Genomic DNA, 57,068 nt, shown 5'->3' with positions numbered 1-57,068 from the left:
GCCGAAGCCGATGCTGCGGTTGCGGCCTACGTTGAACGCTTGGCCGCCATGCGAAGGATGGGCCTGCGCATCGTATGGACCGTGCACAATGCGATGCCGCACAGCACAACGTGGGTGCAAGCAGAACGTGCAGTACGTCAGGCGACAGCTGATGCCGCCGACCTCATCCATGTCATGAACCGGGATACGGAACGCCTGACGTCCGCCTATTTCCGGATCGATCCAAGGAAAGTTCTTCACATCCCGCATCCCAGCTACGGCGACTGGTATGCCAACATCATCTCGCCAATGCATGCGCGGCAAGACCTCGGCCTGGATCCGGACAGCTTTACCTTTCTGTGTTTCGGGTCGATCCAGCCATATAAAGGGCTGCTGGAATTGATCGATGCTTACGACACCCTGCGCAAACGCAGGCCTGATCGCGCCTGCACACTGATCATTGCCGGCCAGGTCGATAACGAGGACTATTACACTGCACTGCGCGCCCGGGTGATAGACCGGACGGACATACGCCTGATACCGGGTAATGTCCGTGATCAACGCGTGCAGTACTACTTCAACTCTTGCGACGCTGTTGTCGCCCCATATCTGGAAACGCTCAATTCGGGAGTAGCCATGCTGGCCGCGACGTTCCGGCGCATGGTCGTCGCGCCCGCCGAAGGCGGCATGGCCGAAGTATTTGCCGACGACCCCTCCTTGCTTTACTCCCGGACCGCCTCTCACGGATTGGCCGACGCAATGGAGCGAGCCCTGGCGTATCGCCCGAACGAACGTCTCTTCGACGGCCTTCTGGCGCGCCACGACCCCTATCTCCTGTCTGACCGATTGTGCAGCGCATTGCGAAAAATGCTGGAAGACGGGACAGTGGAGCGCCAGGCATGCTGACCCTGACCCAACCCGCACGGCCTCCGTTGTCCCTGCCTGTCAAACGCGGCAAGCCCCTCAAAAACCTGGTTTTATCCGTCGACAACGACGCGGTGGCCTGGGCGTTTCACGCCCGCGCTTCAGGCGACGTCACAGCGCCTATTCCGAGAGGCGCTGTCCTGACATTCCAGTTCTACGATTCCTCCGGCCATGTACTGGATGCTCCTGATTGCGGATTCACGTATTCCGATGCGTTGAGATCCCGGTTCGCTTATGTGCCTGTCAGCAACAAGACCGCAGCTATCCATCTCAAACCGGTGCTCCCCCCTGCCGGCGCTGCCCGTTTGGAGTGCCAACTCCAGCGCTGGCAAAGCCCAGAGGAGTTACGGCTGAGCGTCGAGCTATCGGCAGAGTCCAAGGAAGTCTCCCTGGAGCAAATCCCCGCACTCGAGGCATCGAACTCAGCGCACGCGGAACGGGTTGCATGGCGCTTGCTTGAATTGCACGTTGCAAGTCGGCCCCATCTTTTGGAGATCCAGGCACTCGCGTGGCGGATTGGCGCCTCACGCTTATTAGCCAAAGCGAGCCACCTGCTCGACGAGGCGCCGGAGGCGCGCGGATATATGCGCAATCAGGCGCGTTTTGCCTTGGCCGCATTGAACGACTTGGAAGACTGGCCGGCTGACGCCGCCCCGTCGCTCCCTCACACGGGCCTGCCTCATCGCGTTGCTCATTTGGCACCCGCGCAAGACAGCCCGGCACTTCAGCTTTCCCGAGCACAGTTTGAACGCGGCATGCGCCCTTTGGTGCTAGTCCCATCGGGCTATGGCCAACCGTCCCATGCAGGAAGTCCTTACACGGTCCATGAAGAAGCGGGTGTCCAATCGGTAACCTTCAACGCCCTGACTCCTGACGCGGCACGAGGCATTCCGCGCGATGATTTGAGGCGCTTTGACGTGTTGTTGGCTGAACCCTGGCTGCGTCGGGCACGCACGGGGCTATTGCATGCGCATGTGGGCCGCTCGGGACATGATCTCGCTTTGCGAGCACTGGCGTTGGCCAAGCGCTGCGCGATACCTGTCGTGATGGACTGGCATGCTCCGCATACGCCGTTTCCATTCCCCGACGCAACAAGCCCGCCCCCGTACTCCGAATCGGCGCAAGCAGCCTATCGTCAGCAGTTGAGGTGCGCTGGTCGCGCCGACGCAGTCATTGTCGCCGACGAGTGGCAAGCATGGCAGCTTCGCACGGAGGGCATCGCTGCCAACCGCATCTTCGTACTGCCCCAGCTCATTGCCACCCCTACGCCAGCTTCTCTGGCGATTCAGGACCATAGCAATAAGCAATGGAGCGCATTGCTAGACCTGCGCGGCGTTGATCCGCTCCGGCTCACAGCCTTGGCGTCGGTGCTGCCAACCGCCGTTGGCCGCAAGGCCGTGCAGTTGCATGTCGCGGGAACGGACGACGCCTATCGACGTGTGGAAGACGTGTTACTGGAAGCAGGCCTAGGCCCCAGCCTCGGACAGCACTTTGACGCGGCGGTGCCAACCCCTGCAACCCTTCGCGCGAGCGTGCTCATCCGCCTGCGGCCCCACATCCGGGCAGATCAACCCGCTTGGCTATCGGATGTAAATAGTTTCGCAAGCGCGGGAACCCTTATCCTTGCCGAAAGCACCCCCGAAAGCGACTACCTGATCCGCGAAGCAGGACTCGGACTGACCTTCGACCTCACTTCGGATTCGGCGTTTGCACACGCTTTCAGCGACCTGTCGCCTTCCCGCCCTGTCGCTGCACGCTTACGCCGCAGTTTGCGTATCCTGGCCGCCGCGCTAAACGATCCCGATGCCCTGGCCGCATCCGTCGACCATGTCTACCATCACGCCCTGTGCTCGGTGGGCTAGTTACCGCCCCTACGCCAAATGCCGACTCAACTCCCCCGCCAACTCGACAACCCCATGTTGATTCCCGTCATATTGTCCGGGGGGGCTGGAAAGCGCTTATGGCCAGTCTCGCGCCTGCTGCATCCCAAGCCATTCATCGAAATCGAAGGGGAATCTCTTCTGCAGAAGGCGTTAGTGCGAGCGCAGAACCTGCCTGGGGTGCGCGAAGTACTGACCGTGACCACTCGCGAGTTGCATTACAAAACTACCGATGCGTACCGCCAAGTCCGTCGTCCCGACCTCACGTTGGGCTATCTGCTGGAACCCGAAGGCCGCAATACTGCGCCGGCGGTAGTGATTGCCGCCTTGGCGCTCGTGCAAAAACATCCGGATGCCACGCTGCTGTTCCTGACCGCAGATCATTTGATCCGTGACACCAGGTCTTTTCATGCCGCCGTCGAACAGGCCCGCCAGTTGGCGGCCGACTGGATCGTAACGTTCGGATTGAAGCCGGATCGGCCCGAGACAGGCTTCGGCTACATCCAAGCAGACGGGCACCGCATTCGACGCTTCGTAGAAAAACCCGACTTGCAAACTGCGCAGGACTATCTTGCGCAAGGCGACTATCTCTGGAACTCCGGCATGCTGTGCGTAAACACCGCACGCCTCCTCAAAGAACTAGAACTGCACGCGCCCAGGCTGTTGGAACAACAACAAGCGTCACTCCTGGCATCCAACTGCGTTACCTCACCTGGCGAGTACGAAGTCACGCTGCCAGTTGATGCCTACAAGGAGGTGGAATCCATTTCGATCGACCATGCGTTGCTGGAAAAAACGCAGCGCGCAGCAGTTGTCGGTTGCGATCTGGAATGGACAGATGTGGGAACCTGGTCCAGCCTGGCCCAGCAGCTTCCGGCAGATGCGGACGGCAATAGGACGCTCGGCGAAGTCATGCTGCAAGACTCGCACGACTGCTATATCCATGGCAGCGATCGATTGGTAGCGGCGGTTGGTGTGCAAGGTCTTATCATTGTCGACACGCCGGATGCGCTGCTAGTCATGGACGCGACGCAGCCCGAACTGATACAGAAAATCATCGACCGATTAGCTGCTCAAGGCCATGCCAGCCGACTGCAGCATCGTACTGTGCATCGCAGTTGGGGTACCTACACGACCTTGGAAACCGGCGCGGGGTTCAAAATCAAGCGGCTTGTCGTCAACCCCGGTTCGTCGCTATCCCTGCAAATGCACCATCACCGCAGCGAACATTGGATTGTGGTGGACGGCACAGCCCACGTCATAAACGGCGACCAGGAAACCGTCGTCCACCGAAATCAGTCCACCTATATCCCCGCTGGCCGCAAGCATAGGCTCAGTAATCGCGAAGCGACACCACTAGTGCTGATTGAAGTGCAGAGCGGCCCCTACCTGGAAGAAGACGACATCATCCGTTTCGACGCCCCTCCCGACTCAGCTCCTGGCAAGCCTCAGGCCAAATAGCATTCGCGCAACCATATGCTTGCCAAGCCCTCAAGCGCGGCAGGCTGTTCACCGCTGCATCCTGCAACACGGTTGTGCCAGATGAGGTACGGCGTCGTCCCCGGCGGTTCACCCAACGTGCGATAGACGTGCGCCATGATGGGAACGTGATCGCCATAAACGCAAAGGCTCGCCGGCCGGTCGTGTTCGCGCAGATAACCCGCTATGCACGAAAACATGGCATCCGCATTGCGCAGATGGCGGGCGTATACGATGAGGTCACTGCAATTGTCAGGTAACGGTTGCGTCGCGACCGCCCTGTATTCCTCCGGAACAACTTGCTCCCAGTGAAGCGGGCCGTGGTTTTCCATTGTGATGACGTGCACATAAAGCGGCCGTGGATCGCTTCGCCGCAACATCGCGATAACCTTTTCCGCTACCGCCTTGTCGCCTACGTACGGCCCCTGCCGATCCTCTTGCGCAAACGCGGCCATGTCGATGAACTCATCAAACCCAAGCATCGGCAATACGACATTTCGCCGATAGAACGTTGCATGGTAGGGATGAATACACACCGTCCGGTAACCTTGCGTCCTCAAAAGGCGGACGAAGGAAGGCGTCGTCGACGTCGCTAGACGCCGATACGGGTTGAAGCGGTGCACGCCCAAGTCCCCTTGAGACTGCCCAGCCAGAAACGCGAACTCGCTTCTTACCGTATTGGCCCCCCATGCGGGAACGATCAGAGCGCCGTGCCTAAGGGATTCGGCACACAGGATGTCAAATTCAGAAAGCAAATCCTTGCGCAGCGTCGGATACGTCTGCCGAGCATCGAAAAAAGACTCGCTTTGGATAGAGATCAGATCGGGCATCGAGGTACCGGTCGATCCGTCGGAGGGCGGGAAACCAAAATCGTCGGTTAGTGCGGGTACCGTTCGTTCGGCGCGCCAGTAGCAAACCAGGCTCGCAAACAGGCCAAATCGGACAAGGTCGCGCTGCGCATCGAAATCCGGCCGCAGCCTGCACCCTCCCGCACACAGGATCAGACCAATCGCTGTCAACGCGGCCAGCGCAAACACGTAGTACCCACCACTGCCCGGCGCGTCCAGCAAGCTCGGCTCTAAAAGGAATGCCGCATAGCAAAGCCCGGCGTACCCGACAGCGGGCAAGGCAATTGCCCACATGCTCACGAATGGCAAATACAGCCGCGGGTGCCTAATCGCATCGGTAAAGTACTCAAAATCCGGAAAAACGAACGGCTCTCGCAGCGCCTGAAATTTGGCATTGCTTACCAGCACTATCAGTAATTGGACTGCCAACACGTTCGCGACCGCAAAATAGGGCCTTCTGAACAATAGCAGCTCAAACGCGAATGCCAACGTCCATGCGCCCAGATGCACAGCGGTCGCGGCTAGCGGTCTGCGCCACGGCGCGACGGGGCGGGGGACGAGCAAGTATTCCACGCCCCAGGTCAATGCCATACCGATCAGGAAAGGCAGCCACAAGGCCTCAAAGAACGCCTCAATCACCGTAGCCCATCCTCTTCAGGATCCAACCCGACACTGCCGGATGGATCACCGACAACAGGAAGCACCCCAGATTGAGCGGAAACGGAAAACTGATCCGCGCCCGGTTCGCCTGCAGCCCGCGCCGGATCACGCGCGCTGCTTTGTCCGCCTTCCACAGGAAAGGTTTGGGGCCGGGCATGTCGAAGCACATCTGCGATTCGACGTAACCGGGCATGATGACGTTGAATTTGATGCCTTCGTGGGCAAGCGCGTCGCGCATGGCTTCGCCATAGACTTTGACCGCGGCCTTGCTGGCGCTATAGCTGGGCGTCTCAGGCAAGCCGCGCCAGGCCGCCAGAGAGCTGACCAAGGCGATCTGCCCATGGCCGCGTTTGCGCATGGCGGGCAATACCCCATGGACGGTGGCGAAGACCGCGCGGACGTTGACGTCCAGCAGGCGGAGCACATCCTGCCAGTCTTCGCCCTGCCCGTCGGGGCCTGTATTGATATTGACCCCGGCATTGGCGACGACGAGCGACGGCATTTCGCTTTCGCAGACATCAGCCAGCCACGCCATCAGCGCGTCGTGGTCGCGCACGTCCAGCGCCTGCGTGACCACGCGCGCGCCCAAGGCGCCGCAACGGTCGGCCAGCTCTTGCAGCCGCTCAGTATTCCTGCCTTGCAGGATCAGGGTTTTCGCACCCGCCGCGGCGTACTCCACCGCAAGCGCGCCACCGATGCCGCCGGTTGCGCCTGTGATGAGCACGCAGCTCGGAAAGCCGGGTTCGCGGCTGTCAGTGTTATTCATGCTTGCTGGGATGAGGTGGCGGAATCGCCAGAGGACGTGCGACAGAGTGGCGCGGCATGCAAAGCCAGCACTGCGCCAGGCGCGGCGAGAAAAGATGAAGCAGAAGGTCGAAATGAAGACGTTATCTGTGGCACGGTTGCATAGACATGGCCGCCTTTCGGCGGCCATGTCGGGTGTTCACAAGGATCCGGTCACCTTCCCCGACAGGGAAGATGGCCGGCCATTGTAAGCGAACGCGCGATCTAGATCATTGCAGCAGGCTGCGCAGCATCCAGGCGTTCTTTTCGTGCACGTCCAGGCGCTGCGTCAGCAGGTCGGCCGTGGGCTGGTCGTTGGCGGCGTCGGCCTTTTCAAAGGCCGCGCGGGCCGTCTTGGCGACCGATTCATTGGCGCTGACCAGCAGGCGGACCATTTCCAGCGCTTCGGGCACCGACTCGGGCTCGGCGATGGACGACAACTTGGAATATTCGCGGTAGGTACCCGGCGCGTAGTGGCCCAGTGCGCGGATGCGTTCCGCGATGCTGTCCAGCGCGTTCCATTCTTCCGTGTACTGCGTCATGAACATCAGGTGCAGCGTGTTGAACATGGGCCCCGTGACGTTCCAGTGGAAGTTGTGCGTCATCAGGTACAGCGTGTACGAGTCGGCCAGCAGCTTGGACAATTCACCGGCGACGGCCGCGCGGTCCTTGTCCGAAATGCCGATGTTGATGCGCGGGACACTCGGGGTCTTCTTGGTGGACTTGGCCATTGCTAGCTCCTATAGGATAAGTACGAATTAAGGATACCACTGCAAACACTACGAATTGACGCTGCGCAACCGCGTTTTGGCGATCTGCACCGCGTGGGTTTGACGCGGCTCAAGACGGCGTTGTGCAGCGCCAAGCCAGGCATTGAAATATCAGTCCTGGACGGCCGCCGCCTCGTCGGCCAACATCTTCACGCCGGGCAGTTCGCATTCATAGACGGCTTGCGCCAGGGCTTCGATCGCCGCCAGGCGGGGAAAGCTGCGCCGCCATGCCAGCACCACGCGGCGCTCGGGCACGTGGCCATCGAACGGCAGGTAGGTCAGCAGGCTGTTGCTGGGCGGGTGTTCCGGCACGGCCGTGACGGGCAGCACGGTAACGCCGATGCCCGCCGCCACCATGTGCCGGATGGTCTCCAGCGAAGAGCCTTCGAAGGTGCGCTGGATGCCGTCGCTGGCCGCCGAGAACCGGGACAGCTCGGGGCACACTTCCAGCACCTGGTCCCGAAAACAGTGGCCGCTGCCCAAGAGCAACATAGTCTGCTGCTTCAGGTCCTGGGCGTCGATGGACTTGCGCTGGGCAAGCTCATGGTCGTTGGGCACCGCAACGATGAACGGTTCGTCGTAGAGAGGCTGCATGACCAGGCCGGCTTCGGGCAGCGGCAAGGCCATGATGGCGCAGTCGATTTCGCCCTGGCGCAACAACTCTACCAGCCGTACGGTGAAGTTTTCCTGCAGCAGCAGCGGCATCTGCGGCGTGCGGCCGATCTGCACCGGCACCAGCTTGGGCAGCAGGTACGGGCCGATCGTGTGGATGACGCCGACACGCAAGGGGCCAGCCAAGGGGTCGTGCCCCTGTCGCGCGATTTCCTTGATGCTGGCGCTTTCTTCCAGCACTTTCTGCGCCTGCGCGACGATGCGCTGACCGATCGGCGTCACGCCGACCTCGGCGCCGCCGCGTTCGAACAAGGTCACGCCCAGTTCGTCTTCCAGTTTGCGTATCGCGACGGACAGCGTCGGCTGGCTGACGAAACAGGCCTCGGCCGCCCGGCCGAAATGCCGCTCGCGCGCAACGGCGACGATGTACTTGAGTTCGGTGAGAGTCATGGTGGACTACGCCCCCGGGGGTTGCGCGCAGGCCTGGCGGCCGACGCTTGAGTGATTCAGGTGAAGAACGGGCAGCATGGCGTCACGTCCGCAGGAAGTCTTCGCGGCCGCGCATCCAGCGCGCCAGATGCGCCTCGACAGCCGCGGGATGCTCGGCGCGCAACCAAACCGCGGCATCGCGCGCATCTTCGGCAATCGCGGCATCAGTTTCCAGGTCGGCGAAGCGCAGCAGCGCCATGCCGGACTGGCGCGTGCCCAGGAATTCACCTGGACCGCGCTGTTCAAGGTCGCGCCGAGCGATCTCGAACCCGTCGGATGTCTCGAACATGGCGCGCAGCCGCTCACGCGCAATTTGGGATAACGGTGTTTGATACAGCAGCACGCAAACCGATTCGGCGGTGCCCCGCCCTACCCGGCCGCGCAGCTGATGCAACTGGGCAAGGCCGAAGCGTTCGGCGTGTTCAATGACCATCAGCGACGCGTTGGGCACGTCGACGCCGACCTCAATGACGGTGGTAGCTACCAGCAGGTCTACCTCGCCGTCGCGGAACGCCTGCATGACGGCGGCTTTTTCGGCCTGGGGCAAGCGGCCGTGCACCAGGCCGATGCGAAGATCGGGCAGGTCGACGCGCATGCCTTCATAGGTGTCGACCGCCGTCTGCAATTCCAGCGCCTCGCTTTCCTCGACCAACGGACAGACCCAATAGGCCTGCTGGCCGCCGCGCGCGGCTTGCGCGACGTGGGCGATGACTTCTTCGCGCCGCGCGTCGGAAACCAGCTTGGTCAGGACGGGGGTGCGGCCAGGCGGCAATTCGTCAATGACGGACACGTCCAGGTCGGCGAAGAACGTCATGGCCAGCGTGCGCGGGATGGGCGTGGCGCTCATGTTCAGTTGATGCGGCACGAAGCGTCCGCGCACGGTCTCGCCTTTCTTGGTCAGGGCCAGTCGCTGGCCGACACCGAAGCGATGCTGCTCGTCGACGATCGACAAGCCCAGGCGGTGGAATTCGACATGGTCCTGGATCAGTGCCTGCGTGCCCACCATCAGTTGCACGCTGCCGTCCGCCGCGGCTGCCGCAGCCTCGCGGCGCGCCTTGGCGGTCAGGCTGCCGCTTAGCCAGGCCACGTTGACGCCCAACGGTTGCAGCCACGACACCAGTTTGCGGAAATGCTGTTCAGCCAGGATTTCAGTGGGCGCCATCAACGCCACTTGGGTGCCGCCGGCGATCGCCTGCGCCGCGGCAATCGCCGCGACGACGGTCTTGCCGCTGCCGACGTCGCCCTGAAGCAAGCGATGCATCGGATACGGCTTGGCCAGATCGGCAGAGATCTCCTGCACCACGCGCTCTTGCGCACCGGTCAGTTTGAACGGCAGGTTGGCGTACAGCTTGGCGACGAGCCCGCCGGGCTCGTTACGCACCGGCAGCGCCTCGGATTCCTTGACACGGCGCGCGGCGCGGGCGGCAGCCAGCGACAACTGCTGGGCCAACAATTCGTCGAACTTGATGCGGCGCCAGGCAGGATGGACGCGGTCCAGCAAGGCCTGCTCGGATTCGCCTTGAGCCGGCGTATGCAATGCGCGGATGGCGGGTTCAAAGGGTGGCAGGTCGTAGCGCTGGCGGGCCTCGTCGGGCAACGTGTCGGAAAGGTCGGCGCGGTCCAGCGCCTGCGCGATGGCGCGGCGCAAGGTCAGCTGCGGCAGCCCTTCCGTGGTGGGATAGACCGGCGTCAACGCCGTGGGCAGCGGCGCATCCGCATTCGTCATGCGGGGATGCACCATTTGACGGCCGAACAGCCCGCCCCGGACTTCACCCCGGGCACGCAGGCGCTTGCCCACGGTGATCTGCTTTTGCTGGCTGGGGTAGAAGTTCAGCCAGCGCAATTGGAGTTCGCCGGTTTCATCCGCCAAAGTGGCGGTAAGTTGGCGCCGGGGCCGGTACAGCACCTCGGATTTGATGATTTCGCCTTCGACCTGGCCCGAAAAACCCGGGCGCAGAGCGCTGATCGGCATGACGCGGGTTTCGTCCTCATAGCGCAACGGCAGATGAAGCACGAAGTCCTCGGGCAGCACCAGACCCAGGTTACGGAGCTTGCGCTCTGTATCCGTCATCGGTTTCCCGGCGCCTTTGGTATCGGCGCCGGGTCGCTTGGAAGCCACGGCCGCGGCCGGCATGAAGGAACGAACCCCTGGGATCGAAAGTCCGGGTGCGCCTTACAGGACGAGGATGGCTTCGACTTCGAACTGCGCGCCCTTGGGCAGGCTGGCCACGCCGATGGTCGAACGCGCCGGGAACGGCTGCGGGATGATTTCGGCCATGATGGAGTTGGCGGCGGTGAACTTGCCCAGGTCGGTCAGGAACAGCGTCAGCTTGACGACGTTGTCCAGCGTGCCGCCGGCGGCGGTGATCACGGCCTGCATGTTGGCGAAAGCCTGACGCACTTGCGCGTCGAAATTTTCGGAAACCAGATCGCCAGTGCCCGGTTCCAGGCCGATCTGGCCCGAGAGATAGACAGTCTTGGTGCCGCTAACGGCAACCGCTTGCGAGTAAGGGCCAACGGCGGCGGGCGCTGCGTCGGTATGGATGATTTGCTTGCTCATGGGCGGAATCCTTCAGGTGACGGATAGAAGCTACAACTATCGGAGTTTAAACAGCAATAGACTTTTGCGAAAGTGGCCGGATGACGCAGGGATGTCCCTATCCGGGTTTCACGAGTCTGCCAGATGGCCGGCCCCGCCGATATCGCCCCGATGCGCGATCAACAGCGCATACAGCGCCTGGGCGGCGACAGACAGGCTTCGGCCCTTGCGTTGCACCAGGTATAGCGGCCGGGTCAGCGCGCGTCCGGCCAGGGGCACCACGCGCAGGTCATCGGTGCGGAAGTGAAAGAGTGTCATGGCCGGCACCACCGAGACGCCCAGGCCAGCCCGCACCAGTCCTGTCACGGTAGCCAGATGTTCCACTTCGAACACCGGCGGCGGCGCGTCGGCACCTAGCGCTTCGTCCAGGTGTTTACGCACACTGCTGCCTCGCGCAAGTTGGATAACGGGATGCCGCACGACGTCGCGCAGCCGCACCTGGCTTTGCGCGGCAAGGGGATGGTCAACCCGGCACACCAGAAAGTAGCGGTCGGCATGCAGGAACTCGCTATCCAGGTCCGTCATGTCCGGGCGGCGGGACGCCACCGCGAAATCGACCTGTCCGCTTTGCACCATGTCCAGGCAGGGATCCAGCAACCCGTCGCGCAAATCCAGCACGATGCCGGGATGCGCCTGGCTGAAGCGGGCCAACAGACCCGGCAGCCAACCCGCGGCCAACGACGGCAACGCAGCCAGCGCCACACGACCGCGGCGGCGGGCGGCATGGTCGCGCAGATCGTCCATGACAAGGTCCATATCCGCCAGGAGGCGGCGCGCGGAGGCGTCCAGCACCCGGCCTTCGGCCGTCAGTTCGACATGCCGCGTATTGCGGTCGAACAGCTTCAGGCCGGCGCTGTCTTCCAGCGAACGGATCAGCGCGCTGAACGCAGGTTGCGTCAGGTGGCAACGCTGGGCGGCCCGCGTGAAATGCCGTTCGTCCGCCAGCGCGACAAAGGCGCGCAATTGCCGGGCAGATAGATTCATGGGTTTTTTCTATCAATTGATCCGATCTTTCTATTTTACTGATTAACGCCGCATGCCTATAGTGGCCACGACAGCCCCCAAGGCCCGACTGGACCCCTTATGCCTCAATCTCCCTTGCTCATCGGCTGCGCCTCCGGCTTCTCCGGCGATCGCAGCGACGGCGCCGCCGCCGTGGTGCGCACGCTGGCCGCCCAGGGCGGCGGCACGTTGATTTTCGAAACGCTGGCCGAACGCACGCTTGCCCTGGCCCAACTGGCACGCAATGACGACCCCAACCGCGGCTACGAGCCGCTGCTGGACGAATTGGTATCGCCGGTGTTGGCGGACTGCCTGCGGCACGGCATCAGCATTGTCAGCAATTTCGGCGCCGCCAACCCGCTAGCCGCGGCCCGGCGCATTGCCGCGATCGCGCGAGAACAAGGCCTGCCTACACCGCGGATCGCGGTCGTGCATGGCGACGCCCTGAACACGGCGGCGCAGCGCGCCTTGCTGCAGGAGCGCCTGGGCGCGGCGCTGGAAGGACACGAGGTGGTCAGCGCGACCGCCTACCTGGGGGCAACCGAAATCGCGCAGGCGCTGTCGGCGGGCGCGCAGATCGTCGTCGCGGGCCGCGTGGCGGACCCCTCGCTGACGCTGGGCCCGGCGATGGCGCACTTCGGCTGGGATGCCGCGGATTGGCCTCGCCTGGGCCGCGCCACCATGGCCGGCCACATGCTGGAATGCGGCTTGCAGGTCACGGGCGGCTACTTCTGCGTGCCTGGCCTGAAAGACGTGCCGGACGTGCACGCAGCGGGCTTTCCCATCGCCGAAATCCATGCCGACGGCGAATTCGTCATCGGCAAAGCCGCGGACACCGGCGGCGCAGTGGACGCCCGCACGGTGAAGGAGCAACTGCTGTACGAGGTCCATGACCCTGCGCGATATCTGACGCCCGATGTCGTGGCCGACCTGAGCCAGGCGCGCGTCGTCGAGCTGGGCGGCAACCGCGTGGCCGTGCATGGCATCACCGGCCATGCGCGCCCGCCCGAATTGAAAGTCAACGTCTGCTATCGCGGCGGTTGGCTGGCCGAAGCCGAGATCTCGTACGCGGGCGTGCAAGCCGAAGCCCGGGCCCGGCTTGCCGCGGACATCGTCCAGAAACGCTTGGGAGCCGCCTTCAAGCTGCGCGCCGACCTCATCGGCGCCATCAGTATCCTGGGGGACGACGCGGGCGAAATGCGCCGTGCCCTGCCCGACACGCAGGCCCGCGATGTGCGGCTGCGGCTGGCCGGCGAACACGCCGACCGCGCCCAAGCCGAACGCATCCTGCGCGAAGTGACCGCGCTATACACCTGCGGCCCGGCCGGCGGCGGCGGCGTCCGCACCGCGCTGCGGCCGCGCCTGAACATGGTGTCCTGCACCATTGCCCGCGATGCCGTGGAAAGCGGCTGGAATTTCCTGGAGGACATCACCCCATGACCCGCAACACCGACACGCAGTCCGTGCCGCTGTACCGGCTGGGCCACAGCCGCTCTGGCGATAAAGGCGATATCTCCAACCTGAGCCTGATCGCATGGGATCCCGAGTGCTACGCCGTGCTGGCCGCGCAAGTCACCGAAGCCCGCGTGGCCGCGTGGTTCGCCTACCGGCACCCCGCCCGCGTCACCCGCTACCTTTTGCCCACGCTGCACGCGATGAACTTCGTGCTGGAAGGCGTGCTGGACGGAGGCGTGAACGACGCGCTGAATCTGGACACGCACGGCAAAAGCCTGTCCTTCCGATTGCTGGACTTGACGGTAGAGGTCGGCGCAGACCTGGCCCGCCGGCTGCCAGACATACCCGGCGACCGTCCCGCGGACGCCTGACCCCTGCCATTCCCCCTATATAAAAACACCACAGGAGACACACCACATGCGCATTTCATCCAAAGGCCGACTGACCCTGCTGCTGGCCGCCGCCCTGCCCCTGACCGCACTGGCCCAGAACTTTCCGGCTAAACCCATCACATTCATCGTGCCGTTCGCGGCCGGTAGCGCCACGGACCAGATCGGCCGTGCCATCGGCCAGGGTGTCACGGAACAGACCGGGCAAGCCGTGGTGATCGAGAACAAGCCCGGCGCCAGCGCCATGATCGGCGCCGCCGCCGGCGCCCGCGCCGCGCCGGACGGCTATACCGTGCTGATCACCACGAACACGACACACGCCGCCAACGAGCACCTGTACAAGTCGTTGACGTACCAGCCGGTGAAGGACTTCGCGCCGATCTCGCTGTTGGGCAAGGGCGGCCAGATCATGGTGGTGAATCCAAACTCGTCGGCCAAGACCGTGGGCGACTTCCTTGCGCAAGCCAAGCAATCGCCGGGCAAGCTGAGTTTCGGCAGCGGCAGCTCCAGCAGCCGCATCGCGGGCGAATTGCTTCAGCAGATGGCCGGCGTGCAACTGCTGCATGTGCCATACAAGAGCAATCCGCTGGCCGTGACCGACCTGCTGGGCGGGCAAATCGACATGATGATCACCGACACGGCGACCGGCCTGCCCCAAGTCAAGTCGGGCAAGCTGCGCGCGCTGGGCGTGACAGGCCTGGTTCGCTCGCCACTGGCGCCCGACGTGCCCACCATTGCCGAAGCTGGCGTGCCCAACTACGAGATGGGCTACTGGTTCGCGGCCTATGCGCCCGCCGGCACCCCGCCCGACGTGATCAAGCGCTTGAACGAGCTACTGGTGGCCGCCACGAAGACCAAGCCCGCTCAGCAGTTCTATGCGCAGACCGGAACTGATCCCGCCACCTCCACGCCAGACGAATTGGCCGCATTCCAGCAGGCTGAATCGAAGAAATGGGGCGACATCATCAAGAAGGCCGGGATCCAGCCGGAGTAAGCCTCGATGCCGTAAGCCGCAATTCCCTGGATGCAAAAAACCCATCGCTGCCGATGGGTTTTTTTTGGGGGAAGAACTGCCGCGGATTATTTGTCCACGAAAGCGCGTTCAACCACGTAGTCGCCCGGTTGACCGACGCCCGGCGACACCAGGAAGCCGCGCTTGTCCAGCATGGCGCTGATGTCGGCCAGCATATGCGGGCTGCCGCAAATCATGGCGCGATCGGTTTCAGGGTTGATCTGCGGGATGCCGATGTCTTCGCACAGCTTGCCGTTTTCCATCAGTTCCGTGATCCGGCCCTGATTGCGGAACGGTTCGCGGGTGACAGTCGGGTAGTACACGAGCTTATTGCGGACGACATCGCCGAAGAATTCGTTGTTCGGCAGTTCTTTTTCGATGAAGTCCGCGTAGGCCAGTTCGCTGACCCAACGCACGCCGTGGACAAGAATGACCTTGTCGAAGCGTTCGTAGATATCGGGGTCTTTGATGATGCTCATGAAGGGCGCTAGACCGGTGCCGGTACCGAACAGGAACAGGTGCTTGCCCGGCTTCAGGTCGTCGACCACCAATGTGCCCACCGGCTTGCGGCTGACCAGGATGGTGTCGCCCTCTTTCAAGTGCTGCAGGCGCGAGGTAAGCGGGCCGTTCTGCACCTTGATGCTGAGGAATTCGAGGTTCTCTTCGTAATTAGCGCTGGCGATGCTGTAGGCCCGCAACAGCGGCTTGCCTTCAACTTCCAGGCCGATCATGACGAAGTGGCCATTGTGGAACCGCAAGGCCGCGTCACGCGTCGTGGTAAAGGAAAACAGGGTGTCGTTCCAGTGGTGCACGCTCAGTACGCGCTCGGTGTTGAAAGCAGCCATGTCGGAGTCGGTAATATTAGGGTTAACGCTATTCTACAGGGTCTTGATAGGAATTGCTCTCATTATTCCGTAATACGCTTATGCCGTATTGATAGGGATCAAGGGTTGGATGTCGTGCCTTACGACTGGTTGAACGGTCTTTCGCTTCCTGTTATCGTCGCGTTCTCAGTTGATAATCGTTTTCGTTAGCAGACCGTTTTAAGCAACGGGAAGCCCTTTCGCGGCTATCCCCGCTGCTGCCCTAGCCGGAGTTTCCGACATGACCAAGCGTCCCCAATTGAATTCGCTGCTTCGCGCCCTGGCGCTGGCCGGCGCCGCCGCCTTCACCGTCTCGGCCAACGCCGCGGAAGAAGTCAGCCTGTACACCACCCGGGAACCCAAACTGATCCAGCCGCTGCTGGATGCCTTCACGAAGGAAAGCGGCATTAAGGTCAACACCGTCTTCGTCAAGGACGGCCTGCTGGAACGCGTCAAGGCGGAAGGCGCGAAGTCGCCCGCCGACGTGCTGATGACCGTGGACATCGGCAATCTGCTCGACCTGGTGGACGGCGGCGTGACCCAGGCCATCAAGTCCCAGACCCTGGAATCCGTAATTCCCGCGAACTTGCGCGGCGCCGACGGCAAATGGTTTGCGCTGTCGCTGCGCGACCGCGTGCTGTACGTCGAAAAAGACCTGAAGCTGGAATCCTTCCGCTACGAAGACCTGGCCGACCCCAAGTGGAAGGGCAAGGTCTGCATCCGTTCGGGCCAGCACCCCTACAACACCGCGATGGTCGCGTCGATGATCGCGCATGATGGCGCGGAAGCCACCGAGAAGTGGCTGCGCGGCGTCAAGGCAAACCTGGCCCGCAAGGCGGCCGGCGGCGACCGCGACGTGGCGCGCGACATCCTGGGCGGCATCTGCGACATCGGCCTGGCCAATGCGTACTACGTCGGCCACATGAAGAACTCCGAACCCGGTACCGACGGCCGCAAGTGGGGCGACGCCATCAAGGTCATCCGCCCGACCTTCGCCAACGAGAAGAGCGGCGGCACGCACGTGAACGTCAGCGGCGCCGCCGTGGCCGCCCACGCGCCGCACAAGGCCAACGCGATCAAGCTGCTGGACTTCCTGGTGTCCGAACCCGCCCAGGCCCTGTATGCCCAGGCCAACTATGAATACCCCGTCCGCAAGGGCGTGAAGCTGGACCCCGTCATCGCCAGCTTCGGCGAATTGAAGGTGGACCCGCTGCCCCTGACCGAAATCGCCAAGCACCGCAAGCAAGCCAGCGAACTGGTCGACAAGGTCGGTTTCGACAACTGATAAGCCCCACGCCGCCACGCCCCCCGGCGTGGCGCGACGCTGCGGCAGTATCGGGCCTGTTCCCTTCTTTTCCGGAGGGAGCAGGCCTTGCCTTTGATGCAATCGACTTTGAAGCATGCACACAGAATCCTTGCCCCGGCCGCTGCGTTTGCGCTGGACTGAACGCGGCGCCGGCTGGCTTGCAGGCGCCGGCCTGATCGCGCTGGCGGTGCTGGCGCCCGTACTGACGCTGCTCTGGTGGGCGTTGGGCGGCGAACTTTCGCACTGGCAGCATCTGGCAAGCTATGTGCTGCCGCAGGCGCTGGCCAACACGGCCATGCTGCTGGCGGGCGTAGGCGTGATGGTCACGCTGCTGGGCACGGGCGCCGCCTGGCTGGTAACCGCCTACGACTTTCCCACGCGACGCATCCTGACCTGGGCCCTGCTGCTGCCGTTGGCGGTGCCGACCTACATCATCGCGTTCTCTTACCTGGATTTGCTGCATCCCATCGGCCCCGTCCAGACGGCGATCCGCGCGCTGCTGGGCTACGACAGCCCGCGGCAATTCCGCCTGCCCGACCTGCGCTCCATTTACGGCGCGATCTTCGTGCTGGGCTTCGTGCTGTATCCGTATGTTTACCTGAGCACGCGCGTCATGTTCATGACCCAGGCGGCCAGCCTGCTGGAGGCGGCGCGCACGCTGGGCGCCGGACGTGTCGCCGTGTTCTTCCGCGTCGCCCTGCCCCTGGCCCGCCCCGCGATCGTCGTAGGCGTGAGCCTGGCGCTGCTGGAAACGCTGAACGATATCGGCGCGTCCGAGTTTCTGGGGGTGCAGACGCTGACGGTGTCGGTCTATACGACCTGGGTCACGCGGTCCGATCTGGCCGGCGCGGCGCAGATCGCGCTGACGATGCTGGCAATCGTGATTGGGTTGATCATGCTGGAACGGCATGGCCGCAAGCGCCAGCGTTACGCCAATACCCAGCGCATGCGCCCCATGCAGCCGCGCCGCCTGCGCGGCCTGCCCGCCGCCGTGGCCGCTTTGCTGGGCTGGATCCCCGTCGTGATGGGATTCATCGCGCCAGCCGCCTATCTGATCCATGAAACCTACAAGCGCCTGCATCTGGTGGGCGGCGTATCGGACCAGTTGATCAACGGCTTGGGCAATACGCTGATCGTCGCGTTCAGCGCCACCCTCGTCACCCTGCTGTGCGGGCTGATCGTGGCCTGGGCTGGACGCACCATGCGCGAAAGCGCCAATTTCAATCCGGGCCGCGCCTGCGCGCGCATCGCCAGCCTGGGCTACGCGGTGCCGGGCACCGTGCTGGCCATCGGCCTGCTGACGCCTTTCGTCTGGATCGATCACGCGGTTGCTACGGTATTCGGCGGCTCCGGCCTGTTCCTGATGGGCTCCATGGGTGCGCTGGTCATCGCCTACGTGATCCGCTTCCTGGCGATTTCCACGGGCGCGCTGGAAGCCGGCCTTGCCCGCATCCCGCCTTCGCTGGAACAGGCATCGCGCCTGCTGGGCGAAAGCTCGGCGGGCACCTTGCGCCGGGTCCACCTGCCGCTGCTGCGCCCTGCGCTGGCCGCAAGCGCCCTGCTGGTCTTCGTGGACGCCATGAAGGAACTGCCGGCGACCTTGCTGCTGCGCCCCATGAATTTCGACACGCTCGCCACCTGGCTCTACGCCGAAGCCGCGCGCGGCACGTACGAGGAAGGCGCCGTCGCGGCGCTGGCGATCGTGCTGGCCGGCCTTTTGCCCGTCATCCTGCTGGCGCGCACCAATCTGAAAATGGGACATTGATCATCGTGCCCGATCTGTTAGAAATCGATCGCCTTTCGCTCGCCTACGACACGCCCGCCGGCCTGAAGCCGGTAGTGCAAGACCTGACGCTTGGCTTGCCCGCCGGGCACATCGGCTGCCTGCTGGGCGAATCCGGCTGCGGCAAAACCACCGTGCTGCGCGCCATCGCCGGCTTCGAGCCCGTGCGCGCCGGCCGCATCCTGCTGGACGGCGCGGTCATTTCGTCCCCGACCGAGCAAGTGGCGCCGGAACTGCGCCGCGTGGGCATGATGTTCCAGGACTACGCGCTGTTCCCGCATCTGACCGTGGCGTTGAACGTGGCGTTCGGCTTGCGCAAGCTTGCGCGCGGGGACCGTGCCCGCCGCGTGGAAGAGATGCTGGAACTGGTGGGCCTGGCGCATGCCGCTAGCAGCTACCCGCACGAGATCTCGGGCGGCCAGCAGCAGCGCGTGGCATTGGCCCGGGCCCTGGCACCCTCGCCCGATCTGCTATTGCTGGACGAGCCGTTCTCGAACCTGGATGTGGACACCCGGGAACGTCTGGCGTTCGAAGTGCGCGACATCCTCAAGACCACTGGCCACACGGCCATCCTCGTCACGCACAACCAAGCCGAAGCCTTCGCCATCGCCGACCGCATCGGCGTGATGGCAAAGGGGTCGATCGTGCAATGGGATACGCCCTACAACCTGCACCACCATCCCGGCAACGATTTCGTGCGTGACTTCATCCGGCGCGAAGCGCTGGAAGCGCAGCGCGAGCAGGCATTCGCCCGCGGGCGCTGAGCCGGCCCTCAATCCGCCGACAGCTTGACCTTTTGCGACAGGGCTTTGAAGGCCTCGTGCTGGCTCTGGGTCAGGCGCCCGACCTCTTGCGGGGTCGATCCATACGGCATGAAACCGGCTTGCTCCAGCTTGTCCTTCACTTCCGGCAGGGCCAACGCCCACTGGAACGCCTCGCTCAGCGCCTGGGTGACTTCCGGCGACATCTTGGCCGGTCCGTATACCGCGAACCACGGATCCACCACCGCGCCCGCGTAACCCAGTTCGGCCAGCGTCGGCACGTCCGGCAGCGCCGGCGCCCGCTTGCTGCCCGTGACCGCCACCGCGTGGACCTTGCCCGCCTTGATGTGCGGCAGCGAAGCAGGCAGGTTGTCGAACATGACCGGAAGGTGTCCGCCCAGCAAGTCGTTCAGGCCCTGCGCGCTGCCCTTGTATGGAATGTGCTGCATGCCAGCGCCCGTCAACTGATCGAACATCACGCCCGCCAGATGCATGGACGTGCCCGTACCCGGCGTGCCGTAGGCCGTGCCCGGGTGCTGCTTGGCGTAGGCCACCAGGTCCTTGACGCTGTCCACCTTCAACGCGGGGCCCGTTTCAAGCACCACGGTGGACGCGCCCAGCATGCTGACGCCGGTGAAGTCCTTGGTGGGATCGAACGGCATCGAGGGGTAGACGAAGGGATTCAACGCATTCGTGGAAATGGCGCCGAAGCCGATCGTGTAGCCGTCGGGCGCCGCTTTGGCCACGGCGTCCATCCCGATATTGCCGCCCGCGCCCGGCCGGTTTTCCACGATGACAGGCTGGCCGAGCTTTTCGGCCACTTTCTGCCCCGCCGTGCGGGCCACCAGATCAGTGGTGCCGCCCGCCGTGTACGGGACGATGAAGGTGATGGGCTTGGTCGGGTAGCCGGCGGCAAACGCCGCGGACGCGCCGTTGACCAGGGCCAAGGCGGCCACGCCGCGCGCAAGGTTGAGGGTGTAGCGATGCATGAGTCTCCATCCTGTTGTTATGAAGGTTTGGAGGCGCATCATACTGCCGCGCAAGCCTTGCGCGGCAGGGGGAAACACGTTGGCCGCAATCAGGCGCGCGGTTCAGGCAGCGGGATGTATTCGGTCTCGTCGCCGGGCACGATCTGGTCGAAGCGCGTGCGCTGCCAATCCTGCTTGGCCTGCTCGATGCGGTCCTTGCTGCTAGAGACGAAGTTCCACCAGACAAAGCGCGGACCGTCCAGGGGTTCGCCGCCCAGCACCGCAAACCGCGCGGCGGTGACGGCGCGGATCTGCACCGGCCGGCCCGGGGCGAACACCACCAGCCGACCGCTTTCGAACACTTGCCCATCCACCTCGACCGAGCCTTCGGCCAGATAGGCGGCGCGCTCTTCGTACTCGGCCGGCAGCACCGTCGTGGCGCCTGCCTTCAATTGCAGGTCACCGTAGAACAGGGGCGACAGCGTCTTGACCAACGAGGTCTTGCCGAACAGCGAACCCGCCACGACCTGGGCGCGCACGCCCTCGCCTTCGACCACCGGCTGCGCATCCAGGCCATAGTGCGTAAAGCCCGGGTCGGTTTCCTCGTGCTGCTTCGGCAAGCCTACCCAGATCTGCAGGCCACAGAGGCGCTGCGGCGCCTGGCGGCTTTCCGGCGACGAACGTTCCGAGTGGACGATGCCGCGGCCGGCCGTCATCCAGTTCACTTCGCCCGGCAGAATCGTCTGGGTATTGCCGGCGCCGTCGCGGTGCACCATCGAGCCTTCGTACAGGTAGGTGACGGTGGACAGGCCGATGTGCGGGTGCGGGCGCACGTCGATGCCCGAGCCGGCATCGAATTCCACCGGACCCATGTGGTCAAGGAACACGAACGGCCCGACGGTTCGGCGCTGCGCCGACGGGATCGCGCGGCGGACGGAAAAGCCGCCCAGGTCGCTGGTGCGCGGCACCACGACGGTTTCAATCTGGTTTTCGCCTGCATCGGACAAGGTAGACATGGGGTAGCGCTCCGCTTCAATAGGCCAATGGCCATGTTAAGGCCCAATGGCCCGTTCAAAAACAGCGCCGGGCGGAAACCCTTCCGCCCGGCGCGAGGCATTACGCCAGATCGAACACCAGCACTTCGGCGTTCTTGCCGCCCGACAGCTCGACACGGGAGTCGTCCGTGATGGCGACCGCGTCGCCGGCCGAGAGCTCGGCGCCGTTGACCGTGACGCTGCCCCGCGCTACATGCACCCAGGCGCGGCGGCCGGCGGCCAGTGCCAGGGTGGCGGACTCGGCGCCGTCGAACAGGCCGCCATACAAGCGCGCGTCCTGATGGATCTTCATGGAGCCGTCTTCACCATCCGGCGACACCAGGGCTTGCAGCCGGCCACGCTTTTGCGCGTCGCTGAAGGTGCGCTCTTCATACTCCGGGGCGATGCCGGTCACGTCGGGCTCGATCCAGATTTGCAGCATGTGCGTTTCGGTGTCCGGCAGCGGGTTGAACTCGGAGTGCATCACACCGCGGCCGGCGCTCATCCGTTGCACGTTGCCGGGCTGGATGGTCGAACCGCTGCCCATGCTGTCCTTGTGCGCAATGGCGCCGTCCAGCACATAGGTGATGATCTCCATGTCCCGATGGCCATGCGTGCCGAAGCCGCGGCCGGCAGCGATGCGATCGTCATTGATCACGCGCAGCGCGCCGAAGCCCATATGAGCCGGGTCGTAGTAGTTGGCGAAGGAAAAGGTGTGAAACGAATCGAGCCACCCATGGTTGGCGTGACCCCGTTCGGCAGCGCGGCGAATCGTAAGCATTGTGGACTCCTGTTTCAATAATATGAATGATATAGAGGGGTGCGGTGCCGGGTTTCTTGTTTGCCCTTCCCGCTTAACCCCTGGCATGAGTGATATTCTGCGCGTGCAGAGGGGTCGCTTTGGCGCTATATTTTGATGACTTCATTCAAATTATTTGAATGCACCTCATCGAGCCCCCGCCATGCAACCCATTACGCCTGAATTGTTGATCCTGGTTGACGCCATCGCCCGCCATGGCAGCTTTGCGAAGGCGGCGCGCGAGCTCGGCAAAGTGCCGTCCGCCGTGACCTATTCGATCCGCAAGCTGGAAGACGGCCTGGACGTGCTGCTGTTTGACCGGTCAGGACACCGGGCGCTGCTCACCCCCGCGGGCGAAGCCCTGCTGAAGGATGGACGCCACGTGCTGCAATCGCTGGACGATCTGGCTTGCCGCGTGAAACGCATCGCCACCGGCTGGGAAGTCGAGCTGCGCATCGCCGTCAGCGCAGTATTGCCGTGGCGGCCTCTGTATGACCTGATCGACGAATTCCAGACGCTGGAAAGCGCGACCACGCTGCGCTTTTCCAGCGAAGTGCTGAGCGGCAACTGGGATGCGTTGACGAGCGGACGCGCCGACCTCGTGATCGGCGCCGGCGCGAATGCCGAGCCGACGGGGCCCTACCGGTCACAGGCGATCGGCACCACGCAGTTTGGATTTTGCGTCGCGGCGCATCACCCCCTGGCGTCGTTGCCGCAACCGCTCAGCCGCGCCGACATCACGCAGTACTGCGCGGTCGTCGTCGCGGACACATCGCGCAACCTGCCCCCGCAATCGCGCGGCATCCTGGCGGACCAACCCACGCTGGTGATGCCATCCATGCAGGCCAAGATCGACGCGCAGGTACGCGGCCTGGGCTGCGGCTACCTGCCGCTGACCATGGCGGCGCCTTACCTGGCGCAGGGTCTGTTGGTGGTGTGCGAGACGGATGAGGGCATGTCCCTGACGGAACACGTGGCGTACGCCTGGCGGGCCGAGCCGCCGGGCGAAGCGCTGAAATGGTGGTTGCAAAAACTGAAATCGCCCCGGCTGTGCGAGAGCCTGCTGGGAATGGGCTGAGGGGTTGCCGGGCGTGCAACGCGCGGCAACCCCTCAGCGTTCACTCGTCTTCAATCCCCAGCTCGCGCAGTTTGCGCGTGATGGTATTGCGGCCGATGCCCAGGCGGGAAGCGGCTTCCACGCGGCGGCCGCGGCTGGCGTCCAGCGCGCTTTGCAGCAGGATCTTTTCGAACTGGCGCGTCAGCGTGGCCATAACGGCCGGTTCGCCGCGTTCCAGCCGGTACTGGGCATCGCGCAGCAGGGACTCCTGCCAATTGCGCGGCGCGCCGTCGTCCAGCCCCTGAGGCGCCTGCACGACGGTGCCGATGCCCGGCATAGGCGTCGCCGGGCGCAGCGGGGCCGCACCCGGTTGCTGCTGATGTTCCAGCGCGCGGATTTCCGGCGGCAGGTCCTGACGGTCGACCGTCTGCCCTGGCGCCATCACCGTGAGCCAATGGCAGAAGTTCTCCAGCTGCCGGACGTTGCCCGGAAAGTCGAACTTGGTCAGCACGGCCAGCGCGTCAGGCGTCAGGCGCTTGACCGGCACGCCCAACGTGCGGGCGCTTGCCGTCAGGAAATGCTGGGCCAGCGCAGGAATGTCCTCCACGCGTTCGCGCAACGGCGGCAGGCGCAGCCGGATCACGTTCAGGCGGTGGAACAAGTCTTCGCGGAACAAGCCCTGCTCGACGCGCTGCTCCAGCGGTTGGTGCGTGGCGGCGACGATGCGCACGTCCACGCGCACGGGCTGCGCCCCGCCGACACGGTAGAAGCTGCCCTCGGCCAGCACGCGCAACAGCCGCGTCTGCAACTCGATCGGCATGTCGCCGATTTCGTCCAGGAACAACGTCCCGCCGTGCGCTTCTTCGAAGCGGCCACGGCGCAGATTGTTGGCGCCGGTGAATGCGCCGCGCTCGTGGCCGAACAGCTCGGCCTCAAGCAGGTCGCGCGGAATGGCTGCCGCGTTCAGGGCCACGAAGGGGCCGCTGGCGCGCACGCCGTGGCCATGCAGGGCACGGGCGACCAGTTCCTTGCCGGTGCCCGATTCGCCGGTGATCAACACCGTCACCTTGGACTGGGCCAGCCTGCCGATGGCGCGGAACACTTCCTGCATGGCGGTGGAAGACGACTGCGTCATCATCCAGCGCTCGTTATTCTGGGCGGCCTCGCCCTGCCCTTCAGGCGTTTCCGGCTGCGTGGATTCCTGCATGGCGCGCTGGATCAGCGCAACCGCCTCGTTCACGTCGAACGGCTTGGCCAGGTAATCGAACGCGCCGCCCTGAAACGCGGACACGGTGCTGTCCAAATCGGCGAACGCGGTCATCACGATGACCGGCAAGCCGGGATGGCGCTCTTTGAGTTGACGCAACAGCTCCAGCCCGTTGCCGCCGGGCATGCGAATATCGGACACCAGGGCGACGGGCGTTTCGCGCGACAGCGCTTCCAGCACGTCGGCCGATTGGGAGAAACTGCGGGTGGGGACACCAGCGCGGGCCAGGGCCTTTTCGAGGACCCAGCGGATGGCCTGGTCGTCGTCGACGATCCATACGGGTTTCATCAGTGTGCAGGCTCCATCGGTAGGACCAGGCGAAACTCGGTACGCCCCGGTCGGGATTCAAATTCGATGATGCCGCCGTGCTGTTGCACGAAGTCCTGGGCCAGGCTCAGGCCCAGGCCCGTGCCGCCCGCCCTGGCCGTGACCAGGGGGTGGAAAATGCGGTCACGAATGTGGTCCGGCACGCCCGGACCGTTATCGATGATGGACAGCACCAGCGCCAGCCGGTGCTGCCGGTGGGCCAACATGACCTGGCGCGCCACGCGGGTGCGCAGGGTGACCACGCCAGGCTCCGTCTTCGGCCCCTCGGGCCGTGCGACCAGTTCCTGCGCGGCGTTGCGCGCCACGTTCAGAACGGCCTGCATCAGACGGGCGGCATCGCCCTTCAAATCGGGCACCGACGCGTCGTAGTCGCGCAGGATGGTGACGTCGTTGCGGAATTCGGCCTGGATCAGCGCGCAGACGCGCTCGCAGATCTCATGGATGTTCACCGGCCGCGCATTCAGCGGCACACGTTGCGGGCCGCTTAAGCGGTCCACCAGCGCCTGCAGGCGGTCGGCTTCGGAAATAATGACCTGGGTGTACTCGGCCAGGGCCGCGCTGGGCAGTTCGGCTTCCAGCAACTGCGCCGCGCCGCGCAAACCGCCCAAGGGATTCTTCACTTCATGCGCAAGGTTGCGCAGCAACTCGCGGTGCGCTTCGATCTCGTCGACCAGCCGATGGTTGCGGTCAGCCAGGACGCGCTGCTCGATTTCGCGGGTCTCTATCAGCACGGGCCAGCGCTGGCCTGTCAGCCCGACCGTCGTGACGGCGACTTCCACGGATTCGGCGGCGCGGCGCAACGAGGCCAATTGCCTGACGTCGGCGTACCTGCCCGCCGCGGCGCGGTCGATGGAGGACTGGATATTCTCTGGGGTGTCGAACAGCGTGGCGGCGGAGTGCCCGCCCAGTTGCTTGCGCGAGCGGCCGAACAGATCTTCGGCGGCAGCGTTGGCGTATTCAATGTGGCCGCGCTCGTTGACCAGGAAAACGGACGTGGCAAGCAGATCGAGAGCTTCTACATTCATTTTTCAACGTACCCGAATGACAGGGGGAAAGCGGAACGCGCCCGCGACGGCGGCGCCGGAACCCGGCGCCCTGTCCGCCAGGCATGATGCCTGGCGGACAAACCGTCGAGCCGCGACCTGGTGGTGCGCATGGTGTGGGCCCTGGTATCTGCCTACATCATCGCGCGCCCCCCGCCACAGCCTCTAAACGATCAGAGGCTGTAGTACATGTCGAATTCGACCGGGTGCGTCGTCATGCGCAGACGATTCACATCGGCCATCTTCAGGTCGATGTACGCGTTGAGCATGTCGTTGCTGAACACGCCGCCACGGGTCAGGAATTCGCGGTCCGCGTCCAGGGCTTCCAGCGCTTGTTCCAGCGAGGAGCACACGGTCGGGATCTTGGCATCTTCTTCCGGCGGCAGATCGTACAGGTTCTTGTCGGCCGGATCGCCCGGGTGGATCTTGTTCTGAACACCGTCCAGGCCGGCCATCATCAGGGCCGAGAAAGCCAGGTACGGGTTGGCCAGGGGGTCCGGGAAACGCGCTTCGACGCGGCGGCCCTTCGGGTTGCCGACGTACGGGATGCGGATCGAGGCCGAGCGGTTGCGGGCCGAGTAAGCCAGCTTGACCGGGGCTTCGTAGTGCGGAACCAGACGCTTGTACGAGTTCGTGCCCGGGTTGGTGATGGCGTTCAGGGCGCGGGCGTGCTTGATGATGCCGCCGATGTAGTACAGCGCGAATTCCGACAGGCCGGCGTAGCCGTTGCCTGCGAACAGGTTCTGGCCATCCTTCCAGATGGATTGGTGCACGTGCATGCCGGAACCGTTGTCGCCAACGATGGGCTTGGGCATGAACGTCGCGGTCTTGCCGTAGGCGTGGGCCACGTTGTGCACGACGTACTTGACGATCTGCGTCCAGTCGGCGCGCTGGACCAGCGTGCTGAACTTGGTGCCGATTTCCAGCTGGCCGGCGCCGGCCACTTCATGGTGGTGCACTTCGACCGGCACGCCCATTTGTTCCATCAGCAGGCACATTTCCGAACGCATGTCCTGGAACGAATCAACCGGCGGAACGGGGAAGTAGCCGCCCTTGACCAGGGGACGATGGCCGGTGTTGCCGCCTTCGAATTCCTGGCCGCTGGACCACGAGGCTTCTTCGGACTTGATCTTGACGAACGTGCCCGACATGTCGGTGTTCCACGTCACGCCGTCGAACACGAAGAATTCGGGTTCCGGACCGAAGTAGGCGGTGTCGCCCAGGCCGGAGGACTTCAGGTAGGCTTCGGCGCGCTTGGCCAGCGAACGCGGGTCGCGGTCATAGCCCTTCAAGTCCGAGGGTTCGACGACGTCGCACGACAGAATCAGCGTCGGCTCTTCACGGAACGGATCCAGGTTGCCGGTGGAGCAATCGGGGATGAGCAGCATGTCGGAAGCTTCAATACCCTTCCAACCCGGGATCGACGAACCGTCGAAAGCCTGGCCGCTTTCCAGCTTGTCTTCGTCGATCTGGCTGGTGGGCACGGACACGTGGTGCTCACGGCCAACCGTATCGGTGAAGCGGAAATCCACGAATTTGACTTCGTTATCGGCGATCTGTTTCAGGACGTCTTTCGGGCTTGCCATGTCATCTCCATTAGATAAAAGGGTCGAGGGCTTTGCCTCTCGACTGGCATAAAAGAGGGAAGCAATAAGCGTGCCAGGTTTTACCCCCTGGAATCCCTGGGGAGCACCGCACGGTCAGGAAAAAATGTAGCACCACTATGGTGCAAATGGTGGGGCACGATTGCCCCATTATGGTGCGATCCCGTTAAAGGAACATTTCCTGAAGGTCATTCAGGAACCGCCACCCCAAGGGCGTGGCCTTCAGGCGGGTCGGATCGCCGTCCAGCAGGCCCCGCTTGGAGGCTGCCTCCAATTGGTGCGCAATAGCGGCCAGCGACAGGCCGGTGCGTTCGTTGAATGCCGTACTGGGCACGCCGTCTTTCAGGCGCAAGGCATTGAGCATGAATTCGAAGGGCAGTTCATCTGGCCCGACCTGCCGGCTTTCGGCCAGATGGCTGCCGTCCCGGGCCATTGCGGCCTGCATCCAGGAATCCGGGCTACGCAGCCGCGCCTCGCGCACGATACGGTCATGGAATGACAATTTGCCGTGCGCGCCGGGGCCGATGCCCAGGTAATCGCCGAACTCCCAGTAGTTCAGGTTGTGGCGGCAGCGGGCGCCGGACTTGGCGTAGGCGGACACCTCGTAGCGCGCCAGGCCGGCCGCGGCCAGCTCGGACTCCACGGCGTCCTGCATGGCGGCGCTGGTGTCGTCGTCGGGCAGGTCTTCGGGCGGGAACTTGGCGAAGACGGTATTGGGCTCCATCGTCAAGTGATACAGCGACAGGTGCTCGGTGCCGAACGAAATGGCCTCGCGCAAATCGGCCACACAGGCGTCCAGGGTCTGGCCCGGCAAGGCGAACATCATGTCCAGGTTCACCCGCGAAACGGCGCGCTGCGCCATGCCGATAGCGGCGCGTGCCTGATCAGCATCGTGGATGCGGCCCAGCTTCTTCAATTGGGCATTGTCGAAACTCTGGATGCCCAGCGAAAAGCGCGTGACCCCGCTGGCGGCGTAATCGCGGAAGCGGCTGGCCTCGGCGGTGCCGGGGTTCGCCTCCATGGTGATCTCGGCGTCCGGCCAGACATTCAGACAGGCGCGCAGCATGGCCAGCAACTCGTCCAGCCCGCCCGACGACAGCAGGCTGGGCGTGCCGCCGCCGATGAAGACGGACACGACCTGGCGGCCCCAGATGGAAGGCAAGGCCTGTTCCAGATCGCTGCGCAAGGCGTCCAGATAGGCGCGCTCGGGGATTTCACCCGGCGCGGCGTGGGAATTGAAGTCGCAATACGGACATTTGCGCACGCACCAGGGCACGTGCACATAGACGGACAACGGCGGCAGGCTGGTCAGCGTGGCGCCCGCCGGCACGAGCCGGCGCGAAGGCGCTGCGCCCAGGTCGTTGCGGATGGGGATGGTGATGGACATGCGGTTTCCTGGAGCGGGCGCGGCGGGCGCCCTCCTCAAGCCTGGCTTAGCTTGCTCAGCAGCTCGCGCAACGCGCGGGCGCGGTGGCTGACGCGGTTCTTTTCCTCGGGGTCCAGCGTCGCGGCGGTCAGCCCCATGTCGGGCAGGTAGAAATGGGGATCGTAGCCAAAGCCGTTGGCCCCTTCGGGCTGATCGATGATCTCGCCGTGCCACAGGCCTTCGCCGATGATCGGGCACGGATCGTTTTCCGAACGCACCAGCGCCAGCACGGCGACATACCAGGCACGCCGGTCGGCCTGTCCGGCCAGCTTCTGTGTCAGCAGCGCGTTATTGGCCAGATCAGATTTTTCGCCGCCATGCATCTTGGCATAACGGGCCGAATAGACCCCGGGCGCGCCGTCCAGCGCGGCCACGCACAGGCCGGAATCGTCGGCCAGGGCCGGCAGCCCGGTCAGGCGGCTGGCGTGGCGCGCCTTGGCCAAGGCGTTTTCGACGAACGTGACATGCGGCTCTTCGGCCTCGGGCACGCCCAGTTCGCCTTGAGGCACCAGTTCGATGCCCAGAGGAGCGAACAAGGCGGAAAACTCGCGCAACTTGCCGGCATTATTAGACGCCAGCACGATGCGGCGCAGGGAATCGGGAATCTTGGGGGAAGTCATAGGGCAAATTGTATAGGGCGCCGCCCGCCCGCGCCGCCGGGTTGCGCGATCCCCCTGCGCCGGGGATGGGCATTGAAATCGCCACATGAAGATAATTCCCTGCTCGCCGCCGCAACAACACAGACATATTTTGTCGTCACCATCGCTAATCTTGTCACTGATCGTATCTGACGCCCTCGGCGATGACCCCACTTCACGCTATGCCCCGGACGGCCGCGGTCCGCGCGCCCCACTCCTCTCCGGGCGATACGCCCGCGCCCGCCGGTCTGGCCGGCATCCTGCAGGAACGACTGCTGCGGCCGCGCTACCAGCCTGTCGTCGATCTGTCGCATAGCCGCATCTATGGCCACGAAAGCCTGATCCGCGGCCCCGTCGACACGGCCTTGCATTTCCCGGACGCCCTGTTCGCCGAGGCGCGCCGCCAGGGGCTGCATCCGCAATTGGAATTGGCCAGCTTCAGGGCCGGTGCGCAGGGATTCCAGGACAACGAGGCGGCCGGCAAGCTGTTCCTGAACCTGTCCGGGTCGGCGCTGATCCATTATTGGACGCTGTGGGGGGACGACATGCCGCTGCGCCTCTTGAAGGATTGCACGCTGCCGCCCACCAGCATCATCGTCGAACTCACCGAGCAGGACCCGCTGTCGGACCATATGGGCGAGCTGGGCTGCGCATTCGCCTGCCTGCGCGAACGCGGCATGCGCATCGCGCTGGACGATTACGGCGTGGGCAATTCGAACCTGCAGCTATGGTCCGAAATGCAACCCGACCTGGTCAAGATCGACCGCTATTTTTTTGACGGCATCGGCCAAAGCGACCGCAAGCAGAACATGGTGCGGGCCATCTTGAAGGTGGCGCAGCACCTGGGCACGTCCATCGTCGCCGAAGGCATCGAAACCGCGGAAGACCTGGCCGTGGTGCGTGAACTGGACATCCGGTATGCGCAGGGCTGGTTCCTGGGCCGGCCCGAAGAAACGCTGCTGACTGAGCTGACCGCCCCGTTGCGCGATTCGCTGCGGATGCGCAGCCCTGCCCCGCTGTCGCAGCGGTCCGCAGGCGGCACTGCCGCCAGCCTGCGCGTGGAGGCGCCGGCCGCGCTGCTGAACCAGCACACCAACGACGACGTGCACCGGCTGTTCATCGAACACAAGAACATGCATGCCGTCGCCGTTGTTGACGGCGACAACCGCCCCGTGGGCATCATCAACCGGCGCGACTTTTCGGAACACTACGCGCAACGCTATACGCGCGAGCTGTTCGGCCGCGACGCCTGCTCGACGTTCATGAACAGCGAACCGGTGCTGGTAGACCTGAATATCTCGATCGACCAGTTGAGCCATGTGTTGATTTCCGAAGACCAACGCTACCTGATGGACGGCCTGATCATCACGCGGGACGGCCGCTACGACGGCCTGGCCACCGGCGAGACCCTGGTGCGCTCGGTGACCGAGATGCGGATCGAAGCGGCGCGCTACGCCAACCCGCTGACGTCCCTGCCCGGCAACATCCCCATCAGCCGGCATATCGCAACGTTGCTGGAGGATGCGGCCGACTTCACGATCTGCTACGGCGACCTCAATAACTTCAAGCCTTTCAACGACGTATATGGCTATTGGCGCGGCGACGACATGATCATGCTGACCGCCGAAGTCGTCAAACGGCACTGCGACCCGCTGCGCGACTTCGTGGGGCATGTGGGCGGCGACGACTTCGTGGTGCTGTTCCGCAGCCTGGACTGGATGCAGCGCGTGCAACGCATCATCGCCGAATTCAATGAGCAGGCCATCGACCTGTACGACGACCAGGGCCGCCATAACGGCGGCATCGAAGCCGAAGACCGTTACGGCGTGCCGCGCTTCTTTCCGTTCGTGACGCTGGGCGTGGGCGCGCTCACCGTTACGCCGTCCTCATGCGAGCGCATCCGCCCGGAGGACATTGCGTCGGCTGCCGCCCATGTCAAGCACAAGGTCAAGCATGGGAACCTGTCGCTGGTGGTCGAACGCTACACTGGCGGCGCCCTGCCCCAACTGGCCGGCTAGCTGGCCCGCCGAGGCCTGCACCGCGGCGGCGTTCTGCGCCGCCTGGGCAATCTGGAACACCGCCACCGCTCGGCGCAGGCCTTGCGCCTGGATCTCCAGCGCCGCTGCCGCCGCCGCGGTCTGCTCCACCATCGCGGCATTCTCTTGCGTGGCGCGTTCGATATCGGCCACCGCGTTGTTGACTGACGCGATGCCCGCAGCCTGTTCGGCGGTCGCGTTGGAGATTTCCGCCACGATCTGGGTTACCCGGTCGACCGACACCATCATGTCGCGCATGGTGTCGCCCGCCAGATTCACCTGGCGTACGCCCGCCTCGACCCGCGAAGCGGAATCCTCGATCAGGCCCTTGATTTCGCGGGCGGCCTGCGCGCTGCGCTGGGCCAGCGACCGCACCTCGCCCGCCACGACGGCAAAGCCTTTGCCTTGCTCGCCCGCGCGCGCCGCCTCCACTGCGGCGTTCAGCGCCAGGATGTTGGTCTGGAAGGCGATGCTGTCCACCACGCCGACGATCTCGCCGATCCGGCGCGCGCTGTCCGCAATGCCCTGCATGCTCTGCACGACCTCGTCCACGGCCTGGCCCCCGCGCTGCGCCAGCCGGGTGGCGCTTTCTGCCTGGCGGCTGGCCTGGTCCGCGTTGCCGGCGGTCATCTGGACGGTGTGCGCCAACTGCGTCATGTTGGCCGCGGCCTCTTGCAGCGACCCCGCCTGCCGCGCGGTGCGGTCGGACATGTCCGCCCCGCCGGCAGCGATCTCGCCAGAGCCGGTGTGGATTTCCTCGACGCCATGGCGCACCGATGCCACGGCGGCCGACAGCCCGGTCTGCATGCGGCGCATGGCCGAATACAGCACACCGATCTCGTTGTCGCCCCGATTGGCGATGGCGCCCGTCAAGTCGCCGTCCGCAATGCGGTCGAAGTGCGCGCCGGCCTCGTTCAGCGGCCGCAGGATACTGCGGCGGAACGTCAGCCGGATCAGCACAGCCAGCAGCAGCACAACGCCCAGCACACCGGCCGCGACCACGATCACCCGCTCCAGCGTCTGGCTGGCGCCGGCCACCGCCGCCTGCCCCTGCTGGCGCGAATAGGTCTGGTAGGCATCCGCCTGCTTGACGTAGCCCGCGCCGCTGGCGGGCAGCACCTTGTCCACCAGGCGGTTGACCTCGATGCCGTTCCAGCCCTGGATCGCCTTCTGCATGGGCACAAGTGTCTGCTCGGCGAAGGCGGCATAGGCCTTCAGCACCTGTTCGAACAGCGGACCACCTTGTGCGCTGACATCCGGGTTGCCGCGCAGGCGCGCCAAGCTGGCGCCGGCCTGCTTGAGCAGAGCGTCCGCCTGGGCCAGGGATTCGTCACGGGCGGCCTCCAGCCCGCCCTCCATGCCGGTCTTGGCATCAGTGAGCGCGGCGCGCGCCTGGAACAGGCGGCTGGTCATGTCGGCCAGGTCGCTGGCCCGTTCGATGCTGCCTCGGCCCAGGGCCTCAATATCGGCCCGGTTGTCGCGCAGCACCGCGATACCCGCTGCCGCGGCGACGGCGAACAGCACCACAAACAGCGCCAGAATGGCCGATACCGCCGTGGTGACCCTGAGATTTTTCCGCATATCCATCCGTATATATCCTGGCGCCAGCGGCGCAGTGCAACGGATTATGGACACCCAGTTTGGCAATTTCTTGACACAACCTGGGCTGGCGCATGACGAACGCCCGTCATGAAACTGCGCTTTTGCGAACAGGAACCCCGTATTAAGGAATTGTGAATTGGCAGCAGCACGCCCTTGCGGCACATTCGATGCTGTACCGAACCATTCCATCCTTCCTACAGCAGCCCTATGCCTCACGCCTCTCACGATTACCAGGACATCCGCGAAGCCGTGCGCGATCTTTGCGCCCAATTCCCTGGCGAATACTTCCGCAAGATCGACGAAGAACGCGGCTATCCCGAAGACTTTGTCCGCGCGTTGACCGAGGCCGGCTGGCTGGCCGCGCTGATTCCGCAGGAATACGGCGGCTCGGGCCTGGGCTTGACCGAGGCGTCGGTCATCATGGAAGAGATCAACCGCAGCGGCGGCAACTCCGGCGCCTGCCACGGCCAGATGTACAACATGGGTACGCTGCTGCGCCATGGTTCCGAGGCCCAGAAGCGCGAATACCTGCCCCGCATCGCCGCTGGCGAACTGCGCCTGCAGTCCATGGGCGTCACCGAACCCACCACCGGCACCGACACCACCAAGATCAAGACCACCGCCGTGCGCCGCGGCGACCGCTATGTGATCAACGGCCAGAAGGTCTGGATCTCGCGCGTGCAGCATTCGGACCTGATGATCCTGCTGGCGCGCACCACGCCGCTGGACCAGGTCACGCGCAAGTCCGAGGGCATGTCGATCTTCCTGGTGGACCTGCATCACGCCGTCAAGCATGGCATGACGATCCGCCCGATCCCCAACATGGTCAATCACGAGACCAACGAACTGTTCTTCGACAATCTGGAAATCCCCGTCGAGAACCTGATCGGCGAAGAAGGCAAAGGCTTCAAGTACATCCTGGACGGCCTGAACGCCGAACGCACCCTGATCGCCGCCGAGTGCATCGGCGACGGCTACTGGTTCGTGGACAAGGTTACCGCCTACGCCAAGGAACGCATGGTGTTCGGCCGGCCCATCGGCCAGAACCAGGGCGTGCAATTCCCGATCGCCCGCGCCCACATCAACGTGGAAGCCGCCAGCCTGATGCGCTACGAGGCCTGCCGGCTGTTCGACGCCCATCAACCCTGCGGCGCCCAGGCCAACATGGCCAAGCTGCTGGCCGCCGACGCGTCCTGGGAAGCCGCCAACGCCTGCCTGCAGTTCCACGGCGGGTTCGGCTTCGCGACCGAGTACGACGTCGAACGCAAATTCCGCGAGACGCGGTTGTATCAGGTGGCGCCCATCTCCACCAACCTGATCCTGTCCTACGTCGCCGAACACATCCTGGGCCTGCCCCGCTCCTTCTGATCCGACCCCGCTCATGAACGCAGCCAAAGACACCCCTCACCTCAGCGCCGAGCTCGCGGCCTTTGCGGCCAACCTGCGCTACGAGGACATCCCGGCCCCGGTATTGCGCCGCGCCGAAGACCTGCTCCTGGATTGCCTGGCCTCGATCCTGGCCGGCGCCTCCGCCCGCGCCGTGCAGGCCATCGACCGCTACGCCGCGGCCATGGGTCCCGCCGACGGCCCCAGCGAAGTGCTGATCACGCGCCGCCGCACGTCGCCGATGTTCGCCGCCATGGTCAATGCGGCCGCGGCGCACGTGGTCGAACAGGACGACGTCCATAACGGTTCGGTGTTCCACCCCGCCGCCGTGGTGTTCCCGCCCGCGCTGGCCGTGGCGCAAGCGCTGGGCAGCTCGGGCCGCGACATGCTGACGGCCGCTGTCGCCGGCTATGAAGTCGGGATCCGCGTCGGTGAATTCCTGGGCCGCTCGCACTACAAGATCTTCCACACCACCGGCACCGCGGGCACCTTGGCCGCTGCCGTCACCACCGGCCACCTGCTCAAGCTGTCCCCGGAACAGATGCTGCACGCATTGGGTTCGGCCGGCACCCAGGCCGCCGGCCTGTGGGAATTCCTGCGCGACGCCGCCGATTCCAAGCAATTGCACACCGCCAAGGCGGCTGCCGACGGCATCACCGCCGCCTATCTGGCGCGCGAAGGCTTCACCGGCGCCCGCCACATCCTGGAAGGCCCACAGGGCATGGCGGCCGGCATGTCCACCGACGCCGACCCCTCAAAACTCTGCGACCGCCTGGGCGAACGCTGGGCGCTGGCCGAGACCTCGTTCAAGTTCCACGCCTCCTGCCGCCATACCCACCCGGCCGCCGACGCGCTGCAACAGGCGCTGCGCGAGAACAACCTGACGGAAGCCGATGTGGCGCGCGTCGTGGCCCATGTGCACCAGGGCGCTATCGACGTTCTGGGCCCGGTCGTCAATCCGCAGACCGTGCACCAGTCGAAGTTCTCGATGGGCACGGTGCTTGCCCTGATCGCCCGTAAAGGCCGTGCAGGCCTGGCCGAATTCGACGCCGGATTGGACGATCCGGCGGTCGCCGACTTCCGAGGCAAAGTTGAAATGGTGCTGGACGAAGAAGTCGACAACGCTTATCCGCAGCGCTGGATCGGCAAGGTCACCGTCACCACCCGAGATGGCCGCACGGTGCACGGCCGCGTGGACGAACCCAAGGGCGACCCCGGCAACACGCTGAGCCGTTCCGAAATCGAGGACAAGACCCTCAGCCTGGGCCGCTATGCGGACGCCGCCACGGAACCAGAATTGCGCGGGCTGATCGGCACGATCTGGGGGCTGGAGGACGTGGTCAAGATCGACGCCCTGTTGTCGCGCAAGGCCGCCTAGTTTCCTGCCGGTTCCTGGCGCCCCCATGAAAAACAGCCGCTCACGCGGCTGTTTTTTCATGGCAAGAACCGGTCGGGGTCCTGGAACCGCGCTCGCCCCCTAGGCCAGCGCCGCGCGTTGCGCGCGCACCAGGCTGGCGATGCCGCCTTCGGCCAGCACCAGCATCGTGTCCAGTTCGGCGCGGGTGAAGGTTGCGCCTTCGCCCGTGCCCTGTACTTCAACGAACGCGCCGCTGCCTGTCATGATGACGTTCACATCGGCATCGCACGCTGAATCTTCCTGATAGTCCAGGTCCAGCACCGAGCGGCCTTGCACCAGGCCGACCGATACCGCCGCGACCGCGTCGCGGATCGGGTTGACGGCCAGGTCGCCGCGCTTCATCAGCAAGGCCACCGCATCCGCCGCCGCGACCCAGGCGCCGGTGATGCTGGCGCAACGCGTGCCGCCGTCGGCCTGCAACACATCGCAGTCCAGGTGCAGCGTGCGTTCGCCCAGGGCCTTCATGTCGAACACGGCGCGCAGGCTGCGGCCGATCAGGCGCTGGATTTCCTGCGTGCGGCCACTTTGCTTGCCACGGGCGGCCTCGCGGTCGCCGCGCGTGTGCGTGGCGCGCGGCAGCATGCCGTATTCGGCCGTGACCCAGCCTTCGCCCTTGCCCTTCAGGAACGGCGGCACCTTCTCCAGCACGCTGGCGGTGCACAGCACATGGGTGTCGCCGGCCTTCACCAGCACCGACCCTTCGGCGTAGCGCGTAAAACCGCGCTCCAGCGCGAACGGCCGCAATTCGTCGACGGCGCGGCCGGACGGACGGGCGATGGTGGGCGTAGTGGTCACAGGCAGACTCCAGACATGAACGTTGATTCGCGGCATTGTACGGGCAAGGCGCCGCAGGAAATCCCCGCTTGGAGTATCCTGCCGCGATATATCACCAGGAAACGCCCATCATGATTCGCAGCATGACCGCCTTCGGCAACGCCCGAGCAGACCTAGAGCAAGGCACGCTTGCCATCGAACTGCGCAGCGTCAACAGCCGCTTCCTCGACCTGTATTTCCGCCTGCCCGACGAACTGCGCCACGTTGAAACGCCGCTGCGCGAACTGCTGACCGCCAACCTGGCGCGCGGCAAGGTCGAAATCCGCGTCTCGTTCACCCGCAACGCCAGCACCGACCTGTCCAAGCTGGATCCCGCCTGGCTTGAAAGCCTGGCCGAGCAGCTTCAGGCCGCCCGCCGCATCGTCCCCGACATCGCGCCGCCCCGCCTGGTGGAATTGTTCAATTGGCCCGGCCAACGCGGCAACGACGCGCTTGACCCCCAAATCTGGGGCGCGGCCTGCCTGCAGGCAGGCCAGCAGGCCCTGACCCAATTGCAGGAAGGCCGCGCCCGCGAAGGCGAACGCCTGGCAGGCATGATGCGCGAATGCGCCGACGGCGTGGCGCGCGTCGTCGACATCGTGCAGGCCCATCTGCCCCAGTTGCTGTCCGACCACCGCGACAAGCTGGCCGCCAAGCTGCGTGAAAGCGTGGAAACAGCCTTTCCGGGCGGCTTCACCCATATCTCCGGAGCGGAACTCTCCGAACGTCTCTCCCAAGAGGCCAACCTGTTCGCGCTGCGCATCGACGTGGCGGAGGAGCTGTCGCGCCTGCGTTCGCATCTGGAAGAGCTGCGCCACCTGCTGACCGATGGCGGCGGCAAGTCCGCCTCCGGCAAGAAGAACGCGGGCAGCGCCGGCAAGCGCCTGGACTTCCTGTTCCAGGAAATGAACCGCGAAGCCAATACGCTGGGCTCCAAGGCGGGCAGCATGGAAGTCACGCGCGCCGCCATGGACCTGAAGCTGCTGATCGAGCAGATGCGCGAGCAAGCCCAGAACATCGAGTAACCACGCCTTACGCGGAAAGCCGGTCCATGCAACGTGTCGTCATCATTGGCGGAGGCGCCATGGGCAGCTCCGTGGCGTATTTCCTGAGCCTTGTGCCCGGCGCGTTCGACGTGACCGTGATCGAACGCGACCCGACCTACGCGCAAGCCTCGTCGGCGCTGTCGGCCAGTTCGATCCGCCAGCAGTTCACCAGCCCGGTCAATATCGGTATGTCGCAGGCGGGCATCGCATTTCTCCGTACGTTGGACCGCACCTTGTATGTCGACGATCCCGCGCCCGACGTGGGCTTGACCGAACCTGGCTATCTGTACCTGGCCAGCCCGGCCGGCAGCGCCGCGCTACGTGACAACCATGCCACCCAGGTCGCGCACGGCGTGGACGTCGCCCTGCTCCAGCCCGCCGAATTGGGCGCGCGTTTTCCGTGGCTGCATACCGGCGACCTGGCGCTGGGCGCGCTGGGCCTTTCCGGCGAAGGTTGGTTCGACGGCTACGGGCTGATGCAGGCGCTGCGCAAGAAAGCCATCGCGCAAGGCGTGCGCTACGTGCGCGGCGAAGCGGTGGGATTGCTGCAAGAGGGTTCCCGGATCAATGGCGTCTGGCTCGACCGGGGCGCGGCGCTGGCCTGCGACGCCGTCGTCAACGCCGCCGGTCCCTGGGCCGCCCGCGTCGCCCGCTGGGCCGGCATCGACCTCCCGGTGCGCGCCCGGCGCCGCACCGTATTCAGCTTCAGTTGCCCGCAGGCGCTTCCCCGGTGCCCCTTGCTGATCGACCCTTCGGGCATCTGGTTCCGCCCCGAAGGCAGACGATTCCTGTGCGGCTTCGCACCCGATCCGTCGGACGATGCTGACGACATGCCGCTGCAAGCGCAGCACGAGGCGTTCGATGCCCATGTGTGGCCACTGCTGGCCCAACGGGTACCCGCGTTTGAGGCGGTACGAGTCCAAAGCGCCTGGGCCGGCTATTACGAGATGAACCTGTTCGACCAGAACGCCATCATCGGGGCCCACCCCGACTGCCCCAACCTGTTCTTCGTCAACGGCTTCTCGGGGCACGGTTTGCAGCAGGCGCCTGCCGCCGGGCGCGGCATCGCCGAGCTGCTGGCCCACGGCGAATACCGCAGCCTTGACCTGTCGCCCCTGTCGTTCCAACGCATTCTGGACAACCGTCCGCTGCGGGAAAAGAACATCATCTGAATGATGTCCGCCTCCCGCAGACGGGGGTTCAGCGCACCTCGCCCGCCGCGGGCTCGCCGCGCAGGGCCGAATCCAGGTATTGGCTGCGGGCGCGCGCATCCGGGAAGCGCATGTCCCGATAGCTGATGAATCGCGATCCGCGCGCCAGCCGATAACCCAGCCAGATCAGCAGGAACAGCGGAATGCCCACATAGGTGGCCACCACGCCGCCCCAATCGATCCGGTCCTGCAGGAACGCCTGATAGTTCTGGCCCAGGGTGATGATCAGGCACAGCACAAAGGCGAAGATGGGGCCAAACGGAAAGAACGGCGACACATACGGCAGGTCAGCCAGATTGTGGCCCTGCTTCACATAGCCGCGGCGGAAGCGGTAGTGGCTGATGGCGATGCCCAGCCAGGCGATGAAGCCCGTCATGCCCGACGTGTTCAGCAGCCAGATGTAGACCGCATTGGGGCTGAAGATGAAGGTGAAGAAGCACAGCGCCGCCACCACGGTGGTGGCCAGCAACGCCCACAACGGCACGCCATTGCGCGAAATGCGGCCGAAGATGCGCGGCGCCTTGCCCTCGCGCGCCAGGCTGTACAACATGCGCGTGGCCGCATACATGCCCGAGTTGCCCGCCGACAGCACCGACGTCAGCACCACGGCGTTCATGACAGAGGCCGCCCCCAGCAGGCCGGCGCGCTCGAAGATCAGGGCAAACGGGCTGACGCTGATGTCCTCGACCTCGTTGCGCAACAGATGCGGATCGGTATAGGGGATCAGCAAGCCGATCACCAGGATGGCCATGACGTAGAACAGCAGGATGCGCCAGAACACCTGGCGCACCGCGCGCGGCAAATTGCGCGCCGGATCTTTGGATTCGCCCGCGGCGATACCGATGAGTTCGGTGCCCTGGAACGAAAAGCCCACCACCATCGCAACGCCGATCAGCGCCGCGAAGCCGCCGGCGAACGGCGCGTCGCCGACCGTCCAGTTGGCCACGCCGCCCGTCTCGCCGCCGCGGATGATGCCCAGCAGCATCATCACGCCCATGGCAACAAAACCCAGCACGGCCACCACCTTGATCAGCGCGAACCAGAATTCGGCCTCGCCGAATCCGCGCGCCGACATGGCGTTCAGGCCGAAGGTGATCGCCAGGAACAAGGCGCTCCAGTAGAAGCCGGGCACGTCCGGAAACCAGTACGCCATGACGAGCTGCGCCGCCACCAGGTCCACCGCCACGGTGACCGCCCAGTTGTACCAATAGTTCCAGCCCAGCGCGAAGCCAAATCCGTCTTCGACATAGCGGGCGCCGTAGGTGGAGAACGAACCCGACACCGGCATCGCGGCGGCCAATTCACCCAGGCTGGTCATCAGGAAATAGACCATCACCCCGATCAGCACATACCCCAGCAACGCGCCCCCGGGTCCGGCCTTGGCGATGGTCGCCCCCGAGGCGACGAACAGGCCGGTCCCGATGGACCCGCCGACCGCGATCATGGTCAGGTGGCGTGCGGACAGGGTGCGGCGCAGTTCGGACGGCTGATCCGCCTTCGCTGCGCGCGTGCCGCCTGCGCGGCCTTCATCGTGTTCCGATGGTGCCAAAATGCTTTTCCTTCACGTCGTGAAGGCACCCGCGCGGTGCGCTGCGGATGCCTTGGGATTACCGGGCAACGCGCGAGAATAGCGCAAACCGCCTCGCCGCGAAAAATGGCGAGGCATCGGGGACGGATCCTGCTATTGGAAAGCGGTTTCCATGAACGTGCGCAATTTGCGCGAATGCAGCCGCTCGGGCGGCATGTCGCGCAACCGCTCCAGCGCCCGGATGCCGATCTCCAGATGCTGATTGACCTGGCGGCGATAGAACACGCTGGCCATGCCGGGCAGCTTCAATTCGCCATGCAGAGGCTTGTCGGACACGCACAGCAATGTGCCGTAGGGCACACGGAAGCGGAACCCGTTGGCCGCGATGGTGGCCGACTCCATATCCAGCGCGATCGCCCGGGATTGCGCAAAACGCTCGACCAGTTCCACGTGGTCGCGCAGTTCCCAGTTGCGGTTGTCGATGGTGGCGACCGTGCCGGTGCGCATGATGCGCTTCAAGTCCCACCCCGACAGTCCCGCCACTTCTTCCACCGCCTGCTCCAGCGCCACCTGGACTTCCGCCAACGCGGGGACCGGTACCCAGGTGGGCAGGTCGGCATCCAGGACGTGGTCCTCGCGCACGTAGCCGTGCGCCAGCACGTAATCGCCCAGGCGCTGCGAATCCCGCAGGCCCGCGCAGTGGCCCAGCATCAGCCAGGCATGCGGGCGCAGCACGGCGATATGGTCGGTGATGGTCTTGGCGTTGGACGGGCCCACGCCGATGTTCACCAGCGTGATGCCGGAATGGTCGCCGCGCACCAGGTGGTAGGCAGGCATCTGCGGCAAGCGGGCGGACTGCCCCTCGTCGCCCGGGCCGCTTTCACCGCGGCGGGTGATGCGGTTGCCGGGCTCGACCAGCATGTCATAGTCCTCGTTGCCGCTGGCCATCAGCGCCCGGGCGCGGGCGCAGAACTCGTCCACATAGAACTGGTAGTTGGTGAACAGCACGAAATTCTGGAAGTGCGCCGGCGCCGTCGAGGTGTAGTGCTGCAGGCGGTGCAGCGAATAATCCACGCGCTGGGCGGTGAACGGCGCCAGCGGCTTGGGTTCCCCTTCCTTGCCGCGCCAGGAGCCGTTGACGATGGCGTCGTCTGTCACGGCCAGGTCCGGCACGTCGAACAGGTCGCGCAGGGGGCGCTTCAAGGCCTCCAGGTGCTCGCCCTCGACATAGGCCCCCTCCGGAAACGCGAAATGCAGCGGGATGGGGGAATCCGATTCGCCGACCTCCACCGCCACGCGGTGGTTCTGCAGCAGTTGGCCGACCTGCTCGATCAGGTAGTCGCGGAACAGTTCGGGTTGCGTGACCGTGGTCTGGTAGATGCCCGGCTCGGCCACATGGCCATAGGACAGGCGCGTATCGATCGGGTCGTAGGTTTCGACCACGATGCGGATCGCCGGGTAATAGGCGCGGGCGCGTTCGCGGCCGTTGCCGGTGCCGTTCAGGACCTCGCGGAACGCCGCGCGCAAAAAGGCCGTATTGCGCGCATAGATTTCAGCCAACCGGTCGACTGCCGCCCGGGCGTCCAGGAAAGGTTCAAAGGGCATGGCGTCAGGCCGGTTCATCGACGACAAAGGGTGGACTGCATTCATCATTGAGCTTTACTCCGCTTTCTTGTCTGCCGATTATGCCCGAGCGCGTCGCAGATGAAGCGTCATATTCCGGCGCGCCTGCGCGGCGGCGCCATCGCCAATGATATAGAAACAATATATCATTCCGATTCTTCGAATTTCCTGTCCCCTTTGTCCATGCCGTCCCTGCCCGGCCACCGCAACGCCGCCCCGCCGCTCTACGCGCGCTGGGCCGTGCTTGCCTGGCTGTCCGTTTGCCTGCTGCTGGCGCCGATGGGCAGCCTGCGCCATGCGCTGACGCATCTGGGCGAGGCGCCCGCCGCCAGCCAGGACGATGCCCACCCGCATGAAAAACTAGGCCACTGCGACCTGTGCCAACTGTGGGACCTCCTGGACGCGACGCTGCCGTCGTCGTTCGCGTGGATCGGCGGGCACGCCGCTCCTGCGGCGCCGGTGGCCCATTTGCCCGCGGGTACCACCGCCGTCGGCGGAACCTGGTTCCAATCCCGCGCCCCGCCCGTCCAGGCCTGAAATCCGCCTTGTCAGCCGCCTTGTGGCGGTGCTCGATTTCATCCACCGGCGTTACCGCCGGCATCCTGGATTGCCATCATGAATTTTCCGACCGTCCCCGCCGGGGCACGCGCGCCCCTGCGCGCCTTCGCCCTGCGTCCGCTGGCCCTTGCTTGCCTGGCTGCGTTGCCCCTGGCCTTGCCCGCCGCAGCCCGTGCGCAGGTCGCGCCCGACACCGCCACGCTGTCGCCCGTCGTCATCACCGCCAACCCGCTGGGCAGCGACGAGCTGGCCTCGCCTTCCACGGTACTTCAAGGGCAGGAGCTGGACCTGCGGCGCGGCTCCAACCTGGGTGAAACGCTGAACGGGCTGCCCGGCGTGTCCACCACCAGCTATGGCCCCATGGTTGGCCGGCCCATCATCCGCGGGCTGGATGGCGACCGCATCCGTTTGCTGAACAACGGCGTCGGCACGCTGGACGCATCATCGCTGTCGTTTGACCACGCCGTCCCGCAAGACCCGCTATCCACCAACCGCGTCGAGATCCTGCGCGGGCCCGCCGCCCTGCTGTATGGCGGCAACGCCATCGGCGGCGTCGTCAACACGCTGGACAACCGCATTCCCACCGAACCCATCAATGGCATCCACGGTGACGTGGGCGGCAGCTATGGCGGCGCCAACAATGACCGCAACGGTGCCGTCCAACTGGAGGGCGGCGACGGCACCTTCGCCATCCATGCCGACGTCTTCGGCCGCAAGACCGGCACGCTGCGCATCCCCGGCTATGCCCGCACCGCCACGCAGCGCGCCGCCGACGGCCCCGACGCCGACCAGCCCCGCGACCGCCTGCCCAACAGCGACGGCGAGGCCAGCGGCGGCGCGCTGGGCATGTCCTGGACCGGCGAACACGGCTACGCCGGCCTGTCCTACAGCGGTTACGACTCCAATTACGGTTCGGTCGCCGAAGCCGACGTGCGCCTCAAGATGCACCAGGAACGCTTCGGCCTGGCCGGTGAACTGCGCGACCTGACCGGCCCGTTCCAGAGCATCAAGCTGAACTTCGCCTATACCGACTACCAGCACAAGGAAATCGAAGACGGCGAAACCGGCACGGTCTTCAAGAACCGGGGTTATGAGGCGCGCCTTGAAGCCCGGCACGCCGACATCGGCCCGCTGCATGGCGTGGTCGGGCTGCAACTGGGCCAGACGCGCTTTTCAGCATTGGGAGACGAAGCGCTGGTGCCGACCACCGACACCGACTCCGCCGCCCTTTTTGCGCTTGAGGAGTGGAACCTGACCGAACGCCTGACGCTGTCGGCCGGCGCCCGCATGGATCACACGCGGCTAAACCCGGCAGCAGGCGGCAATGACCGGTTCGACGATTCGGCCGGCCGCAGCTTCACGGCAGGCAGTTTTTCGCTGGGCGCCGTCTACAAGCTGACCCCGGTCTGGTCGCTGGCGGCCAACGGTGCCTACACCGAACGGGCGCCCACGTTCTACGAGCTGTACGCCAACGGCCCGCACGCCGCCACCGGCCAATACCTGGTCGGGGATCAGAATCTGGGCAAGGAGCGCGCCTGGTCCGGCGATCTGTCCTTGCGCTACAAGGACGGCACGGATCACGGCAGCGTGGGCGTTTTCTACAGCAGCTTCGCCAACTATCTGGCAGAGACCAACACCGGCCGCTATCGGAACGACGATGGCGACGTGGTGGCGGCCGGCGACGACGGCGCCCTGCCCGAGGCACGCTACCAGGGAGTCTCGGCCCGCCTGTACGGCGTGGAGGCGGAAAACGTCACCCGCATCCTGCAGCACGACGGCCACGCGCTGGACTTGGGCCTGTCGGGCGACTACACGGTGTCGCGTAACCGGGATACCGGGCGTTCGCTGCCCCGCATCCCGCCGCTGCGCCTGCGCGTGGCGCTGGATTACGGCTATGGCCCGTACAGCGCGGGCGTCAGCGTCTCCAAGGCGTTCGCCCAGCACGATCATCCTGCCAACGACACCTCCACGGCCGGCTACTACAGTCTGGACGCCAACGCCGGCTATCGCTTCAAGGCCACCGGGGTGCAGTGGCAGGCTTACGTGCGCGGCATCAACCTGACCAATCAGGACATCCGCTACGCGACCTCGGTGCTGCGGGACGTCGCGCCGGAAGGCGGGCGTGCGGTCATGGTCGGCATGCGCGGTAGCTTCTGACAGGTGGTTCCGCCCCCGCCGTTACGTCTCGCCCCAGGCGCGGCGTAACGGCGCGCGGCGAATAATGCTGCATTGCACTACAAATGTAATGAAACTTTATTCCATTATAATTTGCGAGCATCCGGGGCGTGCGCGCGCGGGATGCGCCCCTTTCCGCCGGCTTGCCCCCTCAGGGCAAAGCCATGCCGCCCACTCCGATTTTTGAAGTGACGTAATGACTCCGCCCACGCGAAAAGTCCGAATTGCCAATTTCAGCATTCCCGTTTTCCTGTCAGCGCCCCTTCTGGCCCTGACCCTCTCCTGGATCCCCGGCGCCGCCCAGGCGTCCATCCCCTCCGAGCAAGCCCGCCCGACGCTCAGCGGCCTGCGCCTGGCGCAGGAGCCCACCGTTCCCACCCTGCGTGAACGCGTCGTGCAAGCAGGGCTGGACGCGATCGGCACGCCCTACAGCTGGGGCGGCGACGACGCAGAAGGTTTCGATTGCAGCGGGCTGGTCCTGTATGTGTTCCGCGAAATCGCCGGACTCGAACTTCCCCGCACGGCCCGCGCGCAGCGCACCTCGGGCGAATCCGTGTCCAACAAGAAAGAACTGCGCCCCGGCGACCTGGTGTTCTTCGCCACGCGCGGGCGCGGCGTGACCTCGCACGTCGGCATCTACATCGGCCAGAACAAGTTCGTTCACGCGCCGCGCCGCGGCACCAAGGTGCGTGTCGATGAAATGAAGAATCCCTACTGGACCAAGCGTTACGTCGGCGCACGGCGTTATCTGGATACGACCCAAGGCCAGTTGTTGGCCCAGGCGTCCCGCTAACAGCCGTTCCGACCCGTCCAGGCGGAAAAAAGGCGCCTGCCGGGGCGCCTTTCTGGGGGCCTTGCCGAGCCTGCCACGGGAGCGTCCCGCCGCAGGCTCTTCGTACGTTCAGCCTCGGCCGACGAACGGCATGTTGGTGGCCATGATGGTCATGAACTGCACGTTGGCTTCCAGCGGCAGGCGCGCCATCGCGGCAACTGCCTGCGCCACGTGCGCGACGTCCATGCGGGGCTCGACCTTGGTGCTGCCGTCCGCCTGCAGAATGCCGGCCGCCATGCGTTCGGTCATGTCGGTAGCCGCGTTGCCGATGTCGATCTGGCCGCAGGCAATACTGTAGGGCCGGCAATCCAGCGAAATCGACTTGGTCAGCCCGGTCACGGCATGCTTGGTCGCGGTATACGCGATCGAGAACGGGCGCGGCGCGTGCGATGAAATCGATCCGTTATTGATGATGCGGCCGCCTTGCGGCGTTTGCGCCTTCATGATGCGGATGGCCGCCTGCGCGCACAGGAACATGCCCGTCAGGTTGGTGTCGACCACCTCGCGCCACACCGCCACCGGCAATTCTTCGATGGGCATGGCCGGCGCGCCGCGGCCCGCATTGTTGAACAACACGTCCAGGCGGCCGTACTCGCGCTGAGCGGTGTCGAACAGATCACGCACGGCGTTTTCGTCGGTCACGTCGGTGGGCACCACCAGCGCCCTCACGCCGTCTTCGCCCGCCGCCGTGCGGGTCGCTTCCAGCGGCTCGCGGCGGCGGCCGGCCAACACCACGCGATAACCCTGGGCCAGGAATTCAAGCGCCACGGCGCGCCCAATTCCAGTGCCGGCGCCGGTCACCAGGGCCACGCGGGGCGGTTCGATCTCGTTTGTGTGCATCGGATTCTCCTTGTTCTCAATCGGCGTGATGCTACCCGAATCATTCCCCCGATGCTGCAAGCAAAGTTAGCAGCCACGACACACTTTCTCCTTCTCTCAAGCAAGCAAAAGAAACGCGATTGCAGCGGCTCAAGCCGGCGATTTCGCGTTGATCTGTCACAAGTGTTTATATAATTTGTGGAAATTAGCTTATTACCCAAACTCCAATAACATTCCTCGGAGCAGGCAACCATGACCCTACGGTCCCTTCCACGCGCGCTTGCGCTTGGCGCGCTGATCGCCACAGCGGCCAGCGCGCAAGCCGCGCCTGACGGCAAACAGATCAGCACCCAGGGGGCCAATGGCGCGCCCGCCTGTATCACCTGTCATGGCGCCCGCGGCGAAGGCAACCCCGCCGCGGGCTTTCCGCAATTGGCGGGCATCGGCGCCAAGTATCTGGCGGAGCAGCTGGAAGCGATGGCCAATGGGTCGCGGGTCAGTCCCGTCATGGCCGCAACGGCCAAGGCGCTGGATCCCGCGCAGCAACAAGCCGTGGCCAGCTACTACGCCAGCCTGCCTTCCCCGTTGAATGTGGACCGGCTGGCCGCCACGGCCATGCACCCGGTCAAGCCTGCCGATACCGGCGCGTGGCTGGCCACGCGCGGCGCCTGGGACAAGAATGTGCCCGCCTGCAATCAATGCCACGGCCCCGGCGGCATCGGCGTGGGCGACAACTTTCCCGCATTGGCGGGCCAACCCGCCGCCTACATCGCCGGCCAATTGCGCGCGTGGCAGCAAGGCCAGCGCCCGCCCGGCCCGCTGGGCCTGATGCCCGCGGTCGCCACCCGCCTGACCGACGCCGACATCGATGCGGTATCCGCCTACTATGCCGGCCTGCCCAAGGCCGCCGACCTGCTTGCCTCGCAAGCCAATGCCGCCGAGGGGGCCAAGCAATGATCCGCCTTCCGCTTTCCCGCCTGGGTTTCGCCGCCGCCTGCCTGGCGCTTTCGGGCACCGCGCTCGCCGCCGAGCCCCGCCCCGCCTTCACGCCCCCGTCGGCCGCTTCGTTGCCCGACACCGAATTCGGCAAGATCGTGCGCCAGGGCGAACAGATTTTCCTGCACACGCCCAAGATGGCCGGCAAGTTCGTCGGCAACGACCTGAACTGCACCAGCTGCCACCTGGACGCGGGCCGGCGCCCCGACTCCGCACCCATGTGGGCAGCCTACGTGCTGTATCCCGCCTATCGGGCCAAGAACGAACACGTCAACACGCTGGCCGAGCGCCTGCAAGGCTGCTTCCGGTTCAGCATGAACGGCAAGGCGCCCGCCGCCGACGACCCCACGCTGACGGCCTTGCAAAGCTATATGTTCTGGCTGGCCAGCAAGGCGCCCACGGGCGTGGTGCTGGAGGGCCAGGGCTACCGCAAACTGCCGGCGCCGGCGCAAAAGGCCGACTACGTGCGCGGCGGCAAGGTCTACGCCCAGTACTGCGCGGTCTGCCACGGCGCGGACGGCCAGGGCCAGAAGAACGGCAAGCATTGGGTGTTTCCCGCCCTGTGGGGCGCCGACTCGTTCAACTGGGGCGCGGGCATGCACCAGATCGGCAACGCCGCTGGTTTCATCAAGGCCAATATGCCCTTGGGCCAGGCCGGCATGCTGAGCGACCAGGAAGCCTGGGACGTGGCCTATTTCATGAACGCCCATGAACGCCCGCAAGATCCGCGTTATGCCGGGTCCGTCGCGGCGACGCGGGCCAAGTACCACGATTCGGACGATTCCCTGTATGGCATCGAGGTCAACGGGCATTTGCTGGGCAGCGACTCCCCGCCGCCCGGCGGCAAGCTGATCCAGGCTGCGGCCAAGCCCGCCGGTTGATCGGCCGGGGCAAGCGGCAAGCGCCGCATCCACGCCCAAAAAAATCGCGGGGCCGGACAGCGGGTTTCCCCCTGCCGCGCCACGCGATTTGCTAGACTTCCGGTCTTAGCATCACACGCCGGTCATATTCATGCACGCCAACCCCGGAAACGTCTTCATGGTCGTCGCGCCCAGCGGCGCGGGCAAGTCCAGCCTGGTCAAGGCCTTGCTCCAGCAAGACCCGTCCATCGAACTGTCCATTTCCTGCACCACGCGCGCACCCCGTCCGGGCGAAGAAGACGGCCGTGAATACCGCTTCGTAACGCCTGACGACTTCAAGCGCATGCGCGAAGACCAGAATCTGCTGGAATGGGCGGAAGTCCACGGCAATTTCTACGGCACGCCGCGCGACCGCATCGACGCCGCCACCCGCGAAGGCCGAGATGTCCTGCTGGAAATCGATTGGCAAGGCGCTCGCCAGGTCAAGCAACGTTTCCCCGGCGCAATCGGCATTTTCGTGCTGCCGCCGTCCATTGACGAACTCGAAAGCCGGCTCAAGGCGCGGGGCCAGGATGCCCCCCAGGTGATCGCGCGCCGGCTCATGGCCGCAGGCGGCGAAATCGCCCACGCGCCTGAATGCGAATATGTTATTATTAATCAAGAATTTAGCGTAGCCTTGTCGGAACTGATACAAATCGTCAGTGCCGCGCGGCTGCGCTTTTCGTCTCAGGCCGCCCGCCACGCCCAGTTGTTCTCGCAACTCGGCATTCCGGCCGAACACTGAGCCGAACGCATTCTCCCTATCATCCATCAGCACCAGGTGTCCTAATGGCTCGCATTACCGTCGAAGACTGTCTGAATCAAATCCCCAACCGTTTCAAGCTCACGCTGGCCGCGACGTATCGCGCTCGCGAGTTGGCGCAAGGCCATGCCCCGCGCCTGGACAGCAAAGACAAGCCCACGGTCACTGCACTGCGCGAAATCGCGGGCGGCCTAACCGGCGTGGAAATGCTGCGTAAAGTTCCCACCTGATAGTCTCCGGGGGGCGGCAAGCATGGCTTTTCCCGGGCTGAAGTACGCTTCATCTGGTCTGCTTGCCGCACTACGTGCCGGCTCCCGTCTAGGGCGCCGCACGGGCAAGAAAGACAAAAAACTCTCTACGCCACCGTCCGTCGCCGCGCAAGAAGCGGCGGACGCGACCGCCTCGCCGGTTGCTTCGCTGGCGCCGCTGACCGAAATCATCGGCAGCTATCTCGACAAGAAAGATGTAGAGCGCGTGCGCGAAGCCTATCGCTTCGCGGACCAGGCGCATCTGGGCCAGTTCCGCGCCAGCGGTTCGCCCTACATCTCTCACCCCATCGCCGTCACGGAAATCTGCGCAGGCTGGAAGCTCGACGTCAACGCGCTGTCGGCTGCCCTGCTGCATGACGTGATGGAAGACCAGGGCATCGCCAAGCACGAGCTTGCCGAGAAATTCGGCCCTGAAGTCGCCGAACTGGTCGACGGCCTGTCCAAGCTTGACCGCCTGGACTTCGCCACCAAGGCCGAACAACAGGCCGAAAGTTTCCGCAAGATGCTGCTGGCGATGGCGCGCGATGTGCGCGTCATCCTCATCAAGCTGGCCGACCGCCTGCACAACATGCGCACGCTGGACGCGGTCAATCCGGAAAAGCGCCGGCGCATCGCCCGCGAAACCCTGGACATCTACGCGCCCATCGCCCATCGCCTGGGCTTGAACCTGCTGTTTCGCGAACTGCAGGACTTGTGTTTCGCGGCCATGTACCCGAACCGCTACCAGGTGCTGTACAAGGCCGTGCTGGCGGCGCGCGGCAACCGCCGCGAAGTCATCACGAAGATCGCCGATTCGGTCCGGGCCTCGCTGCCCGCCGCCGGCATCGAAGCCGAAGTGACCGGCCGCGAGAAAACGCTTTATGGCATCTATCGCAAGATGGTCGACCAGAAGAAGTCGTTTTCGGACGTGCTGGACATCTACGGCTTTCGCGTCATCGTCCATACGCTGCCCGAGTGCTATTTGGCGCTGGGTACGCTGCACCAGCTATATCGCCCGGTGCCCGGCAAGTTCAAGGACTACATCGCCATTCCCAAAGTGAACGGCTACCAGTCCCTGCATACGACGCTGGTGGGCCCCTACGGCACGCCCGTGGAATTCCAGTTCCGCACGCGCGACATGCATCACGTGGCCGAGGAAGGCGTGGCGTCGCACTGGCTGTACAAGGGCGCCGACCTGACGCTGAACGACCTGCAGAAGCGCACGCACCAATGGCTGCAATCGCTGCTGGACATCCAGAGCCAGACCGGCGATTCCGGCGAATTCCTGGAACACGTCAAGGTCGACCTGTTCCCGGACGCCGTGTACGTGTTCACGCCGCGCGGCAAGATCATTTCCCTGCCCCGCGGCGCCACGCCGGTGGACTTCGCCTATGCGATTCACACCGACATCGGCAACCAGGCCGTGGCGGCCAAGGTCAATGGCGAGTTCGTCCCGTTGCGCACCGAACTCAACAGCGGCGACACGGTGGAAATCGTAACCTCGCCGGCATCGCGCCCCAACGCGCAATGGCTCAACTATGTGCGCACAGGCCGCGCGCGCTCGGAAATCCGCCACTACCTTCGCACCGTGAAGTACGAAGAATCGGTGGCCTTCGGCGAACGCCTGCTTAGCCAGGCGATGCAAGAGCTGCACATGCCGATGCCCGCGACCGACGACCCGGCCTGGCAGAAGCTGGCGCGCAGCACCGGCGCCAGTTCGCGCGAAGAGATCCTTGCCGACATCGGCCTGGGCAAGCGCCTGGCCGCCGTGGTCGCGCGCCGCTTCGCGCCCGAGCACCAACTGGTCGCCACCACGGCTGCCGCGGTGGACGAGCTGACGTCGGCGCGCAGCGCCCCCATCCTGATCCAGGGCAACGAAGGCCAAGCGGTGCAGTTGGCGCCGTGCTGCGGCCCGCTGCCCGGCGACCCGATCGTGGCGGGCATGCGCATGGGCCACGGGCTGGTGGTGCATACCGCCGATTGCCCGGTCGCCACCCGCCAGCGCCTGCGCGAGCCGGAACGCTGGATCAATGTGGGCTGGGACGCGCACACGGCCAAGCACCTGGCCACGCGCCTGGACATCGTCACCCGCAACGAACGCGGCGTGCTGGGACGCCTGGCGGCGGAAGTCACGGCCGCCGACGCGAACATCATGCATGTCACGATGCACGACGACGCGGTGTCCACGGTGTCTTTGCATCTGACGATCCAGGTCGACAGCCGCAAACATCTGGCCCAGGTCATCCGCGCCATCCGGCACGTGCCGCAGGTGCAGAAGATCGTCCGGGTGAAGGGCTAACCTTTTGCCCTGGCGAAAAAAAGCCGGCGCTTGGCGCCGGCTTTTTCATTTCCCGCAGCCGTTCACGCCACGTGTTGCAGGAAATCCTTCAAGCGCTGGCTGGGCGGGTTGCTCAGCAGTTCCGCCGGCGGGCCGTCATGCGCAATCTTGCCGGCGTCGATGAAGATCAGCCGGCTGCCAACCTTGCGCGCGAATTCCATCTCGTGCGTGACGACCACCATCGTCATGCCCTCTTCCGCCAGGTCGCGCATCACCTTCAGCACTTCGTGGCGCAGTTCCGGATCCAGCGCGGACGTGGGCTCGTCGAACAGCATTAGCTTGGGCTTGATCGCCAGCGCGCGGGCGATCGCCACGCGCTGCTGCTGGCCGCCGGAAAGCTCCGACGGATAGTGGTTCATCCGTTCGCTCAAACCGACTTTATGCAGCAGCCCCTGGGCGAGTTCACGCGCTTCGCCCCGGTCCTGCCCGCGCGTATGCACGGGCCCGAACATGACGTTCTCAAGCGCCGTCATCTGCGGGAACAGGTTGAACTGCTGGAACACCATGCCGGCTTCGCGGCGGATCTCGCGCACCTGGGCGGCGTCGCCCTTCACGCTCAGGCCGTCGACGAGCAGATCGCCGCCGTTGATCGTTTCAAGCACGTTGATACACCGCAGGAAAGTGGACTTGCCGGACCCCGAGGGCCCGACCACCACCACGACCTCGCCCGCATCGATGTTCAGCGAGATGCCGTTCAGCACCATGGACTCGCCGAAGTTCTTGGTGACGTTATGAAATTCAACCATGCTCATAGTATGCGCATCCTTCTTTCCACCAGGTGCAGGCCCAGGGCCATCAAGCCGGTCAGGATCAGGTAGACGATCGCGACGGCCGACCAGATTTCAACGGCGCGGAAGTTGCTGGCCATGATCTCCTGCCCCTGGCGCGTCAGTTCAGCGACCCCGATCACGATGAACAGCGAGGAATCCTTCAGGCTGATGATGCACTGGTTGCCCAACGGCGGGATCATGCGGCGGAACGCCACGGGCCCGATGATATGGAACAGGATCTTGTGGAATGGCAGGCCCATTGCCTGGCCGGCTTCCTTCAACCCCTTGTGCACGGACAACAGCGCGCCGCGCACGATTTCGGAAATGTAGGCGCCGGAATTGATGATAAGCGTGACGATGGCCGCCCATTCGGCGTCCACGCGGATATTGGCCAGCAGCGGCAAGGCGAAGTAGATGAACATCACCTGCACGACGATCGGCGTGCCGCGGATGACGGCCACATACACTTGCGCGATGGCCGACAGGATCGGATGCCCGTACGCTCGTGTCACGCCCGACAGCGCGCCCAGCAGGAAGCCGCCGACCAAGCCCCAGAACGTGATCTTGACGGTCATGAGCGTACCCTCAAGCAGGTTGGGTAGCGCGTCTTGAATTACACCCCAGTCAAACTCCACGATATTCCCCCTATGGCGCCATCTTGCGCCGCATCATGGTGGAACCGCCCGGCAGCGGAAACGGCGCGGGGCCGCCCGCCGGAGCGCGGCGTTCCGGTTGGAACGTCCGGCGCCCTTACCGGCGGGCGGCCCCGAATGCAAAGCGACTTCGCATCGATTACGGCTTCTTGCCGAACCACTTTTCGTAGATCGCGTCGTACTGGCCGTTGGCCTTCAGGGTGGCCAGCGCCTTGTTCACCTGCGGGACGAGTTCGCTGCCCTTGGGGAAGGCGATGCCGTAGAAGTCGCCGCTCTTGACCGAGCCGACCACCTTCACGCGGCCCTTGCCTGCCGTATTGGCGTAGTACTGGACGTTGGGCGTGTCATGCACGGCGGCATCCACGCGGCCCGTGGCCAGTTCAAGATAAGCGTTGTCGATGTTCGGGAACAGCTTGAGCTTGGCGTCCGGCACCTGAGCCTTCAGGAAGTCCACCGTGGCGGTGCCGGTCTTGACGGCGACCGTCTTGCCGGCCAGGGACTTGGCGTCCTTGATGTCGGTGTTCTTTTCGCCGACCAGGATAGCCAGGCCGCTTTCGTAGTAGGGGTCGGAGAAATCGATGACCTTCTTGCGGTCGTCGCGGATCGTGATGCCCGCCAGCGCGGCGTCGATGTTCTTCGTTTGCAGGCCGGGAATGATGCCGTTGAAGTCCATCGGCTGGAGCTTGTACTTCAGGTTGAGTTCCTTGGCGACGGCTGCCCAGAGATCCACGTCGAAACCCACATAGGTATTACCCTGTTTGAATTCGAACGGCACGAAAGCGGTATCGGTGGCCACCACCAATTCCTTGCCTTGGGCCTGGGCGCCGGAGACGGCGCCGAACATGGCCACGGACAGGCCGACCAAGGCGGCGGCGACTTTACGTTTGATCATGAAACTCTCCTCTTGGGGACCGTCGGCACCCCGGGGTTGTTGTAGGGGCATGATTCCTGGCTACGCCGGGGTCTCCGGTGCAACGTATTGGGGATCTTAACGCATCCGTCCCCACCGGAGAGAGCTTAGAAAAATTACAATCCCCATGACACCCGGAGAATCCCCATGCCCTACAAATATGTACGCATTGCCGGAAATCGGCACCAGGTCGGCCAGGCGCTGGGCAAGCTGGCCCGCCCGATCATGTCGGCGTATTTGAACCAAAGCAGCACCTGGGAAGCCCTGCGGCCCTGGCGCGGCCACGCTTATGTAACCGAACTTGGTCAGCAAGCCCGGGCGGCGCTGCCGGAGATTTGGGACGAACTTGAAGGGCTGGCCGACGGCCTGCGCATGCCGGTCCAAGACGTGCTGCTCTGGAACTGCCGTGGCGACCTGCTGCACAGCACCGGAGACAGTTGCACCTCGGTCGCGTTGAAGGCGGCGGACGGTTCACGCTGGATCGGCCACAACGAAGACGGCGACCCCTATCTGTATGGCCGCTGCCATCTGGTTGACGTGGCGCTGGACGACGCGCCGGGTTATCTCAGCTTCTATTACCCCGGCTCATTGCCCGGGCACACCTTCGGGGCGAACCGGGCAGGCCTGGTGCAGACCATCAACAACCTGCGTACCCGCCAACGGTATGCAGGCGTGCCGCGCATGTTCCTGGCGCGCGCGGTGCTGGACTGCACGACGCTGGACGAAGCCACCGACCTGCTGCGCGACACACCGCGTTCCGGAGGCTTTCACCATACGCTGGGCAGCGCGTCCGACCCACGCCTGATCAGCGCCGAGGTCACACCTGGCGCAGTCTCGTTCCTGGAGATTGGCACGCGCTACGGCCACGCCAACCACATGGTGCACCGGGAAACCCGTGGGCAGCCTCAAGTCATTACTGAATCGTCGCGCGAGCGGCAGAACCGGATCGACGGGATCGTGGACGGATGGTCGCCTGAGACCGGCAGCGCGGACGTTCTGGCCGCGCTGCACGACACGTTGGGCGCCCTGCCCATCCTGCGCACGGACGCCCGCGACCCCGACGGCGAGAACACGCTGGCCACCGCGGTATTTGAAATCCGGGACGAGGACGTCGCGCTGCGGGTCTACGACCGCAGGGACAAAGCGGATATTGCATTGGACGTGATGTCCGATCCCGACTGAACGGGACCGGACACCACCGGCCACCCTACGGCGTGCCGTAACCGCCGCCGCCCGGCGTTTCCACGACGAACACGTCGCCCGGATGCAACTGGGCGCTGTCTTGCGGACCGAGTTCCTGGATGGAACCGTCGACGCGTTCGATCGTGTTGCGCCCCATCGCTCCCGGTTGCCCGCCTGCCAGGCCGAACGGCGCGAACCGGCGGTTATTGGACAGGATGGCCGCCGTCATGTCTTCCAGGAAGCGGATGCGGCGCACGCCGCCTTCGCCGCCCGGATAGCGCCCCGCGCCGCCCGAACCCTTGCGGATCTCGTACGACTCCAGCCGCACGGGAAACCGGAACTCCAGCACTTCGGGGTCCGTCAGGCGCGAATTGGTCATGTGAGCCTGCACGACCGACGTGCCCGCGAAGCCCTCGTCATGCGGACCCGCGGCGTCGATGCGCACCGGACCTGCGCCCGTGCCACCCGAGATGGTCTCGTAGTACTGATGGCGCGCGTTGCCGAACGTGAAGTTGTTCATCGTGCCCTGGCTGGCCGCCAGCACGCCCAGCGCGCCGTACAGCGCGTTGACGATGCACATGGAGGTCTCGACGTTGCCTGCCACCACCGAGGCCGGCGGGTTCGGACGCAGCATCGAGCCTTCCGGCACGATGATCGACAGCGGCACGAGGCAGCCGTCGTTCAACGGGATGTCGTCGTTGACCAGGGTGCGGAACACATACAGCACCGCCGCCACGGCGATCGCCCCGGGCGCGTTGAAGTTGTTGTCCAGCTGCGCCGACGTGCCCGTGAAGTCCACCACGGCGGTGCGTGCCGCGGTGTCCACCTTGACGGCCACGCGGATCACCGCGCCGTTATCCAGCGGGTATTCGTAGCGGCCGTCCTTCAGTACTGAAATCACGCGGCGCACCGCCTCTTCGGCGTTGTCCTGCACGTGGCCCATATAGGCCCGCACGACGTCCAGGCCGAAGTGGTCGCACATGCGCAGCAACTCTTGCACGCCCTTCTCGTTGGCCGCGATCTGCGCGTGCATGTCGGCGATGTTCTGGTCGGGATTGCGCGCAGGCCAGCGGCCGGAACCCAGGATGTCTCGGGCGGCCTGCTCACGGAACTCGCCATTCTTCACCAATTGGAAGTTGGTGAACAACACGCCCTCGTCTTCCACCGTCTTGGAGTCCGGCGGCATCGAGCCTGGCGTGGTGCCGCCGATATCGGCGTGGTGACCGCGCGAGCCCACGTAGAACAGGATCTGGCGTCCGTCGTGGTCAAACACGGGCGTGATGACCGTGACGTCCGGCAAGTGCGTGCCGCCGTGGTAGGGATCATTCACCACATACGCGTCGCCCGGCATCATGCGGCCGGCGTTCGCGTTCATGACCGTGCGCACCGATTCGCCCATCGACCCCAGGTGCACGGGCATGTGGGGCGCATTGGCAATCAACCGGGCCTGGGCGTCGAAAATGGCGCAGGAGAAATCCAGGCGTTCCTTGATGTTGACGGAGTATG

Annotated in this window: 48 protein-coding genes and 1 pseudogene (2 of these 49 running past the window's edge); 24 read left to right on the top strand and 25 right to left on the bottom strand. The window is 64.9% G+C overall.

Going from position 1 to position 57,068, the window contains the following annotated elements; genetic code table 11:
- The 3 genes in view from HG262_RS02135 to HG262_RS02125 are tightly spaced (at most 54 nt apart) and all read left to right on the top strand, a layout consistent with a single transcriptional unit that may run on beyond the window.
- On the top strand, positions 1-885 hold the 3' portion of the coding sequence (locus HG262_RS02135; RefSeq protein ID WP_169269461.1) for a glycosyltransferase. 285 nt of this gene lie to the left of the window's left edge; only the last 885 of its 1,170 coding nucleotides appear in the window; the start codon falls outside the window, past its left edge; it ends in the stop codon at positions 883-885.
- Positions 879-2,765 (top strand): glycosyltransferase, encoded by a 1,887-nt coding sequence (locus tag HG262_RS02130; protein WP_169269460.1) that lies wholly within the window; start codon positions 879-881, stop codon positions 2,763-2,765. Before HG262_RS02135 ends, HG262_RS02130 begins: the two co-directional genes overlap by 7 nt.
- Positions 2,766-2,819: 54 nt before the next feature.
- Positions 2,820-4,244: a mannose-1-phosphate guanylyltransferase/mannose-6-phosphate isomerase gene (locus HG262_RS02125; protein WP_169269459.1), complete on the top strand. Its 1,425-nt coding sequence runs from the start codon at positions 2,820-2,822 to the stop codon at positions 4,242-4,244.
- Here HG262_RS02125 and HG262_RS31170 read toward each other — a convergent pair.
- From HG262_RS31170 to HG262_RS02090, 7 genes are all read right to left on the bottom strand, one after another.
- Positions 4,232-5,749 carry an LTA synthase family protein gene (locus HG262_RS31170; protein ID WP_169269458.1) on the bottom strand — a complete coding sequence of 506 codons (1,518 nt, stop codon included), beginning with the start codon at positions 5,747-5,749 and terminating at the stop codon, positions 4,232-4,234. The two genes, HG262_RS02125 and HG262_RS31170, sit on opposite strands and share 13 nt — an antisense overlap.
- Entirely contained in the window at positions 5,742-6,536 is a 795-nt protein-coding gene (locus HG262_RS02115; protein WP_169269559.1) for an SDR family NAD(P)-dependent oxidoreductase, read from the bottom strand. The genes HG262_RS31170 and HG262_RS02115 overlap by 8 nt, the downstream gene beginning before the upstream one ends.
- 247 nt (positions 6,537-6,783) lie before the next feature.
- A complete protein-coding gene (locus tag HG262_RS02110; RefSeq protein ID WP_006222203.1) occupies positions 6,784-7,284 on the bottom strand; it encodes a Dps family protein in 501 nt (166 codons plus the stop codon).
- Positions 7,285-7,434: 150 nt separating this feature from the next.
- Complete coding sequence (locus HG262_RS02105; RefSeq protein ID WP_169269457.1) at positions 7,435-8,385, bottom strand: LysR substrate-binding domain-containing protein; 951 nt, start codon at positions 8,383-8,385, stop codon at positions 7,435-7,437.
- Positions 8,386-8,467: 82 nt separating this feature from the next.
- Positions 8,468-10,558, bottom strand: coding sequence for an ATP-dependent DNA helicase RecG (gene recG / locus HG262_RS02100; protein WP_169269456.1), 2,091 nt, complete (start codon positions 10,556-10,558; stop codon positions 8,468-8,470).
- Between the two features lie 39 nt (positions 10,559-10,597).
- Positions 10,598-10,984 carry a Rid family detoxifying hydrolase gene (locus HG262_RS02095; protein ID WP_105558228.1) on the bottom strand — a complete coding sequence of 129 codons (387 nt, stop codon included), beginning with the start codon at positions 10,982-10,984 and terminating at the stop codon, positions 10,598-10,600.
- Between the two features lie 108 nt (positions 10,985-11,092).
- On the bottom strand, positions 11,093-12,007 hold the full coding sequence (locus HG262_RS02090; protein ID WP_169269455.1) for a LysR family transcriptional regulator: 915 nt from the start codon (positions 12,005-12,007) through the stop codon (positions 11,093-11,095).
- A gap of 99 nt (positions 12,008-12,106) precedes the next feature.
- Between HG262_RS02090 and HG262_RS02085 the strand changes: the two genes are divergently transcribed.
- The 3 genes from HG262_RS02085 to HG262_RS02075 are packed head-to-tail and all read left to right on the top strand — an operon-like array spanning position 12,107 to position 14,863.
- Positions 12,107-13,465 (top strand): acyclic terpene utilization AtuA family protein, encoded by a 1,359-nt coding sequence (locus tag HG262_RS02085; RefSeq protein WP_169269454.1) that lies wholly within the window; start codon positions 12,107-12,109, stop codon positions 13,463-13,465.
- Entirely contained in the window at positions 13,462-13,851 is a 390-nt protein-coding gene (locus tag HG262_RS02080) for a hypothetical protein (protein WP_169269453.1), read from the top strand. The genes HG262_RS02085 and HG262_RS02080 overlap by 4 nt, the downstream gene beginning before the upstream one ends.
- Positions 13,852-13,897: 46 nt before the next feature.
- The gene (locus tag HG262_RS02075; protein ID WP_169269452.1) at positions 13,898-14,863 is read left to right on the top strand and encodes a tripartite tricarboxylate transporter substrate binding protein; all 966 of its coding nucleotides are present in this window, start codon (positions 13,898-13,900) and stop codon (positions 14,861-14,863) included.
- 86 nt (positions 14,864-14,949) lie between these two features.
- Here HG262_RS02075 and HG262_RS02070 read toward each other — a convergent pair whose 3' ends face one another.
- Complete coding sequence (locus HG262_RS02070; protein WP_169269451.1) at positions 14,950-15,726, bottom strand: ferredoxin--NADP reductase; 777 nt, start codon at positions 15,724-15,726, stop codon at positions 14,950-14,952.
- Between the two features lie 259 nt (positions 15,727-15,985).
- On the opposite strand from HG262_RS02070, the gene HG262_RS02065 reads away from it, so the two are divergent.
- The 3 genes from HG262_RS02065 (at position 15,986) to HG262_RS02055 (ending at position 19,597) form a co-directional block, all read left to right on the top strand.
- Positions 15,986-17,029 (top strand): Fe(3+) ABC transporter substrate-binding protein, encoded by a 1,044-nt coding sequence (locus HG262_RS02065; protein ID WP_169269450.1) that lies wholly within the window; start codon positions 15,986-15,988, stop codon positions 17,027-17,029.
- 115 nt (positions 17,030-17,144) lie between these two features.
- On the top strand, positions 17,145-18,815 hold the full coding sequence (locus tag HG262_RS02060; RefSeq protein ID WP_169269449.1) for an iron ABC transporter permease: 1,671 nt from the start codon (positions 17,145-17,147) through the stop codon (positions 18,813-18,815).
- Positions 18,816-18,820: 5 nt separating this feature from the next.
- Positions 18,821-19,597 carry an ABC transporter ATP-binding protein gene (locus tag HG262_RS02055; RefSeq protein WP_348984354.1) on the top strand — a complete coding sequence of 259 codons (777 nt, stop codon included), beginning with the start codon at positions 18,821-18,823 and terminating at the stop codon, positions 19,595-19,597.
- Between the two features lie 8 nt (positions 19,598-19,605).
- Here HG262_RS02055 and HG262_RS02050 read toward each other — a convergent pair whose 3' ends face one another.
- From HG262_RS02050 to HG262_RS02040, 3 genes are all read right to left on the bottom strand, one after another.
- Complete coding sequence (locus HG262_RS02050) at positions 19,606-20,583, bottom strand: tripartite tricarboxylate transporter substrate binding protein (RefSeq protein ID WP_169269447.1); 978 nt, start codon at positions 20,581-20,583, stop codon at positions 19,606-19,608.
- A gap of 89 nt (positions 20,584-20,672) precedes the next feature.
- Positions 20,673-21,578 carry a pirin family protein gene (locus tag HG262_RS02045; RefSeq protein ID WP_169269446.1) on the bottom strand — a complete coding sequence of 302 codons (906 nt, stop codon included), beginning with the start codon at positions 21,576-21,578 and terminating at the stop codon, positions 20,673-20,675.
- 100 nt (positions 21,579-21,678) lie between these two features.
- Positions 21,679-22,377, bottom strand: coding sequence for a pirin family protein (locus HG262_RS02040; protein WP_169269445.1), 699 nt, complete (start codon positions 22,375-22,377; stop codon positions 21,679-21,681).
- Between the two features lie 181 nt (positions 22,378-22,558).
- Between HG262_RS02040 and HG262_RS02035 the strand changes: the two genes are divergently transcribed.
- Entirely contained in the window at positions 22,559-23,473 is a 915-nt protein-coding gene (locus HG262_RS02035) for a LysR family transcriptional regulator (RefSeq protein WP_169269444.1), read from the top strand.
- Positions 23,474-23,513: 40 nt separating this feature from the next.
- On the opposite strand, the gene ntrC is transcribed toward HG262_RS02035, so the two are convergent.
- The 5 genes from ntrC to rdgB form a co-directional block, all read right to left on the bottom strand.
- A complete protein-coding gene (gene ntrC / locus HG262_RS02030; protein WP_169269443.1) occupies positions 23,514-25,007 on the bottom strand; it encodes a nitrogen regulation protein NR(I) in 1,494 nt (497 codons plus the stop codon).
- Positions 25,007-26,071: a nitrogen regulation protein NR(II) gene (glnL, locus tag HG262_RS02025; protein ID WP_006222220.1), complete on the bottom strand. Its 1,065-nt coding sequence runs from the start codon at positions 26,069-26,071 to the stop codon at positions 25,007-25,009. Before glnL ends, ntrC begins: the two co-directional genes overlap by 1 nt.
- A 191-nt stretch (positions 26,072-26,262) precedes the next feature.
- Entirely contained in the window at positions 26,263-27,675 is a 1,413-nt protein-coding gene (gene glnA / locus HG262_RS02020) for a type I glutamate--ammonia ligase (RefSeq protein WP_169269442.1), read from the bottom strand.
- 184 nt (positions 27,676-27,859) lie between these two features.
- Positions 27,860-29,080 carry a radical SAM family heme chaperone HemW gene (hemW, locus tag HG262_RS02015; RefSeq protein ID WP_169269441.1) on the bottom strand — a complete coding sequence of 407 codons (1,221 nt, stop codon included), beginning with the start codon at positions 29,078-29,080 and terminating at the stop codon, positions 27,860-27,862.
- A gap of 35 nt (positions 29,081-29,115) precedes the next feature.
- Positions 29,116-29,739, bottom strand: a complete 624-nt coding sequence (rdgB, locus tag HG262_RS02010; protein ID WP_169269440.1) for an RdgB/HAM1 family non-canonical purine NTP pyrophosphatase — start codon at positions 29,737-29,739, stop codon at positions 29,116-29,118.
- Between the two features lie 200 nt (positions 29,740-29,939).
- Between rdgB and HG262_RS02005 the strand changes: the two genes are divergently transcribed.
- The gene (locus HG262_RS02005; protein WP_169269439.1) at positions 29,940-31,775 is read left to right on the top strand and encodes an EAL domain-containing protein; all 1,836 of its coding nucleotides are present in this window, start codon (positions 29,940-29,942) and stop codon (positions 31,773-31,775) included.
- A 165-nt stretch (positions 31,776-31,940) separates the two neighbouring features.
- Here HG262_RS02005 and HG262_RS02000 read toward each other — a convergent pair.
- Positions 31,941-33,374 (bottom strand): annotated as a pseudogene (locus tag HG262_RS02000) (methyl-accepting chemotaxis protein); the annotation flags it as partial.
- A 228-nt stretch (positions 33,375-33,602) separates the two neighbouring features.
- Here HG262_RS02000 and HG262_RS01995 point away from each other — a divergent pair.
- Together HG262_RS01995 and HG262_RS01990 are read left to right on the top strand one after the other, a co-directional pair.
- Positions 33,603-34,763, top strand: coding sequence for an acyl-CoA dehydrogenase family protein (locus tag HG262_RS01995; protein ID WP_169269438.1), 1,161 nt, complete (start codon positions 33,603-33,605; stop codon positions 34,761-34,763).
- Positions 34,764-34,776: 13 nt separating this feature from the next.
- A complete protein-coding gene (locus tag HG262_RS01990; protein ID WP_169269437.1) occupies positions 34,777-36,159 on the top strand; it encodes an MmgE/PrpD family protein in 1,383 nt (460 codons plus the stop codon).
- A gap of 99 nt (positions 36,160-36,258) precedes the next feature.
- Here HG262_RS01990 and rph read toward each other — a convergent pair whose 3' ends face one another.
- The gene (gene rph, locus HG262_RS01985; RefSeq protein WP_169269436.1) at positions 36,259-37,029 is read right to left on the bottom strand and encodes a ribonuclease PH; all 771 of its coding nucleotides are present in this window, start codon (positions 37,027-37,029) and stop codon (positions 36,259-36,261) included.
- 74 nt (positions 37,030-37,103) lie between these two features.
- Here rph and HG262_RS01980 point away from each other — a divergent pair, with 74 nt between their 5' ends.
- Together HG262_RS01980 and HG262_RS01975 are read left to right on the top strand one after the other, a co-directional pair.
- Positions 37,104-38,036 carry a YicC/YloC family endoribonuclease gene (locus tag HG262_RS01980; protein WP_169269435.1) on the top strand — a complete coding sequence of 311 codons (933 nt, stop codon included), beginning with the start codon at positions 37,104-37,106 and terminating at the stop codon, positions 38,034-38,036.
- A gap of 26 nt (positions 38,037-38,062) precedes the next feature.
- Entirely contained in the window at positions 38,063-39,229 is a 1,167-nt protein-coding gene (locus HG262_RS01975) for an FAD-binding oxidoreductase (protein WP_169269434.1), read from the top strand.
- A gap of 28 nt (positions 39,230-39,257) precedes the next feature.
- Here HG262_RS01975 and HG262_RS01970 read toward each other — a convergent pair whose 3' ends face one another.
- Together HG262_RS01970 and HG262_RS01965 are read right to left on the bottom strand one after the other, a co-directional pair.
- Positions 39,258-40,817, bottom strand: coding sequence for an amino acid permease (locus HG262_RS01970; RefSeq protein WP_169269433.1), 1,560 nt, complete (start codon positions 40,815-40,817; stop codon positions 39,258-39,260).
- Between the two features lie 132 nt (positions 40,818-40,949).
- Complete coding sequence (locus HG262_RS01965; protein ID WP_169269558.1) at positions 40,950-42,446, bottom strand: AMP nucleosidase; 1,497 nt, start codon at positions 42,444-42,446, stop codon at positions 40,950-40,952.
- 156 nt (positions 42,447-42,602) lie between these two features.
- On the opposite strand from HG262_RS01965, the gene HG262_RS01960 reads away from it, so the two are divergent.
- From HG262_RS01960 to HG262_RS01950, 3 genes are all read left to right on the top strand, one after another.
- A complete protein-coding gene (locus HG262_RS01960) occupies positions 42,603-42,956 on the top strand; it encodes a hypothetical protein (protein ID WP_169269432.1) in 354 nt (117 codons plus the stop codon).
- A gap of 78 nt (positions 42,957-43,034) precedes the next feature.
- Positions 43,035-45,134 (top strand): TonB-dependent receptor, encoded by a 2,100-nt coding sequence (locus tag HG262_RS01955; RefSeq protein ID WP_169269431.1) that lies wholly within the window; start codon positions 43,035-43,037, stop codon positions 45,132-45,134.
- Positions 45,135-45,348: 214 nt separating this feature from the next.
- On the top strand, positions 45,349-45,945 hold the full coding sequence (locus HG262_RS01950) for a C40 family peptidase (RefSeq protein ID WP_169269430.1): 597 nt from the start codon (positions 45,349-45,351) through the stop codon (positions 45,943-45,945).
- Between the two features lie 108 nt (positions 45,946-46,053).
- Here HG262_RS01950 and HG262_RS01945 read toward each other — a convergent pair whose 3' ends face one another.
- The gene (locus HG262_RS01945; protein WP_169269429.1) at positions 46,054-46,824 is read right to left on the bottom strand and encodes an SDR family oxidoreductase; all 771 of its coding nucleotides are present in this window, start codon (positions 46,822-46,824) and stop codon (positions 46,054-46,056) included.
- Between the two features lie 231 nt (positions 46,825-47,055).
- Between HG262_RS01945 and HG262_RS01940 the strand changes: the two genes are divergently transcribed.
- The 5 genes from HG262_RS01940 (at position 47,056) to HG262_RS01920 (ending at position 52,008) form a co-directional block, all read left to right on the top strand.
- Positions 47,056-47,760: a c-type cytochrome gene (locus HG262_RS01940; RefSeq protein WP_169269428.1), complete on the top strand. Its 705-nt coding sequence runs from the start codon at positions 47,056-47,058 to the stop codon at positions 47,758-47,760.
- Complete coding sequence (locus HG262_RS01935) at positions 47,757-48,680, top strand: c-type cytochrome (RefSeq protein WP_169269427.1); 924 nt, start codon at positions 47,757-47,759, stop codon at positions 48,678-48,680. The genes HG262_RS01940 and HG262_RS01935 overlap by 4 nt, the downstream gene beginning before the upstream one ends.
- A 130-nt stretch (positions 48,681-48,810) precedes the next feature.
- The gene (gene gmk, locus HG262_RS01930) at positions 48,811-49,443 is read left to right on the top strand and encodes a guanylate kinase (RefSeq protein ID WP_169269426.1); all 633 of its coding nucleotides are present in this window, start codon (positions 48,811-48,813) and stop codon (positions 49,441-49,443) included.
- Between the two features lie 44 nt (positions 49,444-49,487).
- Positions 49,488-49,691 (top strand): DNA-directed RNA polymerase subunit omega, encoded by a 204-nt coding sequence (gene rpoZ / locus HG262_RS01925; RefSeq protein WP_006219679.1) that lies wholly within the window; start codon positions 49,488-49,490, stop codon positions 49,689-49,691.
- A gap of 22 nt (positions 49,692-49,713) precedes the next feature.
- On the top strand, positions 49,714-52,008 hold the full coding sequence (locus HG262_RS01920) for a bifunctional (p)ppGpp synthetase/guanosine-3',5'-bis(diphosphate) 3'-pyrophosphohydrolase (RefSeq protein WP_169269425.1): 2,295 nt from the start codon (positions 49,714-49,716) through the stop codon (positions 52,006-52,008).
- A gap of 62 nt (positions 52,009-52,070) precedes the next feature.
- On the opposite strand, the gene glnQ is transcribed toward HG262_RS01920, so the two are convergent.
- The 3 genes from glnQ to glnH all read right to left on the bottom strand — a co-directional run bounded on the left by glnQ (position 52,071) and on the right by glnH (position 54,362).
- Complete coding sequence (glnQ, locus tag HG262_RS01915; protein ID WP_105558257.1) at positions 52,071-52,799, bottom strand: glutamine ABC transporter ATP-binding protein GlnQ; 729 nt, start codon at positions 52,797-52,799, stop codon at positions 52,071-52,073.
- The gene (glnP, locus tag HG262_RS01910) at positions 52,796-53,452 is read right to left on the bottom strand and encodes a glutamine ABC transporter permease GlnP (protein ID WP_169269424.1); all 657 of its coding nucleotides are present in this window, start codon (positions 53,450-53,452) and stop codon (positions 52,796-52,798) included. The genes glnQ and glnP overlap by 4 nt, the downstream gene beginning before the upstream one ends.
- Before the next feature lie 157 nt (positions 53,453-53,609).
- A complete protein-coding gene (gene glnH, locus HG262_RS01905; RefSeq protein WP_006222243.1) occupies positions 53,610-54,362 on the bottom strand; it encodes a glutamine ABC transporter substrate-binding protein GlnH in 753 nt (250 codons plus the stop codon).
- 165 nt (positions 54,363-54,527) lie between these two features.
- On the opposite strand from glnH, the gene HG262_RS01900 reads away from it, so the two are divergent.
- Entirely contained in the window at positions 54,528-55,562 is a 1,035-nt protein-coding gene (locus tag HG262_RS01900; protein WP_169269423.1) for a C45 family peptidase, read from the top strand.
- A gap of 25 nt (positions 55,563-55,587) precedes the next feature.
- Here the strand turns inward: HG262_RS01900 and HG262_RS01895 are convergent, their stop codons facing one another.
- Positions 55,588-57,068 carry the 3' portion of a hydantoinase B/oxoprolinase family protein gene (locus tag HG262_RS01895; protein ID WP_169269422.1) on the bottom strand. Its footprint extends 2,146 nt past the window's final position, so only the last 1,481 of its 3,627 coding nucleotides appear in the window; its start codon lies beyond the right edge, outside the window; the stop codon is at positions 55,588-55,590.

It is taken from the genome of Achromobacter sp. Bel (assembly GCF_012928505.1).
Classification (GTDB): Bacteria; Pseudomonadota; Gammaproteobacteria; order Burkholderiales; family Burkholderiaceae_B; genus Achromobacter.
Note: the sequence above shows the minus strand (reverse complement) of the source record. Positions and strands in the feature narration are given on the sequence as shown.

What these genes read in the sequence shown, in the direction of transcription:
- HG262_RS02130 (WP_169269460.1), top strand. Translation starts at nt 879, where the DNA reads ATGCTGACCCTGACCCAACCCGCACGGCCTCCGTTGTCCCTGCCTGTC.
- HG262_RS02125 (WP_169269459.1), top strand. Translation starts at nt 2,820, where the DNA reads ATGTTGATTCCCGTCATATTGTCCGGGGGGGCTGGAAAGCGCTTATGG.
- HG262_RS02115 (WP_169269559.1), bottom strand. Translation starts at nt 6,536, where the DNA reads ATGAATAACACTGACAGCCGCGAACCCGGCTTTCCGAGCTGCGTGCTC.
- HG262_RS02110 (WP_006222203.1), bottom strand. Translation starts at nt 7,284, where the DNA reads ATGGCCAAGTCCACCAAGAAGACCCCGAGTGTCCCGCGCATCAACATC.
- HG262_RS02105 (WP_169269457.1), bottom strand. Translation starts at nt 8,385, where the DNA reads ATGACTCTCACCGAACTCAAGTACATCGTCGCCGTTGCGCGCGAGCGG.
- recG (WP_169269456.1), bottom strand. Translation starts at nt 10,558, where the DNA reads ATGCCGGCCGCGGCCGTGGCTTCCAAGCGACCCGGCGCCGATACCAAA.
- HG262_RS02095 (WP_105558228.1), bottom strand. Translation starts at nt 10,984, where the DNA reads ATGAGCAAGCAAATCATCCATACCGACGCAGCGCCCGCCGCCGTTGGC.
- HG262_RS02090 (WP_169269455.1), bottom strand. Translation starts at nt 12,007, where the DNA reads ATGAATCTATCTGCCCGGCAATTGCGCGCCTTTGTCGCGCTGGCGGAC.
- HG262_RS02085 (WP_169269454.1), top strand. Translation starts at nt 12,107, where the DNA reads ATGCCTCAATCTCCCTTGCTCATCGGCTGCGCCTCCGGCTTCTCCGGC.
- HG262_RS02080 (WP_169269453.1), top strand. Translation starts at nt 13,462, where the DNA reads ATGACCCGCAACACCGACACGCAGTCCGTGCCGCTGTACCGGCTGGGC.
- HG262_RS02075 (WP_169269452.1), top strand. Translation starts at nt 13,898, where the DNA reads ATGCGCATTTCATCCAAAGGCCGACTGACCCTGCTGCTGGCCGCCGCC.
- HG262_RS02070 (WP_169269451.1), bottom strand. Translation starts at nt 15,726, where the DNA reads ATGGCTGCTTTCAACACCGAGCGCGTACTGAGCGTGCACCACTGGAAC.
- HG262_RS02065 (WP_169269450.1), top strand. Translation starts at nt 15,986, where the DNA reads ATGACCAAGCGTCCCCAATTGAATTCGCTGCTTCGCGCCCTGGCGCTG.
- HG262_RS02060 (WP_169269449.1), top strand. Translation starts at nt 17,145, where the DNA reads ATGCACACAGAATCCTTGCCCCGGCCGCTGCGTTTGCGCTGGACTGAA.
- HG262_RS02050 (WP_169269447.1), bottom strand. Translation starts at nt 20,583, where the DNA reads ATGCATCGCTACACCCTCAACCTTGCGCGCGGCGTGGCCGCCTTGGCC.
- HG262_RS02045 (WP_169269446.1), bottom strand. Translation starts at nt 21,578, where the DNA reads ATGTCTACCTTGTCCGATGCAGGCGAAAACCAGATTGAAACCGTCGTG.
- HG262_RS02040 (WP_169269445.1), bottom strand. Translation starts at nt 22,377, where the DNA reads ATGCTTACGATTCGCCGCGCTGCCGAACGGGGTCACGCCAACCATGGG.
- HG262_RS02035 (WP_169269444.1), top strand. Translation starts at nt 22,559, where the DNA reads ATGCAACCCATTACGCCTGAATTGTTGATCCTGGTTGACGCCATCGCC.
- ntrC (WP_169269443.1), bottom strand. Translation starts at nt 25,007, where the DNA reads ATGAAACCCGTATGGATCGTCGACGACGACCAGGCCATCCGCTGGGTC.
- glnL (WP_006222220.1), bottom strand. Translation starts at nt 26,071, where the DNA reads ATGAATGTAGAAGCTCTCGATCTGCTTGCCACGTCCGTTTTCCTGGTC.
- glnA (WP_169269442.1), bottom strand. Translation starts at nt 27,675, where the DNA reads ATGGCAAGCCCGAAAGACGTCCTGAAACAGATCGCCGATAACGAAGTC.
- hemW (WP_169269441.1), bottom strand. Translation starts at nt 29,080, where the DNA reads ATGTCCATCACCATCCCCATCCGCAACGACCTGGGCGCAGCGCCTTCG.
- rdgB (WP_169269440.1), bottom strand. Translation starts at nt 29,739, where the DNA reads ATGACTTCCCCCAAGATTCCCGATTCCCTGCGCCGCATCGTGCTGGCG.
- HG262_RS02005 (WP_169269439.1), top strand. Translation starts at nt 29,940, where the DNA reads ATGCCCCGGACGGCCGCGGTCCGCGCGCCCCACTCCTCTCCGGGCGAT.
- HG262_RS01995 (WP_169269438.1), top strand. Translation starts at nt 33,603, where the DNA reads ATGCCTCACGCCTCTCACGATTACCAGGACATCCGCGAAGCCGTGCGC.
- HG262_RS01990 (WP_169269437.1), top strand. Translation starts at nt 34,777, where the DNA reads ATGAACGCAGCCAAAGACACCCCTCACCTCAGCGCCGAGCTCGCGGCC.
- rph (WP_169269436.1), bottom strand. Translation starts at nt 37,029, where the DNA reads ATGCCGCGAATCAACGTTCATGTCTGGAGTCTGCCTGTGACCACTACG.
- HG262_RS01980 (WP_169269435.1), top strand. Translation starts at nt 37,104, where the DNA reads ATGATTCGCAGCATGACCGCCTTCGGCAACGCCCGAGCAGACCTAGAG.
- HG262_RS01975 (WP_169269434.1), top strand. Translation starts at nt 38,063, where the DNA reads ATGCAACGTGTCGTCATCATTGGCGGAGGCGCCATGGGCAGCTCCGTG.
- HG262_RS01965 (WP_169269558.1), bottom strand. Translation starts at nt 42,446, where the DNA reads ATGAATGCAGTCCACCCTTTGTCGTCGATGAACCGGCCTGACGCCATG.
- HG262_RS01960 (WP_169269432.1), top strand. Translation starts at nt 42,603, where the DNA reads ATGCCGTCCCTGCCCGGCCACCGCAACGCCGCCCCGCCGCTCTACGCG.
- HG262_RS01955 (WP_169269431.1), top strand. Translation starts at nt 43,035, where the DNA reads ATGAATTTTCCGACCGTCCCCGCCGGGGCACGCGCGCCCCTGCGCGCC.
- HG262_RS01950 (WP_169269430.1), top strand. Translation starts at nt 45,349, where the DNA reads ATGACTCCGCCCACGCGAAAAGTCCGAATTGCCAATTTCAGCATTCCC.
- HG262_RS01945 (WP_169269429.1), bottom strand. Translation starts at nt 46,824, where the DNA reads ATGCACACAAACGAGATCGAACCGCCCCGCGTGGCCCTGGTGACCGGC.
- HG262_RS01940 (WP_169269428.1), top strand. Translation starts at nt 47,056, where the DNA reads ATGACCCTACGGTCCCTTCCACGCGCGCTTGCGCTTGGCGCGCTGATC.
- HG262_RS01935 (WP_169269427.1), top strand. Translation starts at nt 47,757, where the DNA reads ATGATCCGCCTTCCGCTTTCCCGCCTGGGTTTCGCCGCCGCCTGCCTG.
- gmk (WP_169269426.1), top strand. Translation starts at nt 48,811, where the DNA reads ATGCACGCCAACCCCGGAAACGTCTTCATGGTCGTCGCGCCCAGCGGC.
- rpoZ (WP_006219679.1), top strand. Translation starts at nt 49,488, where the DNA reads ATGGCTCGCATTACCGTCGAAGACTGTCTGAATCAAATCCCCAACCGT.
- HG262_RS01920 (WP_169269425.1), top strand. Translation starts at nt 49,714, where the DNA reads ATGGCTTTTCCCGGGCTGAAGTACGCTTCATCTGGTCTGCTTGCCGCA.
- glnQ (WP_105558257.1), bottom strand. Translation starts at nt 52,799, where the DNA reads ATGAGCATGGTTGAATTTCATAACGTCACCAAGAACTTCGGCGAGTCC.
- glnH (WP_006222243.1), bottom strand. Translation starts at nt 54,362, where the DNA reads ATGATCAAACGTAAAGTCGCCGCCGCCTTGGTCGGCCTGTCCGTGGCC.
- HG262_RS01900 (WP_169269423.1), top strand. Translation starts at nt 54,528, where the DNA reads ATGCCCTACAAATATGTACGCATTGCCGGAAATCGGCACCAGGTCGGC.